The organism is Collinsella sp. AM29-10AC (genome assembly GCF_003469085.1).
Lineage (GTDB): Bacteria > Actinomycetota > Coriobacteriia > Coriobacteriales > Coriobacteriaceae > Collinsella.
On the sequence record NZ_QSKB01000016.1, the window covers coordinates 1 to 57,642 of the forward strand.

The window sequence follows — 57,642 nt, forward strand, 5'->3', positions numbered from 1 at the left end:
CGCCATTGGTGAGCTTGATTGACCACTTTGTGCCGACATCCATCGCGGCCTTCACCTTAGAATATGCGGGAGACGCCTCGCCCTTCGCGGCGATGTCCTCGGCCACGGCCTTCTGCTCACCGAGCGTCCAGTCCTTCGCGTCCTTGGCGACGGCCGCCTGGACGGTCGCGGAAGCGGCACCGGTGGAGCCTCCGCCGGATGCGCCACCGCTCTCGGTGCCAGCGCTTGTCCCGCTGTTCACCGTATTGCCGGCCAGGTTGAACTGGTTGCGGATGGCGCCGGCAACGCCCTGGCCTGCGAACACGATAACCAGGCCGATAATCGCGATTAGCAGAACATACTCGATGATTGACTGGCCTCTGAGGCGGGTCGTCTTAGGAGCGACCCCCCCCCGAGGCGAAAATGCCGCTGCATGCATATGCGGCTCCCTTCGCTCAGGGTTGGTAGATACGAGCCAAGGGTAGGGGTGGCGTAGGTTTTTGGGGTGGTCTTGCCGCTGCGGCACTCCAAGCAGCTCGGTACCTCACTTAGAACAGCAAACGGGACGCCTTTCTTGGCGTCCCGCAGTACAGCAACTTGTTATTATTCTCATCCCACCAAGGCTCTCTGAAGCAGCGCCACGCAGGTCGCTTCTTCTCACTCACCCACGAAAAAAGCCGTGCCAGATGAAATCACCCGGCACGGCGCCCCAAACACGATGGAGGGCGAGACAGGAAAGCTCTAGAGCATAACCCTCCATCTGCCCGAGTATCCCAAACGGCGAGAGGTGGCAACCCCTCGTGCCGCAAAGGCACACCTCAACGCTCCAAGGCAACTTCCACCTCATCCGCCTCAGCTTGGTCCCCATACACCTCTGCCAGTTCATCGAGCGAGACCGACGGCCCGTCCTGCTCACGCACCGTAACTCCGCGACGTTCATCCATATCTTGGTCGGCGTTGAGCCTGATTCGTCTAGAGACCTCATCGCCTGTCACACAGCTGGGCAGCTGATCGATGCAGATGGCGAGCGCGATGAGATAGTTCGTGTCATGCTCATCCACGACCTCCTCGAAGACGTTGTAGGGGATCATGGTAGCGGCACCAGAGTCGGCGGCAAGTGCCTCGGCAAACCGTGCCGCATCGTGCGCATCCCCAAGCGACCCGCGCTCCTGAATCGCCCCACCGCACGACCAGATTCCCGCCTCGTCGCGACTCCAGATCGTCACCTGTAAATCCCACCCGCGAGCAAGCGAGGAATCTTCGACGGCGTGGCAATCGACGAAGATAGGGGAGCGCTCAGGCTGCTTCACGACCCATGCGGCGCTATGGTGTACGAGGTCTTCTTTAGCCTTTTCCAGAAAATAGGGCTGATGGTGGGTTCCCATGTCGACTCCTAACGCTCATCGCTCGAAAGTTCGCAGTCCGCACCGCGCTCGTCCCGGCAAACAGGTTCAACGCTTACAGACCTTCCGTCCTCACGCCCGAACTGTTCATACATGTCAGGCGTGATATAGATGCCGAAACGCTCGGCGAGTTCCTCCTCGATACCCAGACCAGCATGCTCCACACCCACCGCGCACACGCCATCGGGCAGATTGAGTTCTCCTTTGCCGGCATGCTTGACATCGATATCGCCCCACGCATGGCCGCGGTGAAAGGTGGTGAGCTGGAGCGTGTACCCCGGATGGGACGTACGTGAGAGCATGTGCGAGACCCCGCGGCCGCTCGACCAGCAATACGCATCCATGGCGCCGTTCACGAGTCTCGAGAGCATGGCCGTCTCCTTGACCGTGTTGCGGGCGATGATCTCATCCGCCGCTTCAAAATCCCCAGACTTATACGCCACGATAATGAGATCCCTGACGGGCTCGAAATCGATTGGGTGGATGTTGCCGAAATTATCCATGGGTTGACTCCAACAGTTAATCTAGATGCCTACATGCAGGAGCTCCATTGCGCGGTCGCGGTCGAATGAGGCGGTGAGCTTGCCGAAGCGCTCGATATAGCCGATATGCTCGAGCCTCTTCACCAAGCGGCGGAACGGTTCATATTGCACGCCCGCCTGGTTGGAGAGCTCACGGATGGTAACGCGCTGCCCGACCGATTTCTCGAGCGCATCGATTGCCGCCATGTAGAACTCGCGCTCCGAGGGCGTCAGCTTGAAATGGCATGGGTCGCAACGGTCCGAGATCTTATCGACGGCCGTATCGGCGCGGCGGTACGCCTCGGTCGTGATGTGTCTCCCCGAGGCCTTCTCGAGGAGTGCGGAAACCCTGAGCAGCTGCAGCGCGGTGAGGGGGAGGGAGAAGTCGCCGCCGGTCGCGCTGACGGAGCATTTCTTGACGATCAGCTTTGCGATTTCGGTGGACGGCACTAGATTGAAGGACGAGTAGCCGCCGTCCAGCAGGTAGAGCTTGGCGAGCATCTCGACAAGCTCATCGCGGCTGAGGGTTATCTCGCAGGAGCCTTTGGCTATCATCGGAACCTCCTAGGCGATTGCCACGTTGCCAGACGGATCGAACTCGATGAGCTTCTTGACCTTGAGGGAAGTCAAAATCGACTCGAACGTGGACTCGACCGGCGCGGTGTTGATGTTTTCCCGAAGCTCGGCGCGGCTGACGGTATGGTCCCTGTTCTCGTATAGGTAGAAGAGCACCTGCTGTTCGGTCCTCTCGAAGATGTTGTCCTGTTCGTTCATCTTGTCTCTTTTCTCAGACGGCTCTATTTGCGGAACAGGATACGGGCATACGCGCGAACGCCGCTTTCTTGCCGCAGCGGCACGCCTTCCGAAGGCGACGGAATCCCTATCGCTCCGTCAGCGGGGCCATATCGCCGAGATTGTCGCTCGCACAATACTCGTCCATGCGTTCCGCGATGTCGTCCAGCCCCTCTTCGAGCCTGAACCCCTCGGGGACATCGAGCGCACCGATGGAGCAGAGCTGGGTGATGGTCAAATCGAGATAGTCCCTGCCGCCGTCCTTTGACATTTCACCCAAAAGGGAAGGGGAGTTCTCAAGGTCGGGGTCCTTGATGGCCGCGTCGATGTTCCAATCGTTCGCCTCGATGCCCCTGCCCTCGAGAATGTCCGCCACGTCGCTGCGCGTCCATTTGACGGTGGCGTCCTCGATGATTTCCGGGTCGGCGATATCCCATGCGGCAGACAGGTCATCGACCTGCACGGCATCCCCCGACCACTCTCCGGTCTTGCCGTCATACCCATTCACGACTGCGAACGGCTCGTCTCCGCCGCAGAACAGAATCGCCGTCGAGCCGAACCTCACGAGCTCGACGTTTCCCTTCGGATCTGGTTTGATTCCGGTTTCCCGGATATCGATATCCATTTCGTCCCTCCTATAGTCAGGCTTTGACCCTTCCGCTACGCCCATACGCTTGCGTTGATTCGAGCTCGACGGCCTCCATGAGGTCGTCGAGCGACTCCATTCGCCCGTTGCCGCAGAAATCCCAACCGAAAATCGAGCAGATGTCCCGCTCGACGCCCGCGATATCGCCGCTCATCTCCGCCATGCGCACGATGAGGTTCTCAGCGGGCATCCCTCGCCGCATGCGCAGGCGCGACATCTCCCGGGCGAGCTCCGCATCTTCCATGGCGATGACCCTATCGCTCAGCGATTTGGATACGAACAGGACCCCGTATTTCCCGCCGCCGTGTGCCATGTGCGGGTTCTCGTCGAGGACCAGCTTGCCGTCTTCCACGACCAGCTCGAAATCCCGGGCATCGTCAACGAGGCGATAGCGCCCGCAGGCGAGATCGGACGCGAATTCGCCGACGCTGCGTGGCTGCGCCCTAGTGAAGGATTCGGTATCCGAGAACAGGTACTCGCAAAGGCCCGAGGCCGTATCCTCGAGGATCACGATGCGCCCCGTCGTGTCGATATCCTCGAGCATGGAGCAGACGTTATCGGTCGCGCTGGAATCGTAGAACTCCGCCTCGGACTCGAGGTCCCTGCCGAAGGCATCGCGGATGACGCCCCGCGCGAACCCGATATCCGAGCGCAGCTCGTCATAGACAGCCTTGTCTTCGCCAGCCGTCCGCCACGCGCTGTCCAGAATTTCATCGATAAGCCCGCCTGGAATCTCGACATCTGCAAAGTGCGAAGGGTCGGCGATTCGCGAGACGGCTTCGCGTGCCCAGCTCGCACCGATATCGTCGGCGAGCTCCTTGATTCGAGCAGGGCCGCTCGCCAAGACGACATGCCTGTCCGGTTGAGACGGGACCGCCGGCTCAGCTGCTTTGATCGCGATGGCCGCGAGGTTGCCGAGGTTGATTAGCCCATGGCTGCCTACCGCCTTTCCCAGAACCATCTCGTAGCTTTCCTCCTGGGGGATATCCCTCATCTCGCGAATCTTTTCAACAATCGAAAAAAGCCCGCTTGGGATGGCATAGATTCGCGCGGCTGCGGTGGCGCCGCCGTCACCTGACAAGATGAGCTGCCCGTTAGGCTCCGGGTAAAGGCGCTCCGAAGCCTCAACGCAACCGGAGATGAAGGCACCAGCGGCCGATCCGTTCCGTTCCACCGTCCACGAATCGCCTCGGCGGCAGAGAAGCGTCGCATCGGGTACCTTGAACCCTTCGAGAATGTCTATGGGTATTTCCCGCACCATCGCCGCTCCAGTCGAATTCGAGAATTACGCATACGTACATTCTGACTTTACGACCCCAAACGGCATCTAGCCCCCGCGGGGACAGAAATAGACCCGGACGGCCCGCCCGTCGGTCTCTAGAACTCGACGTCCTCGTCATAGAGATCGGGCTCTGGCCCCGCGATCACGAAGGGCCGGTCGCCCTGCCACGCATCCGCCTCGTCGCTCTTGGCGTCGCAGAGGTCATTCAGCGGCGCATCCTCGCCGCCGCCCTGCTGGTAGAACGCCAGAGCCGCGGCCTTGCTGCCCTGGCGTGTGGCCGCCCCATCGCGGTCCTCGAGCATCTTTTTGGCCTCCGCGGCGGCGGGGGACATTTCCGCACCTGAGGCAACTAGTTTTTCCTCGTAGTCGCGAGCGTTGAGCAGGCGTGCATCGTAGGCGTCCTCGATGCCGGCGACCAGGGCTCCCGCGCTGAACTCCCGAGGGCTACGGTAGTCATAGTCGAAGTTGTCGCGGGAATCCTCGCCGCTGACAGGATAGACGCGGACAGGCAATTCAGTTTGGAAGCTCGCCGTGAAGGGCTTACCGGACTGCGCATAGGGCAGCTGCCTGTCCGTGAGGAACTTGCTCACAATCATGCCGCCGAGGTCTTGGTTGCCGACCATGGTGTGGGGAGGCAGCTTGCACAGCAGGAAGTTCTTATCGGGGCCGTCCTCAACGGGAACGGTCTTGACCTTCATATCGCAGGGCGCGAAGGTGAGTCCCGTGTATTTGTAGCTCGCGGCACGGTGCGGCTCCGGCTTAGCGGCCTCCTTGCCCTGATAGGCCGCCGACACGGCAGCGGCCAAGTCACTCGGCATGATTGCCGTCTCGCCCTCGCCGGGATAGTCGATGCGTTGATTCTGCTCATCGTACTTGAAGAAATGTACATCGCGGTCGGAGCGGAAACCGTACTTGACCGCCTTTCCGGCATCCTTGTCCTGCTTCATGAACTCGCGGGCGGGCATGGAGACCTTCATGCCGGAAAGGTCCTTACCCCCGACAACGGTACCCTTCGGCATCGTCATGTTGATGCGCAGGCGCTCGTTGCCGTTGCGATCCGTATACGGCTTCACACGGACGTCCTTGTTCTCGAAGCTGATATTGATGTACTCGGGTTTCTTCGACTCGAATTCGTTTGCCATATCCTTCTCTGTATTCTTCTTATTCTTGTTCTCCTTGCCCTCATCCTGCCCGTGGGTTTCCACAGCCTTCGAATCGGCGGGTTCTGCCTCGCGAGCAGCCACCTCATCGCGGACGTCTTTGCGCCTGGATGCGGCATCGACTTCCGGCTGAACCAAGTCGCCTAGACTTATCGTCTTACCCGTAGGTTTCCTGACGGTCTCGATATGGATGCCGCCGTAGCCGTCCTCCAGGGCGCGGTCGACCATGCTCTCGAGTTTCATTCGCATTTCGCTTCCCTCGGGAAGGGACTTGATGGCCTCCTGCACGCTGATCGCCGCATTTTTGAAGCCAGCGATGACCTTCTCGCAATCGGGGGCGACGTCGACTTTCTCGACACTCTTTACGGGATGCTCCTTGCGGTCGAGTGCGACCTCGCCGCGGACGATGTCGATGATGTCGTGGTACCCGTAATCGAGCTGTCCGCTGATTCGCGGCCTGACCCCGCAATCCCTGAGAAAGGACCTGAACTGAGCAAGGGTATGCTCGGTAAGGCTGCCGCTGGGGACAAGCTCGTACTGGGCGGCGTCCAGCTCAAGCGCCGTCTCGATGGCGGCACGGTAGAAGGAGTCCTCGCGGTTGCCCTTATAGCTCCAGAAGCTATCGACTACAGGTCCGCAGACGATCACCGCATCCAGATCGGGGTCGATGGAGCGCTGGTTACGTTCGGCCTGCATGGACGCGAGCTCGACACAACTTTCGAGGGAGCCGTCCGTGAGCCGGATCGCCCGCTCATCGCCGCCCAATGCAGCGAGCTCCATCTCTCGGCGGCAGGACGGTACGGCGGCGGTACTGTAGCCCATCTCCGCAAGGGCGCCTGCGGTGAGATTGCCGAGCGTGTTGGTATTCGGGCCGTGCAGGTTGATGACCAAGGCCATGATGGCTCCCATCGTTCTCGCATTTCATATACGATTCAAAGTATGGGAGCCAATGGCCACCTGATGATCTATGGGACGGAAGTAGAAAGTGGGTCGCCCGTCTTTACCGGTAGTCTCCCGCGACACCAAAAAAGGGGCGCACCCGCAAATCGGCCGCGCCCCTTTTGCAATAAAGTCGAAACCTAGTAGTTCGCGAGATGTTCCGAGGCGTCGAGCATGGGAAGGCCGACGCCCTCCATGCCGTACCTCATCGATTCGGACACCTCGGTCTTCTCATCGCAAAGCGAATCAATGCTCTGCTCGCGTCCGACCGCCTTGTCGGGATCCATATACGGCTCGGTCGCCACGGACACGACCAGTTCGGCGAGCTCGCAATTCTGATCGATTGCGGCGGGCAGCTCAATTTCCTCGATATCGCCCTCGAACCCATCGGGACGGAAAGGCTCCAAGATAACCGAGTCATAATCCTCGGTATCGCGAGAATTGTTCGGGCGGTAGAAGTAGCAGGACTCGCCCTCGACCGTCACCGTTCCTTCGATGAAGTTGTCGTCGTTCGTGCAATCGATCTCGACTTGAATATCCGGCACGCCCGTGCGGATGCATTCCTCCGCCTGCGCCCGATTGGCGTTGAGGGTACGTTCCTCGGGTTCGATGCCGAAACGATCCGCCATCGTTTCGAGAAGCTCGGGGACTGACTGCGTGCTGATGACATCGCTGCCGGACAGGAGCATAGCCAGGCTGCCGAGGTCGACATCGTTGGAGCGGTCCCGCTCGGCAGAGTCGATAAAGGTCGGCTGAAAGGCGATGGGGTCGACAACAGGTCCGCTGTAGGGGATGTCAACTACGTTCTCGAATCCATGGAACAGATTCTCGTAGGCAAGCTCGGATGGGAAGACGTTGAAGACGCACGTGTCGCGGTCATGAAGACCGAGCGGGTCGTATTCAGTGGTCGTGACGAGGAGGTTGAACTCGGGAAAATAGCTCACCGTCTCACTCGACGTGAGCTTATCGAGTAGCTCCTTGGCGTCCGCCCCGACCGGACGCTCCGATATCTCGGAAAGCGGCTTGCCGTGCGACAGTTCAAAACTCTCCCGATTCGACATCAGGTGTTTTTGGTAATAAGAGGCGCGACGTACCATATCGGAAATGCTGCCGGCAGTGATGGTCGAACTCCACGAGAACAGGCGGGACAGCATATCGATTCGGCGGTCGTGGAAGGTGAATCCATCGGAATCCTGCTCGTATGAATCGATGATGGCGAGGGCCTTGCATTGCCCGCCCTCGAAAACCATATCGGATACATAGTCGCAGCCTTTGAAGAACTCACCGCTAGCGATCTCGTGGGTTTTGACGTTGAAGATGGCGGTCTGCCGTGTCTCCGGCTCTTCGCTCGGATCGAAACTGGAGGTGACTGCGAGAAGGTTGAACTCGGGGAAGAACGTCATGTTGTCGTCCTTGACGAGCATCTCGAGAAGCTGATCCTTGTCCTGGAAGCCATGGACTCTATACATAGCTACTCTCCGATTTCCGAATTGTCGTGATTGTTATATTCCTGGTCGCGATTGTCCGCATCGACATCCTGCGCAAGAGAGGCAACCTCGCAACGATCCTCGCACATATCGTCAAGGCTCTCGCCAAGCCCAACCACACTGTCGGCAAACTGCTGGCAAAACTCATGCGCCTCGCTAAGATCGGCGCAGAAACGACCGTTACCGCAGTCATGCCCATTGGTGAGAACCTTAGCATCGTAGCGTGCGCCCTGCTCATAGGCGAACGAATCCTTCTTGACCTCAGTAATCTGGAACTCGGTTTTCACGCCATCGTGATGCATGATGTATTCCTCGGCGGGCATATCGAGTGCCTTCTCGGCAAAACGCGGGCGGGAGCACATCTCGGGGTTGTCCCACAGGTCATGGATGAATGAGCTCTCATCTCCCTCTCGGTAGACGAACCCCATCGCCTCGATGCCATCCTTGGGAAGATGGAACCCGTCAACTGCTAGGTAATCCAAATAGAGGCGCCCGCCCTTGTCGGTCAGCTGGCGCATCTCCGCGCAGGCGTGTGCACCGAGGATTTCACAGATCGGGGCGTATCCGTCGGGAAGCGCACCGGTCAGGATCAGCGAACCGTTTTCATCCCAGATGCCATCGATTTTGCAGTCGGCGAAGATGTTGTCCCCGCTGGTATCGGACGGAGAGGTGTCCATCGCGTCAACGAAGTCCTCATAGACGGTGAATACGCAGGGCGTATCGCCATATCCATTGCGACCGCCCTTGACGAGAATCGGGTTTCCCCAGTTGTCGTTGATGAACTCAGATTGACCGATGCGGTCGGTATCGAAGAAATTATCGAGCTGATTGACCACTTCAAGGTAGCTATCGCCGACTCTTCCGATCATCCTATCGAAAACGATGCGCTGCTTGGGCTCAATCTCGGCATGCTTCTCGATGGCACGGTCGTTTTCCACATCGAAGCCCATCTTCTCGAGGGCTGATGCGATGTATTTACATTCCGAAGCCTCATTGGCAAGTGTCGCGCAATATGTCTCGCTGCAAAGCTCAACGTTGAACAGATTGTCTAGCGCCGCGATTTCAGGATCCTTGAGTACTTGCTTCAGGGAGTCCATATTCTTCTCGCAAGCGTCCGTCAGCTTGTCTGCACGTGCGGTTGAGAGCCTGCGCCCGTTCTCCTTGAAAAACGTCGCCTGCACCTCCTTGGTGCTGGCGCCATTGGCGTACGCGTTATAGCTCTTGGCTGTGGCGTACGCCACCTCTGCGATACCGATCTTCTCCGCATCGGTATCGTTCCAGCTGGTACCGTTGAAATTCGAGAAGCAAAGTGTTGCCTTTTTATCACCGCGGCTCAAATTGACCTCGATGTCATTGCCATGGTTATGGGAGGAACAGTCCACCTCGTTGATGATCTCAAACGGGTCTTTCGCATCGACAAACAACTCGACATCGGAGCTGACGTCCATAAGCTCATATCGGCTGGCACCCTCGAGCCAATCGATGATATCGTCGATGTTGTCGCGGGCATCTTCGAGCAGGCTCTCGTTGCTGACGGCCTCGAGGTGCCCATATCCGTTGAAGCGGTAGCAGTCGGCATCCGACTCAACGTGGCGGCTCTCGCTGAGAGCGGTCTCCACGTCCCAGCCGCAGAGCTTAGCGGCTTCCTCCACGGAATCATACGTATCGAAATGGCCGTACTGGTTTGCGGTATCATACGCTTTCGCGCAGTCCAGCAAATCGCTATCGCTTGCCTCATTGAGCAGGTAGTCTTTCAAACCGATGCGGTTCATAGTTCCTCCAGACAGTCAGGGTGGTCACACTCGAATCATCGCGCTCGGCACAAGCTGGAAATCCCAACGGGACACAAGTAGCTCTCGTGATTGCGTAAACGACTTCTACATATGCGAACTAGATTTATAGCCGTATGTGCTACGAACCCTTCCTCATCCGCATATCCCCCTGCTTTTCCTCGTTCTTATCCTTCTTTTTATTTTTCTTCTTCTTATTCTTCTTATCCGTGTAGCTCGGTAGCGCCTTATGCGCCTACCGAGCTACACACCAAGCCGAACCGTCAACGGTTTGCGTCCCCACGCTCCCCAAGATCCTCTTCGGCATCAAGCGAAGCTTCTTCGGTCTTCGCACTAACAAGCTCATCGAGCGACTCAGTGGCCTCGGGCTGCGCCTCGAGCTCGGCAAGGGCATCATCGACCTTCAACTCAACCTCCAGAAGCGTGAGCATCGAAGGCATGGTGAGTGTCTCATCGCCGAAAACCTTCTCAACCGCCTCGCTGGGCACATCGAAGAGGTAGCCGTCCTCATCGCGGAGCGTATCGACACCGGCGGGAGCAAGTTCATGGAACGTCAGAAGGGTCGGCGGTTCGCTGAGGACCTTACACGCAAGGGCTCCGCCGCACTCACCCCAGTCTGCACCATCGCGTGTAAAGGGGTGCTCATCGGGGATTGTATCGGCATCGCTGAGAAGGAAATAATCCCGTTCCCCCTCGGCACCGTACATGCGCTGCACGGCGAAAAACACCTGGCACTCCGAAGGTCGCTTTCCCCGATCGTCCATGGGAAACATAATGTCATCCAATGCAGCGAAGCATGCATCGATGATGGCATGCTGAACTGTCTCATCGTCCTCCGGATATTTGCTTCGAATCTCACCCCCGAAGGGCATGAAATCGTCCATCTTGTTCTCAATCTGACTCATAGCAGGTCCTTTCAAAGCGGTTTACCGCTTCCATACTCGATGTTTGCCGTCCACTGGCGCAGCAACGGGACAGAAGTAGCCCCACACCGCCAAGGCACCCAACTGCCTACTCGCCCTCTGTGAGCTTGCTTGGCATGATCGTCAGCAGTACCGCGCCGCCGCATTTGAATTTGATTTTCACGGGTGCCTGCAGGTTGTCGATATTCCAGATGGCAATCCCGCACGCAGTCTGCCCCGGTTCGACCTCGACCGACTCGGGGTTCCGATAGTTGCCCTCATCATCGTACAAAGCCCCGAATTGCAGGGTATCTCCATTTTGCGACGCAGACAGCATATCGATTGGCGAGATGATCATCTTGGTGTCTGAATTGTTCGTCAGCAGCAGGTCGCAGACGAGTACCTTCTGCACTCCGAGAGAACCGGACGAGGTTCCCGTCTCCGTTGAGGAATTGACCTCCCAAGACCCGCGTCCCAGGCGATATCCGACAACGCTGATATTCACCGAGGAATCGCCCAGTTCCGCACTCGCAGATTGAATGGTGTTTGATTGACCGCTCTGTATGCTTGCTCCGCAGCCAGCGAGACCCGCACCAAAACCGAAAACGGCGACAGCCGTCATTGCGGAAACGATAATTCGCTTCATGTCTTCATCCTGTCTATCTCGAAAGCCGCTTGGGGTACGGCCTATGACACAATGATAGCACGGCGATAAATTGCAGAAAGATTATCGGCTCGCCGTCGGAAATGCCCACAAGATCTATCGCTAGGCGAAGTAGGTGAGAACCAAGCCGAGAACCAGACCCGTCAGGTTGCAGACACAATGCGCGATGATGCTCGAGCTGATCCCGTCGCGCTGACTGAGACCGCCCAAGACCAAGGCGCAGACAAGGGCATATGCCGACTGCACGACATTGAAATGGAAGCAGGCGAACAGCACGGCTTGGATGAGGTTCGCAACCCAGAACGGCAAGCCGCACCGCTCCAATGCCGCCAGCGAGACGCCGCGAAAGCACAGCTCCTCCGCAACCGGATCGATAACGCAAAGCCGTAGCAGATAGGGGAGTGTGATGGCGACCGTCGCCGCGGTATCGATTTTAGAGACTATCGCGATAGTGCCGATTGAGACGGCTTGCAGCAAGACCCCGGCACTGACTGCGGAAAGCGCGGCAACCACCCCGAGGCGGCTGAATCCAAGACCGAAGAACCGATACAGCCAGGCCATGGCCGCAAGTGCGACCAGCGATGAGATGACATGCGCGGCATCTTCGGGCAGACCCACCGAAAGGGTTATCAACCCCGCGCCAAGAAGCGAGACACCGAACAGCGCGGGCGCGATGAAGACAATGCGCAGGGGGATACCATTACCTTCGGACTCGACTTCGACTTGGTTCACGCGAGCCCCCTCGCAAGCAGACGCCTACCGATGGCACGGCCGCCTTTCACGCAGGCGATGATACCGCCCGCTGCGAGCGCCGCAGTTGCAGCAAGTGCGACGACCCCGAGGGCCACGGTACCGGCATCAATTACAACCTCATCCTCAAGGGCTTTCTGCGCGATATAGCCCGAAAACCCGATAGACCCCAGGCATGAGAGCCCCGCCGCAAGCGCATCGCGCTCCGTACCATCCCACGTTTCAGTGCGGGGCTGGACGGAGAACAGGAACCCGTTCGCCAAATTGGCGAAGTCACCGACCTCAAGACCATTGGTCTCGAACAGGGGGCGGACGAGCCGAAACGCCTCGCCGTTATCTACATGTCTGCCGCAATCGGGCTTCCTGAGCACGATTACCGTGACCTCATTCGCTCTACCCATTGTACCCCTCGTGTCGCGACACCCTAATTCACCGTTCATTTCCGTTTCCCCTTCTCGTCGAACACGAACTCGATCTTGCCCGATTTGTCCGCAGCCAGCCTGAGCTTCGCACTGAATTCCTTACCGGTTTTCGACTTGAACCCCGAGATCTTCCCGGTTGTACCGCCCTCGAGCAGCTTTCCGAGCTGAGCCGCCGTCAGCTTCTTGCCCGCGACCGTCTTCCAGATGGTGAACCCGCATCCCTCGGTCTGGACCCAACTGCCGCCCTTATCGCGCTTGCCTTTGTTGGACGAGCAGCTGCACGCCTTCGCACCGGAACCTCGGTCGATGACGTCTGCACCGCATCGCGGGCATTTCCCGACGACCTTGGACCCAACGGGTCCCAAGCTGCCGAGCTTCTCGCCGTTTTTCTTCATGACCTCGATATCGTGGACAACCATATCGGTCACGGAGTTCACCACATCGTCCGCATCCAGCTCGAACCTGCCGACAGCCTCCATCTGGTTGAAGAGCCTCTCGGTGGCTTCAGGCGACGCTATCTGACACCCTCCGAGCAATTTGTAGGACACCGCGCCGCAGTCGGTGAGGGACAACGTTCCCTTCTTCTCCCTCATGAGGGCGCGGTCCTCGTCCTTGGTGATCTCGGCGAGCGTGCTGGTTCGCGTGGCGCCCGTGCCTACGTTGTACTTCTCGAGGCGCTTCGTGAGCCATTTCATGGTTGGCTTCTGCGGGCGCTTGTTGGCTCCCTCGAAACAGAAAGGCGTGGCAATCTTGCCGAATTCGGCGGTATTCTCCTTCTCGGCACCCTCCTGGGCTTCCTCCTGCGATGCATCGGAATCGAAAATCGCCTTGAAACCCCGCGACAGCGGTATCTGCGTCGAGCCCGTGAACTCGGGAAATTCCTTCACGTGCGCCTTCACGAGCTCATACTCATAGTCCTCCGCGAGCATCGACAGGTAGTTCTTGGCGAGCACGACGTAGATATCGCGGGCGCACTTGCCATATGCATCGAGCGCGGCGAGGGCAGTGGGAACGTTCAGTCCGGGTCGGTTGGCTCCGTGTGCACCGCCCTCCTTGACATGCGTCTTGCGGACGGTCCTGTGGGAGCAGATAGCGGGATCGACCCCGACGACCCCGCAGATCCTGTCAACGAGGGGCAACAGCTCATTGAACTGCTCGGGCGTGATCTGCTTGTCCTCGGTGCGCGGGTAGCTGACCACTTGGTCCTCATACATTTTCTGGTAGCAGGCCAAGACATCGGCGGGCTTGTGTCCGCGGCGGGCGAGGATGCCCGATAGCCCTGCGAGGTCGAGCAGCTTGCCGGGTGCGGTATGCTTCTTCGCCCTCGAGTCCTCGACCACGGCCGACTCATGGAGGACATTCAGGTCGACCTTGTCGGCGCTGTCGTGACGCCACGTGTCCCCGTCCTCATAGGTACGTGCGAAGACGTTCCCGTTCTCGTCGCGGAAACGCGCCTCGAAGAACGGCTTCTTGACATAGCCGTTGTACGCCTCGAGCTGGTCGCCCGTGAGCTTCACCATGACGGATTTCAGGCGCCCCTCGCGCACGACCGTGCGAAACCCGTGGTCGCGGGCGATGCAGGTCGCGGCACGCACGAACTGCATAGATGCGAGGTCCCACCGCTCACGCACGTGGGCCTTGACAAAGTCTCCGTCCTCCTCCATGGCCGCGAGCATCTTACGGCCCTTGAAGGCCTTCTGGACGCTCGTGGGAGCCTCGTCGGTGAAGTACATGCGGCTCGTCTTGCCGTGCCAGCCGCACTTCTCGAGCGCCTCCCATGCCAAAAGCTCACCCTCGCCGGAAGGGTCCACATCGGTCGCGATGCAGACCTCGTCCACACCCGTAAGCTCCCGCTTCAACTCGGAAATGACATCAGAGCAGCCCTTGAGCACGCCCTTCTTCCATGCGAATTGCCCGAGGTCCCAGGGCAGCCCTTCCAGCGACCATTTCTGCATGGCTTCGGACTGCTCGGCAGGCACCTGCTTGTCGGGCGGGAGCAGCCCCATGACGTGTCCTCTAAGGGCGCAGATTTTATACTGCACGCCGGCATAGGAGCCGGAGGTCCCGCTGAGCGCCTTTGCGAAGTTGCGCTTAGCACTCGGCTTCTCTGCGAGTATGAGAATCATTGCGGCTCCTTTCACGGGAGGGGAGGGTAGTAACTGGACTCTTCTTTTTACAGGCGCAATCGATATCTCGCGCTTTCAGCACGGCTCGGAGCATCGGCCCCTCATCGCTTCCCATGAGCCAGTCGCAGGGTACCCCCAGTGCCAGCGACAGGCGCAGGATGCATTCGTAGTTCGGCAAGCGCGTCCCCGACAGGTACTTCTTGAAGGAGTCCTTGCTGATGCCGCAGACGCGGCCGAGCTGATACAGGTTTTCGTAACCGCACGCCTCGGCGGCCCTGCGCAGGCGCACCTTGAAGCGGGCCTTGCGCAGGGCAACCGTGCGGTCGGTATCGGGATCGACCGCAACCATGGCTATCAGCCGCCGAGAGCGGCGCGGGCGAGCTGCGTCGATTTAGCAAGGGTCATGGCAACTACGCCACAGCAGGCGATGATTTTGACGAGCGTGTGGGCGACGTTCCCGATGCCGCTCAGGCCGGTTCCGATATCGCCGACAACCGATACGACCAGATAGGGGAACATATAGAGGACCACGACCATTACGACGCCGGCGAGACACAGCGCGAGGAACTGTCGAAGGTATCCCCATCCCCAGCTGCGGGTCTCATCGAATCCCATGAGGGCGAACGGGATGGGTGCGAACATGGCGGTAAGGTAGATCTCGATGGCGCGACCGATCATCATGGCGTACGAGATAATCAGGGTGAACTGTGCGACTATATAGGCAATGGCGACTTCGAGCAGGATGACCAGGCTTTCGATGATATTGCCGTCTTCGGGGAAGACGATAAGGTTGTCCTTGCTCCACCAGTCGGTACCGGCATTGGCTCCAAGCGAGCTGGCGGACGTGCTGGCGGTCTTGATGATTTCCAAGACGATGGAGTATAGGTCTTTGACGATTCCGACGCCGTTGCGGACCATGTACATCATGACGGCGCACCAGACGAACAGTGCGACGACCTCGCGGACCGAGGGCATCATGCCGCCGCCTTGATCCATCTTCTTGGCAATCTTGAGGAGCTGGAGCAGCATGCCCATGGCGAGAAGGGTGGCGGCAACTGGTTTGATGGCGCTGTCGGACACGTTGGTGACCAGGGCGGCGAGGTTAATTTTTCCGCTCGTATTTCCCAAGAGATGGTCAAAGTCGCAGAGCAAGTCAGACGCCGAGACGCAATTCTTTATATCGCCCAACGTGCATTTGAGCATGAGGTTGGCAATGGGTTGGACTAAGGTTCCGTTGAGGAACTTCATGATGCCCTGACCGATGGCCTCGGTCCAAGAGCCGATCATTTCCCCGACCTTGTTGACCAAGTCATCCAAGCCGAAAGCCGCGGCGCAATGCGGGGTCAGAAGCATGAACAGCAGCATGATTCCGAGCGCCAGCGCGAAAGACGCGCCCGCACGTCCGGCCGATGGGGACTTGATGCCATCGAGCTTGCACTCAACAGACTTTACGGCCGCAACGAGGTGATGTTTCGCCTTGTTGAGGATGCCTTCATTGCGGGCGTAATCGAGGGCTTCAACCCTGATGGCGGCTACGTCCATCATTGGACATCGACCTCCTCGAACTCATGGGTGTCGGTGTGGTAGATGACGAGAATGCTCGGCAGGGAATCCTCGGCTGCGTTCGTGGCGTTCTTGATGCCAAACGTCAGGGTGCGGGTGGACTCGTTGAAGTTCTCGATGACCGTGCCGTCCCACGTCAGCTCGGTCGTGGTGGAATGGTTTGCGAGCAGGTATTCGATAACGGAGCGCTTGAACTCCTTGATGCGGCCGTCGATGGCCTTTTTGAAGTTATCGCCCTCGATGCCGTTGAATTTGGCGCTCTCGGCGCAACGGTTGTTCGAATAGCCGTTCTCATTGTGGAACATATCGCACTTGAGCTCGAAATAGGTGTCGTTGCCCTCGCCGGTGAGTGCAGCGGGATCGACCCTGCTGAGGGTCATGATGTGGTCGTTGCCGGACGCGTCGATTACGGAGAAGACCACCCAGCTTAAAGCTCCCGTCTGGTCGCCGGCGATGGTATCCACCGCCGTGATTGCAAAGGTCTGGACCTGCTTTTTGGTCTTCTTGACCGAGCCCTTGGACTCTCCGTAAGACTCGATGATGATGCCGTCCTTGATCGTCATCGAACCGCTGCCGTCATTTGCCGCCCATTTCGAATTCTCGATCTGCTCGACGATTTGCTTGGTAGCCTGGTCGTAGTCTTTGATGGCGGAGCGCTGGCGTTCGGTCAGCTCGGTTTTGGAATCGCCGGCATCCCCCTTATGAGATGGCTGCTCGCTTTTCTGCTCCAACTGCCCGTGCGCATCGGCTGGGGCGTCGTTCCCGCCGCCCTTCGCGACGCAAGACGTGATACCGTTCATCGCGATGAACAACACGATGCCCGCCGCGACCGCGACGACCGCCGTGTTGTTCTTGAGGAACTCCATGAATTTATCCATCCTGTCTCCTTCCCAGTCTGAGGTTTATTTCGAAATGTCGATTCCGCCGATCCAGCCCCACTTGCAGCCGGTGCCGGCGCCGTAGAATCTGATGAAGGTATCGAGCGATTTGACCGTGATGGGACCCTCGTTGCTCATGACCTTGTTGTTGCCGATGTAGATGCCGACGTGTCCGTACGTGAGTCCGGGAGCACCGGTACCCGGATGGGAGACATCGGCGATAATCATGCCCACCTTGAGCTCCGACCTATTGGAGCTATGGCACCAGGAGCGACACATATCGCAGGCGTTGCCGCCGAAATAGCCGACTCCCGCCGCGCGGAAGACATTGGTCACCCAGGCGGCACACCAGCCCTGTCCGGGAGATGGGGTGGCGTAAGCCATGTTGACGACGGTCTGCTGACGGGCCGATGCCCCCGCGATCTGCGGGGCGCCCGTGCCGCCGCCATGGTCACCATCGCCGTCTGACGGGTTCGTCAACAGCTCGTAATACCTGTCGGCTGCCTCATAGCGCACCTTCAGGCGGGGGATTCCAGCACCTTCCCAGCCGTAGCAGAATTGCCTGACGGCGTCCTTCAGGTCGGTGGAGGCCAAGAATGCCCGTTTGCTTCCAGAGACCAAGGTTCCACCGACGGGATCGAGCGAGCGGTTCTCGGAGCCATCTGGGCCGTGTTCGGACCTGATGGTATAGGCACGGCTCCAATATCCCCAGCTGTCGTGGTCCCAGAAGAAATCGAGCTGGACTTGGACCTCCGTCCAGGACTTGCCGACGGACTTTGCATAGTTCACGAGGTTCGTGTGGCGCCCGTTCGTCCACTGGCAAAGGCCGATGCCGTTGGCGTTCGTGCCGCCGCCTTCCTCCGAACCCGGGTTCATCCCACTCTCGGCATACATGTTGCCCATGATGGCGGCAATCTGCAGGTCATCGAGCCCCTTCTCCCTGAAGAACGATGCGACCTGCGATTCAACCTCGTTCATTCCCTGAACCTCCTGATCGGCGCTGCCGCCGGATAGCGCCAGCAAAAGGATTAGTACGGGGACGGCGGCGAGGATGAGCATCCCGAAAGTCGAGCCGCCGATAGCGGTCGCAAGGGAGCCGACTGCCCCGGCGAGAGCGGCGGCAAGTGACTTCAGGAGGGCTTGGAGCGCGGCGATGGCATGCTGTGCCGCCGCTTTAAGACCAGCTGTGACCTTGCCGATGAGCGCGGCCTTCTGCTCGGCCTCGACAGCCTCGCCCGCCGCAGCCTTAGCCCTGGCGATCGACATGGAGCGGCGCTGCATCGATTTCGAGAAAGCGACACGTTGCCCATCCTCAGCCGCCCGCGCAGCCTTCTTCTCGGCCTGCGACATGAGCTGCGACTTGCTGCCGCCCTTGGCTTTGGCTCGGGCAGCCTTGAAGTCCCGAGCCTTGCCGCGGACATAGCGGCCGGCGCGTACCGCCTCGTCCGCCTTCTCGATCCCGTCGAGACTGCCCTCCTCATCGAACGCGAAGACCGCCGACTTGGCGGCTTCGGCGGACGAGGAGAAGAAGCCCCGCGCCCCGGCTTGCTTTCCGGCGGCCCTACTGGCCCTGATTGAACGGCCGGCGGCGACCGCGGCGCGGGCAGTGGAGCGGACGGCCGTGCCGGACACGGAATCGTCCCCGATGGATGCGGAGGCTGAATTCACTAACGCGTTTGCCGCAGCGGATTTGAATTTCGCGGCGGTCTTGGCGCGTTGCTCGGCTTTGGTGATAAATGCCGAGGCTTCCCTGTGGGCCGCAACCATATCATCGGAGGCCGCCCGAACGTGCTCCTTCTCGGCGACCACCTTTCGCGCGGCAGCACGGACGCTATCGGGGGCATCGGCGACATTGGAAACGGTACCCGTCACATCGCCATGGTTGTCCCCACTGTGGGGCTTACCGATACGCTGGGCGGTTCCACCCGCGCCCCCGCGCTCCGCCTGGTTCATGAATCCGAAGTCACGGGAATCGGATACCCCGGCTCGCTCGATCCCGTCGGCGGTCGTTCCGAGCCCGTCCTTGAAGCCCTCGGCTCTCAATGCGGAATCGGAAAATGCGGATGCCTGGACGCCCGAGTTCCATCCCGAGGCGTCGAGCGTCTCCAAAGCATCCTTCTCGGCTGCAGCAAAGTCCTGCTTAGCCTGCGAATAGGCGGCCCTCGAGTTATCCAGGTTTTCCTGAATCTTCTTGCTGAGGTGTACGTCGCTCGCTTTGCCGCCGGTAAACATATCGGCAGATGCCCACGATGCGGATGGACCCTGATGCGAGCCGAAACCGATTGCCTCCGATACGGCTTCGGTTTTTTCCTCCGCGCCGCCAGTGTCGGCGGCCACAGGGGAGGCGCCGCCAAAGGGTTGCTGACCTCCCTGCATAGGCGCCGAACTCTGCCCCGCACCGCTCGCGGGCTGGGAAAATCCCGCCCCGCCCGCATCATACGCGCTGGAGAAGGCATCGCGTGAATCGGCTTGCACGGACACGGCAGCGCCCTCGATGAAATCTCGGGAGCCGGCGATGCCGGCCGCATCGATGCCATCGAAAGATGTCATCATGTTTCGCCGCACGGCGGCGGCACGGTCGGAACCGCCCGCAAATGGGGTGGCAGTACCTTGCTGCTCCATGCGGGAGGTAAAGGCGCTGGGAACCTGTTGGATTGGCTGTGCGGCAGTCGGGGTGGCAGGACCCTGGGATGCCGCAGCAACGAAGCCCTGTTCCACGCCGCTTGTTTGCTGGCTAGGCCCCATCACGCCGGCGCTATAGGCGCTGGGGACAGCATCGCGGCTAACGGTCGATACCGCGCCGGGCGTGCTGGCCGCATCGGCGCTAGCGGAATATCCAGAACTGACCGCATCGACATGGCGGGAGAAGTCTGCGCCAACCCCCGCTGTGCGTTGCAAAGCATCGTCATATGCCGCCGCAGCCTGCTGCTGGCGCTCTGCCGCAGAGGACATGCTCGCCGTGCTGCCATCTTTCAGGTTAGACGAGGAACTTGCGTTTCCATATTTGGAATCGTCTGGCAAGATGTCCTCCTTCCAAAATCATTTGGGTTACGGTCTCGAAGTATCGACCCGGCACCCGGCAATAGACGGGCAGTTGCCGCTGCGGCAACTGCCCGTCTCCATATTTGGCTACACGTCCGAGCCGCTCTTAGAACTCTGGGAACCCTGCTTCGGCTCGTTGCGCTTCTTCTTGCGGCCGCGCACGCGCTTGCGGCGGCGGAACTCGTCCTGCGGGGCGACATTCTCGGCCGTACCGCCGTGCTTTGCCGCATCGAGCGCCTCTCGCGCCTTCTTCTCGGCCCACTCGTTCGGGTCCGTGGAGAACAGCTCATAGAGGTGGTTATCGGTCGGGAACTCGCCCTTGATCGGCACGCGGGCCGACCCGAATACGAGAAGGCCCCAACCGCGAGGGGCGCCCTCGTCGATGCAGGCGACCTCGAGCGGCGACAGTCCCAAGGCGTCCGCCCAGTAGTCGCGATCCTCCTTGGACTGCTTGAGCAGCATGATGAAATCGGAGTTCTTGACGATCGCGTTGGCGTCCTGGTTGCGGATCATGGATTCGGTCGACTGCGTGATGCCCGTCAGGTACATGCCGAACTTACGGCACTCGTTTGCGAATCGGCGGAAATAGTTGAGTACCGAGGGGTACTTGAACAGCGACTCCATCTCCTCGATGTAGAGCCATGTCCTGCGTCCCTGGTCGAAGTTGCTGTACATGATGTTTCGCACCGTCTCGCAAAATGAGATGAGCGCGAAGACGAGCATCGAGTCCGGCACGTCCTTGAAGTTCAGACCGACGGTGCGGGCCGTGAGGTCGATATCGGTCTCGTGGTTGAAGAAATTGGAGTAGCCGCTCACGAAGCGCTCGTAGCGAAGGGCGATGTTCTGCGCCATCGGCTCGGGCTGGCGCTTCAGCTCCTCGTAGAAGTCCTCGAGGATGGGTTCGCGACCGCCCTCCACGTTGTATCGGCGGAAAATGTTCTCGACGCAGCGCTGGATGATGGAACGCTCCTCCTCGGAGAATACCGTCATAGTCTCATTGGCGGCGGCAGCCGCCTGCGCGATCATGGCATCGGCCTTGAAAGCCACCTGCGTGCCGAAATCCTCGGACTCGCGGCGCTTGTCCATGCCGAGCGGGTTCAGGTGGGCATCGAGTCCGACTCCGAAGGAGGCATAGGTGCCTCCCGCATGCTCGACCAGCAGCTTGTATTCGCCGGCACGGTCGAAGATGATAACTTGGTCGTCGGGCTTCGAGAGTAGCGTGCCCTCGATCTCGTTCTTGGCGAAGAATCCCTTGCCCGATCCCGTCTTGCCGGAGATGAAGCCGACGGGACTTGCCAGGTTGGCTCGGTTGCCGAACACGAGGTTGTTCGACAGTTTGTTCTGGTAGTACCAGCTACCGCCCTCCTGCTCGAGCTCCTGGGTGGCGAAAGGGACGAAGATGCACGCCTCCGACGTGGTGAACGGGCGGGAGATCTCGATGTGGTTGAGGCCGAGGGGCAGAATCGAGTTCAGACCCTGGCGCTGGCGGTACTCGAGGGTCTCCACCTGCACGCCCGCAGAAGACGCGACATCGAGAATTTGCAGTACCTGCTCGGTCAGCTTCTCGGGGGACTCCGCCCACGTGTAGATGAGGCCGGAGAACATGAAGAGGTGCTGCTGCTGCCCTTGGAGCTGCGTCAGCAGGTCCTCTGTCTCCTCGCGGGAGTATCGCAGCTCAGAGGGCAGGATCGAGTAGTCGTAGCCCTGCTGCACGGCCTTCTTCTGCTCCTCGATAGTCTCGGCATCGATCCACGCGCGGCGGGTCTTGACGAAGTTAATCGCCTTGGACTTCTCCATGGGCTGGAGATACCAAGTCACCTCTATGGGCATCGACATGTTCACGAGGTTCGCGACGACCGTATCCTCGAGGGGGGAGTCGTACTTGCGCATGACCAGCACCTGGCAGTACTTGTCATCGACCTTGAAGTACATGTTCGAACCATCGGGCTTGAAGTTGATGCTCATCGGCGCGATGAAGTCCTTCGAGCTGTCGGGACTGTAGATCGACAGGTCGCGCTCGTAGTCGAACGTGAACTTGCGGTCGGGGCGCAGCAGGGATTGAAGGACGGACAGGCGCTCGAGACCTGTCATCGGCGTGACATCGCAGCGGATCTGCTCGAAATTGCCCGTCAGGTCGGTGTTGATGCGCGAGAAGCGGGTTCGTGCCTCGATGGGGTTGTTCGCGTGGATACCGATGGTCATGTAGCGGGATCGCTTGATGTTCGAGACGCCCTCGGCGAGCTTGTCGGAGAGGACCTCGTTCATCGTCTCAGCATCCTCCTTGAGGACGTCGTTCGCCTGGCGCGACGGGTCGTAGAACTGGCGGTCGCGGATTTGGTCATGGCGCAGCGGCGTGTTGACGACGGAGAACTGCACCGTGGTGTCGGCGGGGAAATAGTTGTAGATATCGCACATCGCCGCGAGGATGGTCTTCTGGTCATCGTCGCGTGCATTCTGGTAGGTGATGTCGTCGAAGGACAGGGTCTCGGAATAGTAGCCCTCCTCGACCTCGCAGATGCCGTTCTCGAACATTCGGTTGTATCCGATGGCGTCGACGACGTTCTTGGCGTTATCGCGCACACGGCGCTGCTCGGCGGTGAGTTTGTCGCTCTTGGCGCTGCGCTCCTTGAGCTTCTTGGTCACCTCCGCAGCGCTTTTCGCCTGCGTTCGCTCCGCCTCCTTCGCCGCGGCGCGGGCATCGCGGATTTCACTGCGCTTGGCGGAGAGCTCGCGGTCGAGCTCCTTATGCACCTTCTTGACGTAGCGTTTGCGCTCACGCTTGCTCATCTTCGCAAACTCGGGGTCGAGTTCGAAACCGACCTCACCCGGGCGGCGGAGACCCTCGGCGAGCGTCTCCATGTTCTTGAAGCTCTCGTCCTTGTTAGCCATTAGTCGCTCCAAAATTCTTCAATCTGCCTCTTGTTGGGGTCTGTGGTGTTCATCGGTTCAAGCGGCCCGCCCGGTTCCCACATCTCCAGGCCGTTGGTCTTGTAGAGTTTCGTCAGCACCTTGCTGTTGGCCTTCTTGCGCTCGTCCGCATATGCCCGCTCGAGGGCATCTGCCTCGGCCTTGAATTCACCGCGCTTGCTGGCGCTCACGTAGACCAGGCACTGCTCGTTGAAGTTGTGCGCGAGCCACAGCGGCGCGAACTTCTCGAAGTTCATACCGTGGGGCGTATAGAAGCCGATGAGGGCGGCGGGAGCCGCGGCGAGCCATACGAGGTAGATGACGTCGTTGATGTCCACGTGGAACACGAACGTGCAGAGCAAGCCGAAAGCCAAGGCGCAGCCCACCGCCGCTCCGATACAGATGATCGTGCGTGCGGTGAGGCCGCCGATGACCTTGGGCTGATACTCGGTTACATCCTTGTGGACCGGTACCGACAGCACCCGCTTAGCCTCGCACCCAGCTGGTGTCGAGCGTACCGAAGTACAGGGCTGCGGCAGACACGATGACGCCGCCGATCAGCGTGCCGACGCCAGCGGCGATAGCAGCGCCGTTGCCCGAGGCGCCGTTGTGGACGTTGATGCCGATGGTGACGCCGCCCCAGACGACCATGATGGCGCCCAGCATCTGAATACCGCCCTTGAGCAGGGAGGTGATGTTGCCGAGGATGCCGCCGGCGGAATCGAGCTGGCCGAGCTGGACGGTGGCTACGGCAAGGGCGTGGTAAATCGGGTTCATGTGTATTCCTTTCAGGTGTATCGGTGCAGATGTGCTAAATCGACCAAGTAGCTTGAAAATGCCTTATTGGTCCAAATGCGCCGAATGTGTTATTATGCGTATGCGCCGATAAGGCGCCAGGGTGAAGAGGTTCGTGAGAACCGCTGTCATCTCCTGTCTAGCGCACCCATGAACTGTTTGGGGCCCGCAAGGGAATGCAGGTAGGTCGTTCGCGGCCGGGGTGCGCACCGCATGTCAAGGCGTCGGGCCGTCACGGGTCCGGCGCTTTTCTTTTTCAGGTGCTTCGGTAGACATGCGATCCTCCGTACCGGGTACAGGGCGGCGGCGTGCCGACCCAATGGACGCCACGAAGATACACGGCGCGGCCGAAAGGCACCCACGTCTTGCCGCAGCGGCAACATCGAGGCATTCGCGCAGTTAACGACCTCGGGCAGATACAAAAAAGGGGCTCGCCGGACGCTCCCGTGAACCCCTTGCACAGAATCAATAGAGCCGCTGCCCTCTATTCCGCCTTGCCGGTTGAATCCGTATCGCGGGACTTGTAGTGCTTGCCGACCTCGGCATCCGATCGACCACGCAAAGGCATCCGCCGCGGCATCGACTTGGATTGACTCGCGAGGCGTGCGGAGTACTCGCGTTCCTCGCGGCGGCGCTTCTCCGCCATGTACTTCTTGATATCGAATCCGGGCGTATCGGCCATCATCCTGTAGTTCGGATGCTCCGTGAGCGGGTACTTCTCATCGACGATGGGGTTGGCGCCGTTGATGAGCACGACGCATTCCGTCTTGGGGAGCTTTGCCACCTCGGCGGGATCGATGAGGGCGCGGCCGACGGTCTGGCCGCTCTTCGACCAGCTGCCCTGTCCTCCGTGGCTCTGAGAGTAGTTCTCCTGGAAGACGGTCTGCTGGCCGCAAGAATCGGAGATGAACTCGCAGGTCGAGGTCGTGCCCTTGTTGGCCTTGCCGCCACCGAGATAAAGGACGGTATCGCAGCAGCCCACGATGGAGTCGGCGGTCGCCTCGTCGTAGAGCTCGGCGAGCTGGGACTTGGCCTGCAAGATGACCGACATCGCGATGTTTCGCGAGCGCAGGACGGAGATGAAGCCCGAGATGTCGGCGGGAAGCGACAGGGAGCGGTACTCGTCGAGGATGAAGTTGACCGGGCGCGGCAGCTTGCCGTTGTATTTCTCCAAGGCCTTGTGGCACAGGACTCGCACCGTCTGGTAGACCATCATTCCGTGCAGAAAGCCCAGCGTCCTTTGGTCCGTGTCGTCGAAGATGGCGAAGATCGCGTTCTTCGAGTCGGGGTCTCCGAAGCGCTCGAGGTGCATCTGATCCTCGCCGACGACAAGCTGCTTCACTTCGGCGGCGGTGAACGGCGCCAGGCGTGCGTTGCAGGTGATCAGAATCGACTTGAGCGTCTTGCCGGCTGCGGACTGGAACTTGCGGTAGTTCTCCAAGGCGTAGTCCTCGGTGGGGTCGAACCCGCGCTTTCCGTTCTTGTGGACGTTGTCATACGGTCGCTTGTTGTCCGAATGACGGCGGAAGGCCGACGGGACGAGGTCGAAGCGCTCGCCGTCCGCGCCGGTGTAGACCGAGATCTCCTCCGGTGCGTCCGAGGGGGTCGGGTTCTGAGCTGCACGCTCCTTGACCTCGGGATTCTTCGGGTTGCGCTTGACCCGTCGCATACCGGTCTCGATTTCGTCGAAGATGAGGTCCAGCGGGCTCTTGTAGTTCTCGTTGGACTCGGATGCCTTGGCCATCGACAGCAGCTTGAGAAGGCCGCCGATGTTGTAGTCCTGGGCGGGGCAGTAGTCGCGCATGAACGCGATGAGCGCCATGTAGAGCATCTTCTCGGACTTCTCCCAAAACGGGTCTCCCGAGCTGGACTTGGGAGGCGTCGTCATGGAGATGAGAAGTCCCGCGAACGACTGGATTTCGAGGTCGGTCCTGACGTAGTGGAGCGGGTTGTAGATCAGGGAGCGGTCGGGGAAGAACGTGTTGAACGAGCGGATCTCATAGCCGTTGTTCGTGAGCATGTTGCCGACATCGAGCAGGAGGTCGCCCTTGGGGTCGGTGATGAACAGGTCGGAATTCATCTGGCACACGTTGGGCTTCACATAGTAGCGCGTCTTGCCTGCGCCCGAGCCGCCGATGACCAGCACGTTCATGTTGCCGTCGTAGTTCATCGAGAAGCCCTCGCGGCTCCAAGCGCGACCGGTGCTCTTCGAGAGAAGCAGCGCGTTCGCAAATCCTTGCGGATTTTTATCCTCGATGAAAGGCGCGAGTTCCTCGGTGGTGGCCCACCGCGCCGAACCGTGCTCCTCGCCGACTCGGGTGTTCTTCTGCCCATAGACCAGGCACACCATGGCAATTGCCCAAGGGATGCAGATTCCGAGGAGCATGCCGAGCATGCCGGCGTCGTTCGTCAACAGACGGAACGGATGGGCGGCGATGAAGCCCCACATCTCCGCAGGGGCGGCCGTGAGGCCCTCGAGCATATCCGAATAGGAGCAGGCGCAGTCGACGAACCTGTTGCCGAGGTAGGCGAAGGGGAGGGTGGCAGCCGCCGCGCCCAAAAGCGGCGCCACCTCTTTCGTGACCTTCATTAGCGGTTCACCGTCTCGAGCGAGACGTCCTTCTCGGCTTGGGCAGCGGAGCGGGATGCGACATATGCGGCCTCTTCGCCCTTGTCACTCATCAGCTCGTCGATGTTGCGTTCCTTCATGCTGACGGGCTCGTAATCGGGGTCGTCATCGATACATTCGGCATCCGAATCGAGCTTGTCGGGCGTCCCGTCCCCATCGCGGTCCTCGGCGGCATCGCGAATGCCGTCTCCGTCGGAGTCCCCGGTGCCGGGGGCATCCTGCCCATCGGCATAGGGCGTGGAGAGGTCACCGTTATGGGCATCGGGGCGAGCCTGGACGCAGTCCGCCGTGGTCTTGCTGTTGGAGATATCCTCGTGTAGCTCGGCCTTGCGGGTCTCGCGCGACAGCGCCTCGTCCGCATCGGCGGCGCTCAAATCGCCATCGGCTCGGACTGCCGGCGCGGACTCCACCGTCTTCTCGGCCAGTTCCTCCTCGGCGATAGCCTCCGTGGATTCAGGTCCGGTCTTGCCGTCTGCGGCGTTGCCGGCGGGACTCTCCTCACCGCGTGTCTCATCGACGTCATCGAGACTCGGGGCGAAGACCCCGCCATCGTCCGGGTCGCGCACATCATGATCTGGGTCTACACCCTCATCTGCACGCTCATCGGCATCTGCACGATTATCGTCTCCATGCTCGGGCTCGACCTCGGACGTCGGCATATCGACACCCATATCGCCGCCTGCCTCGTCATATCCATCAGTCCCATCTTCGATGAGCGGAGGTTCGAATTCCACGCCGATGCGGTCCTTGTAGCGCTGGCGCATGAACAGCTCGCCGCGCTCGGGTCCCATGGCTTGGATCTTCTTTCCCTCGATATCGAGGGCTTCCAAGGCGTGATCTGCATCGCCTTTGTTGACGATGACTTGGTTGCCGATATGGCGGGCGTTGATGTCGTAATCCTGCAAGATGGAGCAATAGTAGGCGGCGTTGAACGAGGATGCCTCGTTCTCGAACTCTCCGAACGTGAAACGGGTGCAGTCCCCATCGGGCAGGCTTTTGATATAGCCCTTGTCCGCTTTGCCCTTATCGAGTTTGTCGAGATTGATGATGCGGGCGGCATATCGATGGTCTCGGCTGATGTCGTAGATGGCATCTTGAATGGTGTGGGTGCGCTTCCCGTGACTGTCCTTTCCGTCTTTCGGATGGACGAGGAAGTGGCCGACGACGGTGGAGTTGGCAAATAGTTTCGGGGAGATCTGCTTCAACTCGCGAAGGGTCGCCTGCGCTTCAGCGGGAGAATCGAACCAAGTCGTCGTATAGTCTTGTTTTTTCATCCCCTTGCCGTTGTTCGATAGGCCCTTGGCCGCCGACTTGGCGTCTCGGGCTTCTGCTCGCAAGCGGTTCGACTCATTGATTTTGTTCCTGAGCATCTCCCTGCCGAACATCTCGAGTATGTTGAGCAGCTTGATTCCGGCCTCATCTGAAATTGATGGCATATCCTCTACCTCCGAAGGTCGCTGTGACCAAGCCCAATGCTCAGCCACAGCGCAGGCTACATCGGAGAGAGAAACCCCCTTCGGGTCGTGCCGCAGCGGTTAGATTCAACCGTTTCGCATCGACTCAACGGGAGTGAAGGTGCCATCTAGCGCCAAACGCCCATCGATACGGACTGGCCGTGCTCGTTTTCGGCGAGGATGCTGCCGTCGGACTTGTAGATGAGCTTCTTGACGAGGAACTTCTGGAATCCCGACCCAAACGCGACGGTGGTCACCTCCCCGGGGAGAAGCCCATGGGGTAGGGCGAGGCTTTTGACGCCGTCGGCTTCCTGCAAAGCCGCCGAGGCCCCGTCCGCACGCGATGACTCATCGGCGAGCTTCATGTTGACGCGCTCGAGTTCCTTGGCGAGTCTGCTTGAATCCCGCTCGGCCGCACGTGCGCGGCCCTCGGCATCAGTCGCGCGTGCGGTGGCTTCCATCAGCTTGGACTCCGCATCCTCGAGGTCGTCCTTCAAGTTCGAGCATACCGAAAGCTGCTGCCGCAAGGCGCCGACCTTGCCCTTGTAGCTTTCCAGGTCTTCCCGCAGAAGCTCTACGGCTCGCGCCTTGCCCTCGGCTCGGTCGGCTCGTTCGCGCTCGGACTCGACCTCCTTCTGGAGACGCTCCAACTCATCCTTGTGCGAATCGCTGACGGCACGGTTGACCTCTTCCTGCTTGGAATCGAGCGCCTCCTGAAGCTCCGCGATACGCTTTTCGTATTCCGCCGCGTCCTCTTCGAGCTTGCCCTGTGCCGCCTGCACCTGCTCGCGTAGCCGCTCCTGACCGCGCACCAGCTCTCCGATTTTCTGATCGTAGTCATGGCGCTGGCGGTGGTTCTCCTCCCGTGCCGCCTGAAGGTCCGCCTTGATCGACTCGCTGTTCGCCTGCACGGCCTCAAGGGCTGCGGCCGCATCGGCTCGTGCCTTCTGGGTCTGGGCGAGACTTTTTCCGAGGGCCTCGTTTTCCCGCGCGAGGTCGCCGATCTTGTCGGCGCTCGACTGTTCGCTGTCGCGCAGGTGGCTGGCGCCTTGCCGCTCGACCTCGAGCGAAGACTCCAGCTCCTCGATCCGGCTCGATGAATCGCCGAGCTTACCCAGCAGTTCGTCCCGCTCGGCCGAAACCGTCTCGAGCTCGGCTTTGGTCTGGGCGACGGAATCGTGCAAGGCGGCGTTGTGGTTCTCGAGCCTCTTCATCTGCTCATCCGCAGCGGCCTTGAGCTGCCAGCAGCTCTCCCGAGCTTCCTCGAGCTGCCTCTCGCGGGCCTCTGCCTGGTTTTGGAGGGTGGACATGTCGAAGGCCAGCTCGCTAGCGCGATTCTCGGCCTCCTGTGCCCGAGCGACAAGGCCGTTGACCTCATCTATCGACATCCCGCTCGTGTTCTCTAAACGGGAGCGCAGGCCGAGAACTTCCTGACGGAACTCCTCCTTCTCGCTGCGTTCGCTCTCGATTTGGTCATTGGCCTCACCGAGACGTTCCAAGAGGCCCTGCGTCTTGCTCCGCTCGCTATCAAGGAATTCGAGCGTCTCCGCATTGATGCGCTTGAGGTTCTCAATCTCATCTGCGGCTGCGGCGTTATCTGCCGCAGCCTCCACCGCCGCAGCCATCTCGGCACACTTGTGCTTGAACTCCTCGCACTTGCGCTCATGCTCTTGCTTGGTTTTCGCGAGCTCGGCCTTTACGGACGAAAGTTCGGCCAAGGCCGAATCGCGCTTATCACGAGCCTCGTCAACGAGCCGTCTGGCCTCGGCGCGAGCGGCCTTCATGCGCCGTGCGCGGTTACGTGAGCTGTGAGCCGCCTTGCAGGGGGCGTCTGCAGGCAATTGTCCCATTGCTTCTCCAATCGGATCTTAGTTTTCCGTCAACTCGTCGATATCCTTCGGCACCTCGATGCCCTTGACCGAGCACATGTAGCGAAGGGCCTCGCGTCGGTTCTTCGCGCGGGGGGCGATCATCGCCGAGTGGTAATCGCCCATGAACGTCCAGATGATGCCCGAGGTCGTCTTGTTGGCGGTGAGGCAGTACTTCCTCGCAAGCGCCTCGGCTTCATTCGCGCATTCCGAATCGTTTTCGGGCGCATCCTCGTGGCTGGTTCCCGCAGATTTTCCGCTGGCCGCTCGGACCTTCTTCAGATAGAACCTAAACCCGTCCGCGCGGCGAAGCCAGTTGAGCGGGAACATCGCGTAGCGCTTGAAGGCGGCCGAGCCGCCTTCGGAATTCTGCGTCATGAGCTCATCGAGATAGAGGTCCCACGCGTCGCATATCTCATCGGCATCGGCACCCGCGTTCATGGCATCGCGGATCGCGTCCATGGTCCTCTCGAGGAAGATGCCGTCGCAATGCTTGGGAGACGAGTCGGCGATGAAGCGGGCCGCATAGCGGACCTCGGCGCTCCAGCCGCCTTCACCGCCCGGCTCGCCGTTTCCACTCCCTTCGCAATGTCTATCTCCCTCGTTGGGATTATCAGAAGAATAAGAAAAATAATTATCATTATTATTCTTATTATTATTTATATATACATCGCGTTCAGAAGAAGACAGGTCGCTATCCTGCGGTTTTGCTGCATCTCCGCAGCTAGATGACGCTGCGGTATCTTCATCAGATTCGACGTTTGCGCAGGTCGCGCCGATACGACAACTTGGCGCATCGTTGTGACAAAATGACGCATCGTTGCGCCAAGTTGACGCATCGATGTGACAACTTGGCGCATCGTTGTGACAAAATGGCGCATCAGCCTGACCTGCGGATTGTTGAAAACTCGAGTTTTCAACAGCCGAGATGTGACAAGTTGGCGCGTCAGCCTGACCTGTGCTTTGTTGAAAGTCGAAATCGAGGATTTGCCCGCCCCGCGAGGCGGAAACGGGTATCGTCGCCTCAATCGCGGCATTGATTTTCTCCTGGACGGCGAAGTAGGAGCGCGGCGATTTCATGCCGTTCGCCTCCCTGCCGGTACGGTACAGCTCGGTGTAGCCGATGAGGCCCGCCTTGCAGAGGCTGTCGAGCGCACGCTGGACGGAGCGGCGCGAGATATACAGATCGAGGGCGAGCTGGTCCTGCGTGACGTAGTAGCCGTATGCCGAATGATGGCTCATCGAGTAGATCTTGGCGTAGACCGACAGCTCGGCGCTGGATGCCTTGAGACCCAGCCCGGCCGGGTCCACCATCCAGTCGAATACGGTATAGAAGTTGCGGTCGAGCGCGTTATCAGGACATCTTGTCGTAGGCACCGTCGTCGACCTCGCTTTCGCTTGACCCGTCAGCCAGCTTTGCATCCTCGGTGCCGCTGTCGGCATCGGCGAGAACCGATTCCACGGCATCGTAATCGCACTTGAAGCTCATCGACAGGCCGTCCTCGTCCATGACGGCGCAGACGAGTCCCTTGGCAGCAAGCTCGTTGAGCGTCTTGAAGACTCGCGCGATGCCGTGCTCGGCCGCCCTGCGACTGCGGGCTGGGGCAGGGCAACCCTCATCGAGGGCCTGCGCGATATATTTCGAGGTGATGCGCTCACGGGCGGGGTCGTCGGTGCAGTCGCGCTCGAAGATGAGCGCGAAGACGATTGCCTTGGCGTTGTTGAGGCCGAGACGGCTCATCCAGCCGTACTGCTTCCAGTAGGTCTCTTGCTCCAGACGGTTGTTGCTACGATTGTTGTACGCGAAATCCATGATAGTCCTCCTATTTTGCTATCGACATGACTCTGCTCCGGCTGTTTCGGCCGGAAGGCGTTTCGATAGGAGAGGGAGAGCTGGGTGACTGCTCGCCGACACATGCGACCCAAGTGCTCGGCTCGTTCTCGCCGACATGGGTGCGCTCGATGTAGCCGCGTTCGGACAGATCGCTCAGAACACGCCTGACGGTCGTGACCGATGTGTTGCTGAGGAACGCGAGCTTAGGTTTTGAGACGCTGAGGCCCTTTTCGCCCGCTTCGCAGACCAGGGCGAAGATGATGAGCTCGTTTCCCGATAAATCGAGATCGCGCATCATCCACGGGTCGATGGTGAAACTCATTTGAGATCACCTGCCAAAGTGCACGTGCATGGCGAAAAGACCCCGAAGGGCTTGATACCCTCGGGGTCGATAGCTAACAGATTGCACGGATAGGCGGCAGCGTTCACAGCTGCACGCCCAGCAGGGCGGGTCATGCAGTTCATCTCCTATCGTCCGGCTTGGGGAACCGGTATGCTTTGATTTTGTGGCGCTATGCCGAGCTTGTCAACTAGGCATTTTTGAGAAGGGTCTTGAGTAGCAGCTTGCCGAGCTGGGCTTCTCCGATCTGGTCGATCAGTGCTTCGTCCACCTCAACTTCGTCGTTTTTCATAAGAGCCGCACTATCGGGCGCACCTGCGCCCAGAAGGGTCTCGCCTCCGAAGATATCCACGCCGTATTTTTTGAAGAGCGGGGCGTACTGCTCTTTGATTTTCTCCCTCGCAAGGCAGCGCTCGCTCACGCTCTTGTAGAGAGCCTCGTAGCTGATCCCCGCGAGCTTGAAGATATAATCGCGGTTGAAGGTGAAGCGGTTTTGGAGGCGTTGGTACTCGACGGTATCGGCGCGACACATTGATTGGAGCTTCGAGCGGCTGCAACCGAGGACTTTGGCGGCCTGGTCGGAGTTGAGAACGAGCGGGAGCTGCAAGAGCTCCTCATCGCTGAAGGATGCGGACTTGGCGCTCTTTTTGACTGCGGTATTCATCACGCTACATCTCCTCCGCGACAGACGCGAAGGATGGATTTGCCATGCGCTGCATCTGCTCCTCGACGGCAGAGTCGAACGCGTCCAAAAGACGGGCGGCGCCTTCCGCGGGCAGCATCGCCCTCACAAACACGAATTCACTAGCGGTCGGCTCGCGAAGGAAGTTGCACTGACAGTCGAGAAGCTCGGCCCCGCCGACCGATTCATTGATAGCCGTGGCGAACAATTTCGTGTCCTCGACGTAATCCAAGAGGATTTTGGATGCGGACTCCAGTACAGGGTTTGCGGTCATCATGTCTCCGTAACTAACGAACTACTTGGGGCATAGTTGACGAATATGGAATGGTGTTCCTCATTCGTAGCTACGAGCGAGATATTAACCCTTTTTTCTATTCTGGGCAATATAATTTGGAATCGTAATTTACATACGTGGAAATTACCTATTTGCGCGATTTATATCTACATACGCGAAAATGACTTCCAAATCATGTATTCTGTAGCCGGGTAGTAACCTGATCTACAGATAGGGGAGACCATGACCTTCAAGGAGATTCTTGAGAAGTACGGTATCACGGCATCGGAACTCAGCCGCAGGTGCGGGGTTTCGACTTCAACCTTGAGCACCTTCGTGAACGGCAGGTCGAAATGCCAGAACATGCAGATCTCCACGTTTCTGAGGATATGCAAGGGCTTGGACATTCCGTTTGAGACATTTGTGGAAGACCTGTTCGATGGTGAGGAGGAGAACCCAGGAAAGAAGGCGCTTCTCTCGGGCGACGAGGAATCCCTCGTGAGCGATTTCAGGGGCTTCAACGCGCAGGCGAAATCCTGCCTCATGCGCGTATCGAGCGCCATGAAATTGGATCCCACCAACATGCAGAGAAATCACGAGGTGCAGGTCGAGAAGATAGAGCCTGATGACGTGGAAACAAATCCGGATGGCGCAGGGGAAGCCGATTAGCTCGCCAGGCGGCACCGGCGCTTTTCAAGCTACAGCTACCGAGCTACATATGTAGCCATGTAGCTGCATAGCCGCCTACATGACGCTATACAGACATATCGAGAAAGATAGGAGTTCGATACCATGGCTGGGAAAAAGCCCACCGCGGCTCCGAAAAAGCAGGTAGCGGGCAAGGACCGCCCCTACTCTAAACTGGAGTCGCTCATCAAGGGATCCGGATACTCAAACAGCCAGGCGGCAAACCTTGCCGGCATTCCGGTGAGCACGTTGACGACGATTATCCGCCCTGAAACCGACTTGGGAACGGTCCGCGTCTCTAACTTGCTCGCCCTTTGCCGGGTCTTGAACATAACCATAGAGCAGCTCTTCGACACCGAGATGCCGGTAGCCGACGACACCGATGCCCCTGTCGGGCAGAGGCTTGAGTTGGTCACGCTGTTCAATCGCCTCAATACCGAGACCCGCGGCGAGCTGATTGGCATAATGAGGAGCCTTGCGAAAGACCCGAACCGCCTGATGGTCTGGCCGAGCGAACGCGACTGACCGATTTTACAGGTAGCCGTGTAGCTCGATACTCAACTACACGGCTACAGAGCTACACGCCTACCTAGCTGCCTGAATACCCGTGCTACTTCAGGCAGACGACATACCACTTGCCGCCGTCGGCGATAATCGACCTGCGGTGCGTCCTGTTCCCGCGACCGATGACATAGACATCGCGGACATACGCGAACCTGCCCGTGGTACGGGACGGGCACATGAGCGGCGCACCGCTACTCGAGATGGCAAACCTTCGCCCATCGGGCCAGATGATGCATGTCGGGTTGCCGCCCGCATCCTTCTCAACCGACACCTCCACGAGATTCAACTGATCTCCAACCATTCGCCCTCCACAAGACAGACATCGCCATACGCCCGCGAAGCCGCGGGCTTTATTGATTAAGCGTCCCACGCGGCTACCGTCCACATGGGGCGCTTGCCGCAGCGGCATGCTCAACGCTCATGTCAAGCCACGGCGATGGCGCTCGCTCGGCCTTTTCCTTCCATCGCTATGCATCAAAGCCGGCTACACAGCTACACGGCTACAGCCAAGCCGATTCCGCTGCTAGACGGCGCTTTACGAGGCAATCCCACGCAACCTTGACCGCCACCTGCTGCCGCTGCGGCAACAGGTGAATGGCAATGCATGGATTGGCGTATTTTCACGGGGCTAGCAAAACCTCCGAATGGAAGGAGACCTCGATATGCGCAAACGCGAGGCAAAGAACAAGAAGACGATTTTGAAGCCGGCGGTGACCATGGCCGTGACTGCAGGCCTCATGCTGTCCCCGGTCATGCAGACCATGGCATTTGCCCAGACGGCATCCGCAGACGGCGATCAGCTAACCACCCAGACCGACATCCAGAAGGTCACCGAGCAAGCCGTAAAGGATGCCAAGGCGACCATGGATCTCGCCAAGGGCAAGCTGGACGAGGCAAACGAGCAGCTCGATACCGCGAAGGCCGCCATGAATGCCGCACAGTCGGCACAAGCCGACGCCCAGACCGCATACGATCAGGCAACCGCCGACGCTGAGGCAGGTGAGGCCGATGTACAGGCCGCGTCCGATGCCAAGGCTGCAGCCGACCAGAAGCTGACCGAGGCCAAGGCCGCATATGATGTCGCCGCCGCAAAGCGAGCCGACGCTGCAAAGGCTGCCGAGCAGGCTGCTGCAGCCTACGAGGCCGCAAAGGCGGGACGCGCAGGCGCGTTCGAGAAGATCGAGACCACCAAGCAGGTATGGACCGACGCCAAGGCAGCGGTCCATACCGCGAAGAAGGCCGTCGAGAAGGCCCAGCAGGGCGTCGACGAGGCCGAGGCTAAGGTTGCCGACCTCGAGCAGCAGGTATCCGATGCCCAGGCGGCCGAGGATGCCGCCCACAGTCAGCTCGATGCCCTCCAGTCCGAACTCGACCAGGCAAACGCCGAGCTTGCAGACGCCCAGAAGACGTTCGATGAGAAGCAGGCCGAGTTGGATGCGGCGCAGGCCGACATGGAGGCCAAGAAGGCCGATTGGTACGGCAAGGTCCACGCCTATCTCGATGCCTTCGGCAAGTGGGGCGATGCCGCTATCCAGAAGCTGACCCAGGCTAAGGATACCGCCCAGTCCAAGGCGGCAGATGCCCAAACCGCCCTCGACCAGGCGAACGTCAAGCTCGAGGCGGCCAAGCAGGCCGTCGCCAACGAGCAGACCCGTCTCGATGCCGCAAATGCCACCGTTCCCCAGGCAGAGCAGAACATCCAAGACGCGAAGGCCGCTCTCGCTGCAGCCCAGGACGAGTACGACCTCATCAAGTCCATCGCGGACTCCCTGCCCCAGTATCGCCAGAACCTCGATAATGCTCAGCAGAAGCTCGAGCAGGAGCAGACCGCCTATACCGCAGCCGCAAATGCCTACTACCAGGCTCAGGTCGCAGGCACCGCGACCGAGGAAGAGCTGACCTCCCTCATGGATGCGGTCAACGCCGCCCGTGACACCTTCCAGCAGGCACAGGACATCTACAACGACATCAAGGTCGCTGTTGACGAGCGTGAGGCCCAAGCCGCCACGCTCGGTGATAAGCAGGCCGCGGTCGATGTTGCCCAAAAGGCAGTCGATGCCGCGCAGGCCTCCTACGATGACATCGTGAACAACTACATCCCGACCTGCGAGGCACAGCTCAAGACCGCCAAGGATGATCAGGCGGCCGCACAGCAGGCCGTCGCGGCCGCGACCGACGCCAAGGCCGCAGCCGACAAGGCCGCCAAGGATGCGTCCGATGCGCTGGATGATGCCCTGAACCATGCCGGCAATCTCGAGCAGCTGAATCAGGCTCAGCTCGAGGCGAACAAGGTCTTTGCCGATGCTTCCTCCAAGTATCAGGGCTTGAAGCCTGGCGTTGAGGATGCCGCCGGCGTCCGCGACCAGGCGAAGGCTACCGCAGACGAGAAGCAGGCCGCCTACGACCAGGGCGCGGATGAATTCGATGCCGCGCATGACAAGACCGCTCAGCTCCAAGGTCAGCTTTCCGATGCCAAGACCGCCTTGGTCGAGGCTCAGAAGTCCCTCGAGGATGCCGTAGCCGTGATTGACGTGAAGAAGGGCGAGCGTGCCGCCGCGAAGGCCGCCTACGAAAAGGCCTTGGGTGACTACGAGGATGCGGTCACCGCCGAGCAGAAGGCGCTGGATGCCAAGGAGGCCGCCGATGCCGACCTGGCTGCGGCCCAACTCGCATATGACGAGGCTGAGACTGCCTACCAGAAGGCCGCCGTGGCTGCCGCTACCGCTGCCGCAGGCAAGGACGAGGCGGAGCAGAAGCTCGCCGAGCTCAAGGCCGCTGCCGACAAGGCCAATGGCACGTTGATCGAGGCAACCGCCGTCGTCAAGCTCGCTCAGGGCGATGTCGACACCGCTTCCGCCGCCGTGGATGAGGCTCAGGCCTACTACACCGCAGCCGCCCAGGACTACAAGAACCTCTCTGATGCCTACGAGGCTTCCAAGACCGAGAATGGCAACGGCACCATCGCCGGCGGTAACACCGAGACCGGCACCGAGGACGGTAACGCCAACGGTGCCGGTGGAGCCGGAACCGACCAGGCTGCGGGTGCGAACGGCAAACAGGCCCAGGGTGAGCAGGCTCAGGCCGCTGCCGCTTCCGACCAGAAGGCCCTGCCCCAGACGGGCGACTCCACCGCGCTCGAGGTGAGCGTCATCTCCGGCATGGGCGCAGCCGCGATTGCCGCAGCGGGCATCGCACGCCGCCGTGGTCTCCATGCTGCACTCTAGATCCTAGCGGTCTAGACCCAAAGCCCTTTCCCCTCGAGAGGAGGAGCCGCCGAAATGGTGGCTCCTCTTTTTTGCTTCACTGCGTAGCTGCACGTCTACCGAGCTATCTTGTTACACGACTACGGAACTACAGAACTATTCGGCTACACCGCTGCCAAATGATTACATTCGAAGAGACTCCCTCATATCAGATGATTACTTTTCTTATTCTTCTTATTCTTTTCCTCATTCATCTGGACAATCGTTTGGCAAGCTCGTCTATGCGTCTATGCGTCTACAGAGCTACCGAGCTACATAACTACACGCCTACTGAACTGCGTGTTCACACGCAGACTGTTGGCAAGAAAAGAGCGCCCCGGAAGGCGCTCTTTGAATTCAGCTTGAGTTCCGTTGAGATGCCTAATGCTCATCGACCGCCGCGATACGCCTGCCAATCCATCTCATGACGGGAACCGCCATGGAATTGCCGATGGCCTTGTAGCGCGGCCCATCGGGACATTCCTCGGCGGGCTTGCCCTTCCATCCGATAAGCGTATGCCCATCGGGGAAACCCTGGAGGCGTTCGCACTCGAGCGGGGTGAGACGACGCACGAGCATGGGATTAGCCCCAACATACTCATCAGCGACCTCCGAGGCAACCATCGCGCCATCGCCACCGCATTTGAGAGTCGGGCAGACATTGCGGCAGATAGCCGTATGCGCATTGAGGTCGCCCATGGCGATAGGGTCGCTCCCGCTGCCGGATGCGACCATGTGCGGATGGTTCGCAAGCAGCGTGAAGGCGGGGTCGCCGTCCGCACCGATTCCAAGACCCGTTCCGCGCCCGAGCTTCTTGTCACGGGTTGCGACTTGCTCATTGATGGGATAGGTGCCGCCCGTGCATACGAAAGTGGTCTGCTTCATGCCGGGTCTGGCGGCAAGCGCCCCGCTGAGGGTTCCGTCGCCGACGATGCGCACCTCGTTGCGCACGTTCTGCGCAAATCCGAATGGCGGCAGGGAGCTGTTTTCGCGAGCCCAGACGGCGGGACCGGATGAGGTATCGAGGGTCGGGAAGACATCGGACATGCCGACCCCCAAGCCGTTGCTGCTCGAGTGGGCGGTCTCGCAGACATATGTCTGAATATTCGTGCCGTCCACCACAACGGGGGCATCGTCCTTGCCCATATGCGCGGTAAGGCATCCCGTGATTTCATCGCTGATATGGCAGTGTGCCTGCGTGCCCGTCATGCAGACAATGTTTTGGCCCCTATCAGCGCACGGTGACGAATCGCCTCGGGCCGTAAGGCATCCTGCGACCTCCGTGCCGTACTGTGACATCGCCATATAATGTTGACCGGTGCCACCCAGAGGCAAGACTGCCGGTGCGTGCCAATCAGCCGTGAGCGTGTTCGCCTGTTCCTCCGCATAGCCTATTGTGTTGGCGCGGGGCGCAGCGCTGTACTTGAAGCCTGCGCACGCAGCGCTGCGTCCAGCTCGGCGGGCAAGCTCCTTCCTCTTTTCACGGCTCGATTGAGGATTCCCTGACAGGCAGTCGGGCTCAAAGAGAACCTCTGCGGGGGATTCGGCTCCAAGATGTCCGACAAGAAACAGACGGCGGCGTCGCTGGGCCACTCCGAAGAATTGCGCGTCCAGAACTCGCCATGCGAGACTATACCCGAGTTCATCCATTTCCCTGAGCAGCTGTCCGAAAGCCCCCCCATCTTCGCTCGTGAGCGCTCCTGGGACGTTTTCCCATAGAAACCAGCGAGGACGAAGTTCCTGTACGCATCGAATGTACTCGAACATAAGGCCGGACGCGCCTTTGAGGCCTTCGCGCTTACCCGCCACCGAGAACGATTGACACGGGGATCCGCCAACAACAAGGTCGATAGCTCCATCGATTTCTTCCTTCCAGTCGATTTTTGTGATGTCTCCCAGATTGGGAATGTCTGGCCATCTCTCGGCCAGCACGGCGCACGGGAACGGCTCGATTTCCGAGAATGCCACCGGCTCCCAGCCTAGCGGCTCCCAGGCGAGCGTCGCCGCCTCGACGCCGGAAAAGATGCTTACATAGCGAAAGCCCAAGGGGTCCTCCTGACCGCGAACCTACAACGGTTCCCAGTCTCCGGCACCCCGAAAAAACCGAAGGAGTCTTGCCGCTGCGGCAATCTCCCAGCTAGATAGCCGTCTACCGACCCATATCAAAGTGAGGTTTTCGCCCTATGCGGCTACATACCTACCGAGCTACACAACTACATACCTACCGAGCTACACAAATAAATAGAAAGCCCGCAGCTCGATATCTACTTCGTCCGATAAAGTAGATCTTGACTTATATGTACCGAATATGTATCATGTCAGTATGATTAAGAATGGATACATAGAATTCGAGTGGGACGAGCGCAAAGCCGCCGTCAACGTGAAGAAGCACGGAGTGAGCTTCGAATCGGCGGCCGATGCGTTCTCGGACCCATACGCCCGCGTTGTGCCAGATGCCAGGCATTCAGACTACGAGGAGAGGTTCTTCCTGATAGGGATGGACTTGGAATCGCGGGTGCTGACGGTCTGCCACTGCGAGAGACACGGCGGCTCGACCATCAGGATAATCTCGGCGAGAAAATCGACGAGGACAGAGGAACGGCAGTATTGGAGGTATCGAAATGAATGGTAAGGACGAGATTATGGAGATGCCTGCTGAGGTCGACTTCTCCGAGAGCGTTCCGAATCCCTACATTGGCAAGGTCCGCCGCCGCGTCACCATGAATATCGACGGCGAGAACATCGACTACTTCAAGGCGGAAGCCGCCCGTACGGGCGTGCCGTACCAGGTCATTATCAACATGTTTCTCACCGAGTGTCGCGAACAGGGAAAGCATCTTGCATTCTCCTAGCGTACTGGTTAGTGAGTGGTGCGAGGTGAGAAAGTAATGGTCTTAAGGGTCGTGCTGCAAGCGCGGCCCTTTTTCATGTCATTCTTCGGTGCCCGTTGCTATCGCAGATCCGCTCAGACCACGGATCCAACTGCACCATACGCCTATCGAATTACGCAACTACCGAGCTACATGACTACAAAGCTACACAGCTACGCCGTCCCACATAAAGCTCCTAACTAAGCTCTTAGCAAAACAAGCGGGACGTCCCAACAGACGTCCCGAGAGCAAGGCGGCTTGTTATTATTCTTCTCCTTATTATCGATGCCTCAACTCACCCAGCTTTCACCGACCGCTATGTTACCGAGCTACGTACCTACAGAACTACATAGCTACATAGCTACACAGCCACATGCCCACCGAGCTACTCGCCCACACGCATAGCTACCTACTCTTCCCAGCAGCAGGGGAGGGCGGCGCACCCTTGAACTGTTCGCGCTGCCGATTGAGCTTATTGAGCTCCTTGGCAAGTGCGGTCTTGTCTTCAGCAAGCTCATCGATGCTCATGCCCTCATTCGGACTCAACCCCAAGACCTCATCCATGATGGACGGGTATGCCTTCTTCAGTTCGTCCGCGTTTCCAAAACTGCGGATAATGAAGCCGAGGTTCGTCCGGCTCTGTTCGAGCAAACCCCGATCGACGTATAGCAGGGTATCGTAGCGTTTAGCCGAGGCATCTTTGCTGAGCATGGCCGTAATCGGCAACCTTTGACCGCATGACTTCTCGTCAACCTCGGCGGGCTTCAGGAGCTGCAAACTGCTCGGCACAAAGCAGGACGAACTGTGGTATTGGGCATCCACCTTCAGGCAGCCTATGGCAAACTGCGCCGTATCGCCCGATACCCATATATCCGCATTGACTTTTGTCGATAGGGGATTGACCTCGCTGACGTGGGTGGCCGTGCTGATAAACGCGTTCATCATGCGAGCGGCCGTGATTTTGGACGGAAAGTATTGCGAAAGCGAGCTTCCCAGATCGTGGGGCGTCAACGTACCCGCAAGTGCCTTCTTATAGAGCACCCACGGCTTGACATTACATCGGTTGATATCGATCCCGACGAGGTGGTTAAAGCGCTTCTTGGAAAACGACACCTCGAGCATACGGGCATCGTCTCCCGAACCGTAGCAGATAAGGAAGTCCTTGCCGCACAGGTTGCGGTCATATCCCCGTGCGAGATTGATAACCCGCCGGACATCCCTCTTGTTCGCTTTCATGGTGGCCTCCTTGTCTTTTCGACAAGGATGGCCCGGTGAATTGGAACCCCATCTTTCATGCCGCAGCGGCATCCGTCGCCTATGCAGAATCGCCCATGATCCACATTGGCAATATTCGTGTAGTATTTCCTGGATTTAGACCGAAACGGCAAAAAAGAAGGAGGGCGCGAAGCCCCTCCTTCTGGACAGCCTGTATCCCGGTTCCCTGCCTGCCAGTTCACTCTCTCCGAAGATATCGGAGCGCTTGGGGTCGTGCCCCTATTCATGGGAAATTCTATCGCGGCCATGCCCGCTAGATACGTCACGCACACCGTATCGAACGTCAGGTTTACCAGCCGGGGCTGAACCCTCTTACGAGAGCGAGAATATTATAGCATCCACAAACCCGAAATACCTTGACGCATTTGAGAACTACCAAGATATGAGCCTATATCGCCATATACCCACCGAGCTACATAATCATCCAACTGCATAGCTACCTACCTACACAGCTACATAGCTATTTGATTACGTGCGAACTTATGCACCTCACTTTGTTGTCCATGCACTCGGAGTGATAACACCTAGTGCATCTGAATTGAAATAATCGCGTGATGCGCTGGAAGGGATATTTCAATTCGAGCAGTCGAGTGTAAGGGAACCGCAGCGGCAATTCATCTACGGTGGCCCGGTTGCTTTCCCTGCGCTACAATAGAACATGCGTTCGCTAGCCATTTGAAGGGAGTATCATCGTGGGGGAGAGCGAGAAATCCATCCGCTTGGTCACCGCCTTGGTCGAATGCCGCCCAGACGGCGAATATGCTCCCTGGGGGATCAAATGGTATGACGGCAAGATTTACCCATTTAACCGCATCGAGTCCTACAGCCCCCGCTCGTGGGCGCTCGGTCCGAAACATCAATCTGAGTCTTGGCGCGTGGTGATGGGGGACGGCACCTGTCGAGACATCTGCCATTACAAAGATAGCTGGTATGTTGTCCACGACCCCGACAACGACACCCCCGCGGCAAGCGCCCCGCAGGGACCCTGCAAGTAGCCCGCTACTGCACTACCCATCCTCACGGCTACCGAACTACACAGTTACACGCCTACATAGCTACCTAACTACAAACCTACCGAGCGTCTAGCCTACACACCCAAGCAAAACGGCAGGTGAGCCACGCAAAGGCTCCCTGCCGAGCCAAGCGCCTTGTTATTATTCAAGATTGCTTTCCGGCAGCGGGAAATAGCTTCAGCCATCCCATAACATCGCCCCCGCCCGTACCGCCGAGCGGACCGCGCCCCGCAATACCTCCCATAAACCAGAATGATCGCTATCCTTGGTCGTAAGGGAGACAGAAGGGGAGAGCATGGCCAAGGGAAACCACAGCTTCACTGAACAGGAGATCCGTAAGCGCTTCGGCGCCATCATCGGCCATACCGTGGCCGAGGTCGATACCGCCGGCGTTCTCACCGCATCGGCGGCATCCCGCAACAAGGGACGCATCGGTGCAGTCATCGAGCAGTCGGTGCTTGGCTATCCTGCAGACTCCGATCGCCGTCCCGATATCGTCATCGACGGGCAACCATGGGAGGTAAAAGCCACGGGTCTAAAAGAGGGCGCCCGTGGCGGCTGGTGCGCGAAGGAACCCATGTCCATCACCGCCGTGGCGCCTGAGGGCATCGTAACGGAGAGCTTCTCTACCTCCGCCTTCTGGCACAAGGCCGAGCGCCTGCTCGTCGTCTACTACCTCTACGTTCGTCCCGGCAGGGGAGTGAAAGTCGAGTACGCGGGCTTCGAGTTCAAGGGCTACGACCTCCACACGTGGCGCGAGGTAGACCGATGCCGCCTGGAGGCGGACTGGACGACCGTGCGAGAGTTCGTCCGCACCGCCCTCAAGGGCGATGTCGATACCGAGATGCCGAACCTCTCTACGCTCATCAACCCCCAGCTGCTCTACCTCGACACCTCGCCGAAGTGGCCAAACAGGCCGAGGTTCCGCCTGAAGGCATCCCTCGTCACCCAGATGGCACGTGAGCGCCTAGATGACGGCCTGCACATGATTCCCGACCAAGGCGGCCTGTCCTCGATGAGTGAACTCAAGGCGCACCTGCACGGTATCTCCGATGCCTGCGCCGGTCAGACGCTGGAAGAACTCGCCGCACCGTTCAACCTGCCGATTAAGACGAAATCTGGCCGCGAAAACAAGTCCCTCGCCGAGCAGGTAGTAGTCAGGCTCTTCACAGGTCATGCTGGCAAGATCTCGCAGGTCCCGCTTTTCGCCAAGGCCGGAATCGTCTTCAAGACGATGACGCTGACACCCACAGGCGGCAGGACTGAGGATATGAAACTGACCCCCTCAATCGACTTCGATGAGCTGTGCGACCCATCGGTGGAGTTTGAGGATTCCTCGTTCGCGGTTCCCTTCATCGACTCCACCATGGTCGTGGCCGTTCTCGAGGAACGATACCGCAACTGTCCGCTGCATCAGTGCCGTTTCATTGGATTCAACACCCTTTGGCTCGGGACATACCTCGATGCCGCCAGGGCGCTCTGGGACGGCATGCGCGGCCTCATATTCCGCGATGGTCTAGTAGATGCGCCCGTCCTGAAAAAGGACGGTACGCCGCGCGTGACGCCCAAGACGGGGATACCCATGACGGCGCCCAACTGGCCGAAGAGCCGCGACGGCGTCCTGTTCGTCCGAGGAACCGGCACCGACGCGAACGATAAGCCCCTGACGGTTAACAGAGTTCACATGTACCGCCAGAACGTCTGGATTAAAGGAAAGGAGTTGGCCGAGCAATTCGGTCGCGAGCCTTCTATCTAACTTTTCAGCTTCCCCACCCATCTTTCCAGCTTTCCACCCAACTTTCCAGCTTTCCAGCTCAAGTGTTAAGTTAAGTGGAAAGTTGGAAAGTTAAGGCAACCCGCCAGCCGACGCAAATTTCACTTCCGATCTTTACCTTGTCCGCGAGATCGATTATCATCAATCACGCAAGAATGGACACAGCAGCGATTGGAGAAACGTGTCTGAGATCAAGATTGCCGAGCTCTTCGCGGGCGTCGGCGGGTTCCGTCTGGGCCTAGAAGGCTACGCGGACCCGTACCATCCCGGGTTCTACATGAAGCCCGCCGGTCCCTTTACCACCATCTGGGCGAATCAGTGGGAGCCACCTGGAACCGAGTCCCGCCAGTTCGCCGCCCGCTGCTACGCCGAGCGCTTTGGCGAGGGCTCCGTGGTGAACGAGGACATCAACAGAGTTTTGGAGAAGGCCGAGGCGGGGGAGACCAAGATTCCCGACGTCGATATGGTCGTCGGCGGCTTTCCGTGCCAGGACTACTCCGTGGCTCGTCCCCTCAACCAAGCCCACGGCATCGAGGGCAAGAAGGGCGTCCTGTGGTGGGACATCTACCACTTCCTCGAGATGAAGAAGCCCCGCTTCGGCCTATTCGAGAACGTCGACCGCCTGCTCAAGTCCCCCGCATCCCAGCGCGGGCGCGACTTCGCCATCATCCTGAGCTGCCTCGCCGACCTCGGCTACACGGTCGAGTGGCGCGTGGTCAACTCCGCCGAGTACGGCTTCCCGCAGCGCCGAAAGCGCGTCTACATCTTCTGCGAGAAGGATGCCGTCGATACCGACATGGCCGGTCGCATGCAATGCGGCGTCATGGCCAAAGCGTTCCCCGCCGTCTACCCCGACGAGATGGCCGAACTCGATGTCCTGCCCGACCCCTACGAGAACTCGACACGCTTCGGCGTCGGCCAGAAGGTCTCGCAGTTCAAGAACGCCGGCGTGATGCAGGGATGCCATGTCCTCACCTGCGACTTCGCCGAGGACTACCGCGGCGAGCGCCGCGTGCTGGGTGACGTGCTGGTGGACGAATCGGACGTACCCGAGCAGTTCTACATCGCCGAGGAGAAGCTGCCCGACTGGCGCTATCTCAAGGGAGCCAAGCGCGAGGAGCGCACCAACAAGAAGACGGGCTTCACCTACACCTACTCCGAGGGTGCCATGAGCTTCCCCGATTCCACCGAGAAGCCGAGCCGCACGATCCTCACCGGCGAGGGCGGCACCGGCGCGAGCCGCTTCAAGCACGTCATAGAGTGCTCCGACGGCCGCTTCCGCCGCCTGGTGCCGGACGAGCTCGACCAGCTACAGGGGTTCCCCAAGGGCTGGACCGACACCGGCATGACCGACGGCCACCGCGCCTTCTGCATGGGCAACGCCCTCGTTACGGGCATCCCGCACCGCATCGGCAAGGCCATGGTCGAGGTCTACGGCCTATAGATACCAAAAGGGGAGGGCTTGGACCCTCCCTTTTACTTTCCGCATACGGGGCAGTTGCCGCTGCCCGCCTTCCTCCGATAAATGATCGCCTGCCACTCATGGCCCTCGTGACATCGCCACCAGACCCTTTTGGATGAACCCGCAACGACATCGGTGGGTTCCAGTTCCCCATTGCGCTCGTGATTCCATTCCGCCGCGATTTGGGGATGCGTGGTCGCCAAGTCGTTGATGCCCGTCACCGCCACCCTATTCGTACAGCATGGACACGAACAGGACCGCAACACGGTAGCCGGAAAGGCATCCCATTCATAGCCGCACCTGCGGCAACGGACGGTCAGCCTCGTGTTGGCTCCCGCATACCTGCCTGTGATTTCGATATCAGGGCAGCAGGCCGCCGCCCGCTCGGCAAATGCCTCATGCGTCAACATCCTCGATTTCCCCGATGACTTGCCCGCAGCTGCCCGGCCGCATTTGGGGCATCGCGCGTTCCGGCGCAGCATCGAGTCGGGGTTGCCGTCCCATACGTTGCCGCACACAAGGCAGCGACATGGGAGGGGAGTACCGATACCGGCGTATTCGCCGACAACCTCGAACTCGCTGGCGGCGTAGTGCGAGTTGCGGTCGCGCAGCCGCCCGAGGAACTCACCTTGGCTTATTTTTCCCATCTTTCTCTCCCCGAGATCTAGACGACCAGATGCGACAGCGATAGACTTTTACCGAACGGAACTTCCAAGGAAGAGGTTAAGCCAAATGGAGCAGAACGAGAAGACCGACCAATCCGCAATTGTCATCTGGGTCACCGCCCTCGAAGGCGCGTCCTTCGAGACCTATCGCAAAGACCCGAGCGTCGGTGCCGAGATTCGCCTTCCGCTGGCACCCGCACAGCTCGCTGACGAACTCGCACGCGAGGCGGAACGCGAAGGGGTCGAACCGAAATCCCTGCGCCTCTGCGGATGGAAATACCTCGGTCGCTTTGCGCCTTTCGAGTGGCTCCCACTCAATGAAATCGGTACCGCCGAGGACGCGAACCTGCTCGCGGCGGCGATCATGAGCGACCCCGACATCGATTGCGATGTTCTCTTCCAGTACTGCGACCTCCGCGAGATCTTCGAGCCACTCGGATACATCAACGTTGCTCTCCAGTACGATGCCCTACCGTATCGCAAGTGGTCGAACCCGCTTAATCTCAAGGAGATTGGGATGGACGACCTCAGCCTGCACGAGAAGTGCGCCCTGCAGCTCGGCTGGGAACTTGCGGGAAAGGATGATTCGCGGGACCGTGCCGACATGTCCGTTGATGAACTCATCGATTTCGGCGAGAATGAAGCCGAGAACCGTGATTTGGTTGTCTGGCTCCACGGCTACATGGATCCCTACGAGGGCGAGATCGATACTGCGAGGTATTCCAAAGAGCACATCATCGAGACTTGCGAGAGACTCAGGTGCGTCATCGATTTATCTCGCCTACCCGAGCCGGAGGAATGTTTGGACGATATGGCGCGGGCGGCTGAGTCGGCGCTCGAAGAAAACAAGGAAAATAACCTTGAGGGTGAACATGAGGAGGAAATCCCGTTCTAAATAACTTTCGATGAAGCGGGTCCCGGCGGGGGTCCGCTTTATTTTGGGGCCGGCGGGTGGGGAGGACAGACCGTCTCTCTAAACGTCTCTCCAAGGTTAGAGAGACGATGGTAAGGCTTCGGGGGTTACTCGGTCGAGGACAAGAATAATGACAAGTTGATTGGCTCTGTTAGACCAAGATTTCAAAAGTTCTCTTCATCCTTCTTCTTTTTCTTATTTTTGTTTTCCCTATTCTTCTCATTCTCCCTGATAGATCGCCTCGGAAACTACGGATTCACCCAGCAATTACAGCAGGATAAAGTCCACCGAAGCTCGAACTTCCCCTTGCAATGTACCCCCTTTGGGGGTATACTTATTAGCAACAACACGCGGGTCTGACCCGCAAACCGAACTAGGGGAGAATAATGGCTGAAATCAATCAAACCGCCGACGAGAAGATGTACACCGTCAGCAGTCGCGAGACAATCTACGAGGGTAACGGCAAGGACACCGACGTGAATCCACTTTGTGACTCTGACACCTGGTACGAGGGCGCTGGGCGTGTCGAGGCGCTGCGTACCGTCCGCGAGTATGCCGCGGACGTGCGCGACACGGGCAAGGTCGAGGTCTGCGAGCGGGGCATCGTTCGCAACGTCTTTGAGGTCTGTGAGACCTTGCTTGATGAGGATGGGGATGTTATCGGCGAGGACACCATCGAGATTGTGGACCCGCTCGACCGCATGCCCGAGCTACGCGAGTTCGCTGACAAGGCCGACCATTGCAATTGCCAGCTCCCGAGCTACATCACCGGCGAGTGCAAGTGGGTCGATGATGTCGAATTCGACGGCAAATGCTACCGGCTCTACCGCTTCGAGCATTCCGCGTGGGGCGATTTCAGCGCGTACACCGACAACGGCTCCAACCTCTGGCTCCCCGCAGCCTTCTTCGATTACGGCATAAAGACCGCCGATGGGCTCAAGGAGGTACTCGAAGCCGGACGCAGCGAGTGGTGGCAGGACTGGCAGAGTGACGACGAGTTCGACCAGATTATCTACAAGCTCTTCGCCGCCGAGTGCTAACGCTCAGCTAGAACATTTTGCAACGGGCGCGACCGCAAAAAACGGACCGCGCCCGACACTGAGAAAGGACTAGCCCATGGCAAAACGTTATCCGCTTTCCCGCGCATCGAAGGAATACGACCGCCTGACCGGTCTCTACCCCCATCTGCCCAAACTGGTCGCCCCGTATCCCCAGATGAACTCAGGCGATAGGAACTGTCTAGAGATGGCACTCGATATGCTCGACGCATGCTCCGCAAGGACAGGGATGCCGATTGACCTGACCGACACGGCATCGACCGTTGACGGTCGATGGGTCATGTCCGATGACCTCCCATGGATTGCGAGGTGGCACGCATGCAGGCAGGTCTACAAGATTGACCGCACAGTGTCCGACACGCTGGTCGAGCAGGAACTAGACGGAGACCTGCCGGTAGAGCTGCTTCATCGCATGCCGTATCCGATTATCTATGTCGATGCACATGTGCCGGTGAGCTGCCAGACCACCAAGCGCTGGGCAGATGGCTTTTTCGCCTACTTGGACCGCGACCTCATGGGAGAACTCGGCATGACGTTCGTCTACCTCATGGACGATGGAGCGCGGTCGCGCATGTCCTTGGTAATCGAGGACGGTGCTACGCTCGAGACGTGCCTGGCGCACATCGCCGACATCGACGATGTGCTCGACGAGCTGACGGGAGGGGCGATGTCCAGAAACAGACTCTCCGACCCCGAGGAGCTGGCATGCCTGCGCTATTGCGCCACGGCCTCGCTCAACCTTCTACTTTTCGTACTTTCTGCCGAGAACGGCGCGGAGATTGTCTACACGCCGCCGAAAACCCCAAGGGGGCAGAAAGCCGGCAGGCGCACGAACACCGAGACCGTCCGTATGCTCGGAGCCAAGATTGGCAGCGCCATCGGCGCGGCACGCCGAGTCAGATACACTCCGCATCAGAGGACAGGAGAGCGCACCGTGGCGCCTCACGTTCGCCGAGCCCATTGGCAGAGCTTCTGGACTGGAAAGCGCAAGGGCCGCAAGGACGGCAAGTTTGGTGACGAGCTGGTGGTCAAGTGGATTCCGCCAATTCCCGTCAACCAGGGCGCGGGGGAGGTTACCGAGACCGTCCATCTGAACTCGACCGAGGCAGGCGAATAGGATGGCGAGGGGAAAAGCCGATTTCAGGGCCCGCCGCGAAATGCTGGGACTCACCCAGCAGGACGTGGCGGATGCCCTCAACGCCAACGTGAAAACAATCAAGAACTGGGAGAACCCTCGCCAGACGAGATACCGCATCTCCGATGCCGCATGGGAATACCTCGACCGTGCCGCCGATATCCAGGCTCAGCAGGTGGCATACGCCCGCTCCGTAATCGAGAAGCACGCCGAGGTATTTGCCGAAAGCCCGATTGTTGTGCCGATAACCTACTTTAGGGATCAAGCCGCCTATGACGAGTGCGGGCGGGACGCAGGCCCCTACGGTCAGGCAAATGCAACCTCCCGCGCCATCGCCCGCGAGCTGGAGCGCATGGGCGTCCAAGTCGAGTTCCGCTATGCCGACAGTGCAGACGCATCGCCCGATTCCGACAGCTGATTCCAAACTGAAAACGGAGGGGTTTCCCTGCCATTCGGCAGCGCTGCCCCTCCGCTAGATACCTGCCCGCGGCAGTGCCGCCGCCGGCGCCCTCATCAAATCACTGTGGCCTCGGCAGGGATGGCTCCCAGCACCGCCGCGTACTCGGTGGGGTAGAGCCGGCTGATTGTCTTCACGTCGCGGATGACGATATTGCGGTCGTCCGGCTCAGTGATGCCGTACCCGAACGCCTGGAGCGTCTCGACGGCCTCCTGGATGCGCTGTTGGAACATGGGACCCGGATCGACCCGAAGCCCGAGGTAGCCGCGCCAAAGGCATGGCGAGACGCGCAGCATGTTATGGATTTTGGAGATCGGCTCGATGTCGGCGTAGACGTTGAGCGTCACCATGGCGTCCTTGTGCCCTAGGATTGATTGGAGCGCCTTGATATCGCCGCCCTGGCGGATCCACTGCGTTGCGAACGTATGGCGAAGGCCATGGAACGTAATCAGCTCGTCGTTGGTGCCCATGAGTCCGTTGGTCTCCGAGAACGTCTTGAACGCGCGGCGCACGTAGCTGGTCGTCGCGAAGGACGCGCCCGGCTCAGACAGGATATAGCAGTCCCCGATTTCGGTCGAGCCCGCCAGACCGCGCGAGCGCAGCTTATCGAGGTCTATGCCGTGAATCTCCTTCAAGAAGGGGAGAAGACCCACCGGGTCGATGGGGATGGCCCTGCAATCATGGGTCTTGGTGTCCTTGATGAACGAGCCCATCCCCTTCGCATACGCCACCGAGTGCCTGACCGAGATCAGCCCCGCCTCGAAATCCACGTCGCACCACCGAAGCCCGCAGACCTCGCCGATGCGCATGCCGGTGTGCAGGGCGAGCACGACCGCCCGCTTGAAGCGCGAGTCGGGCATCATGGAGCAGATGGAGTTGAGTTTCGGCACGAGGTCCGACCTGAGCGCGTTGCGCGGCCGTCCGATGATGCGCGGGGCCAAGGCACCGTCGAACGGGTTCTTGCCAATGGTGTCGTTGCTTCTCTTGACAAGCACCGTATAGAGGCGCTTTCCCAATTTAAACGCCTTGTTGAGCGTATCGGGGGCGCAACCGAGCGCGATCCTCCGCGCAGACCATGCGTTGATGTCGTCGGTCGTGACCTCGTTCACGGGAATCGCCCCCAGCTCGTCGCGCTCGATGTGCAGGGCGCTGAAATGGTAGTCATCGCGCGTGGTCGGGGTGATTCGGTTCATCTGCAGGCAGAAGTCGATGAATTTCTCGAGCGCGACCCCCAAGGGGAGAAGCGCGTACTCGTCCGCCTCGAGCTGCGCCTGCCGCTCCTCGGCTGCGACCCTCAAGCCCTCGGCCTCGGCGAGCTCCGCCGCGATCTCGTCCCTGAACTCCGCCAAGGCATCCAGAGCGGCCTTCTTGCCGCGGGTGCTATCGCTGAGGCATGCGATGCCCGTGTTCCTCGTCCTCTGCGTGCGTCCCCCCGTCTCCTCGTCGATGAGGCTAACGACGGCCTGCCACCTCCCCTTGTTCTTCCTGACCGACCCGCTTCCACATATGCGTAAAGTCTTATTGCTCTCTTTTTCGCTACCCATTTTGCTCCCAAAACACTTCGTGATTCCAGATAGGAATATCTACCTGCGGAAACTCAAAAGTCGGTGATTCCGGAGCCTCCGGAGTCACCAGAGAATCACCGACTGCGCTATGAGTTTGTAAGTCGAATTATAACGAGATGTAGAAACCTGTGTTTACCTGCGATAATTTACATATGCGGAAACAGCTTACATGCGCTATTTGCGCGTGCTATAATAAAAAAACCACAGGTAGAGCCGAAAATAGGGGTCTGGGGGTCAAGGGGTCGCTGGTTCGAATCCAGTCGTCCCGACCAGAAGTTTGCAGGTCAGGCACTTAGTGCCTGACCTTTTTTGTTTTAAGCAATTGCTTAATTTTCAGTAAGCAACAGGGTGCCAAAAATCTACCTACGCGATAATCGCCTTTTGCGGCTACTTGCGCGTTTTGCACGCGCTTGAGCCGATTTATTAACGCGATATGAATCTACATACGCGTAGCTGGTATACAGCCGAGTACGGGCTGTATTTATCGCGGCGATTTACACAGATATAGCGACTGTAACGGACAAGCGTGTCGCTGTATTTATTCCAGTAGTTCACTTGACCGGTGGACAAGTGAGCGGTTGCAACGAAACGGCAAGCGGGATGGGCCCTATACGAGGGCGCCGCAGAGGTAATAGAGGTGAAGTGCGGCAGGCGCTCTGAGAGGCGCAGTACGACCCCTTTTTCCTCGAACCGACTACCTTTGTACCATGAACCTCAAATTGTTCAAGTAATCGCCAAAAGAAAGGCCCGCGCAGGATTGCACGGGCCTTTCACTAGACAAACTAGAAGACAAGCTAGAAGACAGGTTAAAAACACCAGGCGAGGCATATGCAATACGAGTACGTCGCGCCGTAGTCGTTATAGTTACCGTTGCTATAGATACAGCGGAAGTACGCGGAGCCGCTCGGATCCACGGAGCGCGTCCAGTGATAAAAGCTCGACGACACCCCTGAATGGTTCGAGTACGTCACGCCCTTGGATTTGTAGTACTCGTACTGGGTACCGTCGGTCTGGCGGTCTCCGTAGATCTCGGTCATCGAGAGCAGGAAGACTTTATCGGTCGTGGCCGATGGGGCGCTGGCACTGCCACCACCCTTGTTATCGGTCATCTTCGTGACGGCCTTCGCCTTGGACTGGAGTTCGATCGGTAGGAGCGACCAGAGGTCACCGGAATTGAGGCGGCCGCGGATCTCCGATTTCTCCCAGCCGCCGGCATTGGTGCTCGTGGCGTTCATTCGCTGCTCGTCCATGGCAGTGTTGGTTACCTCGAACGTGAGCCCAGCCTTACCGGAGCCGTCCCCGAGGTCATCGTGGTTGATACCGATGATGCGATACTCGAGCGTCTTGCCGTTCGTCAACTTCATCGAGAACTTCGTCCCCGCGTCCATCGCGGCCTTCGCCTTTGCGTACGCCGGCGACGCCTCGCCCTTGGCGGCGATGTCCTCGGCCACGGCCTCCTGCTCGTCGAGCGTCCAGTCCTTCGCGTCCTTGGCGACAGCCGCCTGGACGGTCGCGGAATCGGCTCCCGCAGAGCCGCCGCCGGTTGCGCCGCCCTCGACCCCGCCGGTCGTCCCATTGCTCACCGTGTTGCCGACCAGGTTGAACTGGTTGCGGATGGCCCCCGCCACGCCGGGTCCCGCGAACACGATCACCAGGCCGATGATGGCGATGATCAGGACGTACTCGATGATAGATTGGCCTTGGAGGCGGGTTCTCCTAGGAGATACCCCCCCCCGAAGGTTAATTGCCGCTGCATGCATTTGCGGCTCCCTTCGCTCAGGGTTTGTAGATACATCGCCGAGCGTAGGGCTATTTCAGATTTCTGCATCGGTCTTGCCGCAGCGGCAAACGTAATTAACTAAACGCCTTCGCGGCGCAATCAACCGCTCACTCAATCGAATTTGTTGCTCAACAAATTCGCAGGTGAGGACAGTAGAATTGGTGTTATCGGAAGTGACGGATGACCGCCGGTGTCGAAGCTGGCGGCCGAGAAGAAAGGACCGAAAATGAGAACTATGGAGCTGATAATCTTCTTCCTGCCTCTCCTGGCGATCGCCGCCAACATCTGCGGCGTGGCGGAGCTCGTTAAGATTGCCAGGGCCAAGGGGCATTACACCAATGACGCGGGAATCCTCTGGTTCATCGGCCTTTTCGGCACGGCGCTCATGGTCGGCCTGATCGTCTGCGCACTGCCAGACCGAGCTGCGCCGGCGCCCAGCGCAAAAACGGATGAAGACGCCCTGCCCGAGGTGTAGACATGTCAAAGTACAAGATCGTCTACCGCGACGCCAACCCCTCCTGGCAGGAACTCTGCCCCGTCAGGGTACTGGCCGTCCAGGTCTCCAGGGACACCGAGACGGGAGCTTGCTTCCTCCAGACAAAGATCGTCAACGTATCGACGAAACCCATCAGCCGCATAGAGTTCACGGTCGGGCTCGAGGGCGAGGGAGGGGAGACGGAGAACGTCGACTTCTCGCTCCTAGATGCCGACCTGCCCGCCGGCGAGGTGCTCAGGCCCAAGGCGGTGAGAATCAAGCTGTCTGTTATCACCGGCTCGCGTGCCGTTGTGACCCGAGCGGACTGCGAGACGTCCTTCGACGACCCGGTCGACATCGATAACCCCGCGCCACTCGCGCTCAACGGAATCGAGGAGTCGGAACGCGATGTCCTGCTCTCCGAGATGGGCGCCGATGCCTGCAAATGCTCGGGTGTCCATTCCGAGCACGAGGGATGGTGGCAGTGCGGCTGCGGGGCGGTGAACCTCAAGCGCGGAACCTGCTGGAACTGCGGCGCCGTGCGCGAGAAACTGGCGGATCTGGAAGATGCCGCGTTCCTGGATGAATCCAGAAGGGACAGGGTCTACAAGACGAGCGTCGCGATACTCGAGAAGGGCAACAGGAAGGAAGCTGAGGCCGCAAAGGAAAGCCTCGAGAGGCTGGCCGAGCAGGGATACGGGGACTCGGGCGAGAAGGCAAGAGAGGCCGGCGCGAAGATTGCGAACCTCTCCAAAAGGAGGAAGAAAATAGCCGTCGCGGCTGTCGCGGGCATCGTCCTGCTTGCCGTCATGGTCGCCATCTCGCCCCTGCCGTCCATGCTCGAAGCAAGGGCGGACATGAAGGCGGAGCAGGAGAAAATCGAAAGCGTCGCGATTGAGCAGACCGTCGAACTGGGAACATATTCGGGCGAGCTCTCGGCTTATACAGGAAAGGATATCGAGGGCCAACCGATTGAATGGATAGTCCTCCACAAGGAGGGCGACAGGGCTCTCCTCATGACCGAGCATTGCATCGATGAGATGGAATTCAACGAGAATGGAGACGTATGGGACTTCAAGTCAAGCTCGCTGTATAGGTATCTGAACGGACCCTTCATAGAATACGCCTTCAACGATGCCGAGCGCGGGATTTTAGCAGGCGACGTAACGATTCTAGACTCCTGGAGCGATTACCTTAGCGAGGATAATATGTACGCGACTCTAGCCGGCACGGACGTCCCCGAGGCATGGTGGGCTTCCGATATAGAGAAATGCGAAGACGATTCATATGGGGCCTACTACGCCGGTCAACCCTTGACTAGTTACATTGACGAAGAAGGTGGCATCTCCTGCGGCGACCTCGGCAGCACGCAGGATTCGACTCTCGGAGTTCGCCCAGCCATCTGGGTCAAATTGAATTAGCAATCGATTTTTCCATCGGTTAAATTGTGAAGGTGGCTTCCGAACCATCGGGAGCCACCTTTATGCGTTCACTTGAACTTGGCTATTGCCGTGCCTTGGGAAGGATTACGCCGGGGGCATTCTTGTTGGAGTTGCCATGCAGTGTATTCGGGCTGACGTTTCAGTCGGAACAATCCAGATGAAGACTCCGGCACTGCTCAAACATTCCCGTTTAGTCATATACGTCACTGAAATCGCACTTGGCACCGAGACCAGTTACGTCCACATCCGCGTCCGGAACGAATCGAAGCGGTATCCCGTTTCAAAACGAAGCCTCGGTCCATGAAGGAGACTTTCCCATATACATAGATTAAGATAATACCGTGTATGACGAATATGAACTTGAGCATATTCCGTCCGTATTCATACTGGATGATCAAGGAAACATCATCGGCTTATCCGAAGGAGAGGAAGAACCTCTTGCCTTATTAAAGAAATACGCCAAATACAACGGATATAAAGCGGAAGGAGGCGACATCAAGTAACTATCAAAGGCCAGATTAAGGAGCCAGCCATGAAGAAATGCCTGCCCTCCATCGTCTCAGCAGCTCTTTGCCTCTCCCTTGTCATGACACCATTTGTGCCCGTTGCGGCAGCCCATGCCGACGAGGGATCTCCCGCCGAGAGCAGCGAGATCTACGTCGGAGACAACTACGACGAAAAGTACGATATATCCCTTTTTTTGAGCGCGGGCGCTGCACGGATTCATATTCCAAGGCGTGGTGCGATTCTCACGGATCTGCAAATAACCGCACCGTCCCTCACAAGGTCACGCTGAACACGAAGGAGGAGGCTTGCCTGCGCGATCTCTAGCTTGCTGGCACCGCTGAAGTTATCGCCGGTCTCGTGACAACCGGTCCTAGCGGCGGCTTTTTTGCAACCGCAATGACATCGTACCGACTTTTCACTTGCATGTTCTGAAAGGAAGTTGCCATGTTGTCGCAAAATCAATCGAGATACTTGACCACAATCGGCTTTGCCCTGCTTGCATTACTCTTTGCTAGCGACCTCTTGCTGAAACCGCCCAAGGAACTCGTTTCGCTTGCCATAGCCTGCATTTCCGCCCTTTACTTTACGGCAACCCTATTCGTCGGACTAAAGGAGAGGAAAAAAGGCGCAGTCGTTGCATCTGCCGTAGGCGTGATCATAGCCATTGCCTCATTCTTTATCTGACACATTGGTGATCTAGGGGCGATATCGTAGGAATACGACCGGGAGAGCCGGGACCAGATTGCCCGGGTTGCCCGGTCGGCTCGCGCGACGGCGCGGCGGTTCCACAGAAAGCTCTCCGGACTTCACACCGTTTCTGATCGCATTGTAGACAGCCATCTCGTCTTCGCTGTCGGCGAGCACGCGGTGTGCGTCGTCGTTTTGGATGTCCAGTAAATCTCGAAGGTCCTCCATGCACCAGCGTCCGAGATTTGGCCATGCGCGTTGCGCGAGCTGATAAGTGTCGATTGCGATGTTGTAGTTAAAGTCCAGGCCAAAGCCGTCCCAGGCAGAACGGCTTTGTTTCCTTGATTATCAACTTTATCCGGACACTTCCCGCATTCATCCGTGCGTGTACGGATGAATGCGGGGCTCGATAGCCCGGCGGCCTGATCGGCAGGCCGCCGGGAACTCTCACTCCTCGATAAAAGCCGGCACCCGGTTAGTCCTGCGCATCTTGAAATCGCCAGTTTCGTGGGAGACGTAGAGAATGCCGTCCATCCCGTCTCGCGATGCATATGAAAGGTGAACAGAACCGCAATCCGCTCCATCATCGTCGAGAAGATCGAACGAATTCGGATCGCTCGTTGCGGCCAAACGACCACTCAGACAAGAGCCATCGCCATTACAGATTTGCCATTCCATGTCTTCGCCTGCAAGAATCGCCATAGACGGCCTGGTCGCGCCATCGTTGACATACATCCCGTCTATGCCAAAACCGTTCTCAGCGCCATCGATAAACGATTGCTCGGACCTATACCTCGCAAATGATGCACATAGAACCATTGCAAGACAAAGTACAGAGCCAACAATCGCTATCTTTGCATAGCTCTTGCCTATCATGTCATTCACCTCGCTCGTATGTATCGAGGTATTCCTGCTTGAGCGTCTGCGAGGACGACTTGATCT

At 59.1% G+C, this 57,642-nt stretch carries 54 protein-coding genes and 1 pseudogene; 17 read left to right on the forward strand and 38 right to left on the reverse strand.

Annotation, left to right across the window (positions count from 1 at the left end; all coding sequences use genetic code 11):
- The 30 genes from DW754_RS06270 to DW754_RS06415 all read right to left on the reverse strand — a co-directional run.
- On the reverse strand, positions 1–418 hold a 418-nt coding region (locus DW754_RS06270), incomplete at its 3' end, for a hypothetical protein (RefSeq protein ID WP_147338931.1).
- Between the two features lie 379 nt (positions 419–797).
- A complete protein-coding gene (locus DW754_RS06275) occupies positions 798–1,364 on the reverse strand; it encodes a hypothetical protein (protein WP_117758844.1) in 567 nt (188 codons plus the stop codon).
- A gap of 8 nt (positions 1,365–1,372) precedes the next feature.
- Positions 1,373–1,885, reverse strand: coding sequence for a hypothetical protein (locus DW754_RS06280; RefSeq protein WP_117758845.1), 513 nt, complete (start codon positions 1,883–1,885; stop codon positions 1,373–1,375).
- A gap of 21 nt (positions 1,886–1,906) precedes the next feature.
- Positions 1,907–2,458, reverse strand: coding sequence for a hypothetical protein (locus DW754_RS06285; RefSeq protein WP_117758846.1), 552 nt, complete (start codon positions 2,456–2,458; stop codon positions 1,907–1,909).
- Positions 2,459–2,467: 9 nt separating this feature from the next.
- Entirely contained in the window at positions 2,468–2,677 is a 210-nt protein-coding gene (locus tag DW754_RS06290) for a hypothetical protein (protein ID WP_117758847.1), read from the reverse strand.
- A gap of 106 nt (positions 2,678–2,783) precedes the next feature.
- A complete protein-coding gene (locus DW754_RS06295) occupies positions 2,784–3,320 on the reverse strand; it encodes a hypothetical protein (RefSeq protein ID WP_117758848.1) in 537 nt (178 codons plus the stop codon).
- Positions 3,321–3,336: 16 nt separating this feature from the next.
- Positions 3,337–4,515, reverse strand: coding sequence for a hypothetical protein (locus DW754_RS06300; RefSeq protein WP_147336379.1), 1,179 nt, complete (start codon positions 4,513–4,515; stop codon positions 3,337–3,339).
- Between the two features lie 203 nt (positions 4,516–4,718).
- Positions 4,719–6,680 (reverse strand): hypothetical protein, encoded by a 1,962-nt coding sequence (locus tag DW754_RS06305; protein ID WP_117758850.1) that lies wholly within the window; start codon positions 6,678–6,680, stop codon positions 4,719–4,721.
- Between the two features lie 182 nt (positions 6,681–6,862).
- Positions 6,863–8,191: a hypothetical protein gene (locus tag DW754_RS06310; RefSeq protein WP_117758851.1), complete on the reverse strand. Its 1,329-nt coding sequence runs from the start codon at positions 8,189–8,191 to the stop codon at positions 6,863–6,865.
- Positions 8,192–8,193: 2 nt separating this feature from the next.
- Positions 8,194–9,981 carry a hypothetical protein gene (locus DW754_RS06315; protein ID WP_117758852.1) on the reverse strand — a complete coding sequence of 596 codons (1,788 nt, stop codon included), beginning with the start codon at positions 9,979–9,981 and terminating at the stop codon, positions 8,194–8,196.
- A 281-nt stretch (positions 9,982–10,262) separates the two neighbouring features.
- Entirely contained in the window at positions 10,263–10,904 is a 642-nt protein-coding gene (locus DW754_RS06320) for a hypothetical protein (RefSeq protein WP_117758853.1), read from the reverse strand.
- A 106-nt stretch (positions 10,905–11,010) separates the two neighbouring features.
- The gene (locus DW754_RS06325) at positions 11,011–11,547 is read right to left on the reverse strand and encodes a DUF5067 domain-containing protein (RefSeq protein ID WP_117758854.1); all 537 of its coding nucleotides are present in this window, start codon (positions 11,545–11,547) and stop codon (positions 11,011–11,013) included.
- Between the two features lie 120 nt (positions 11,548–11,667).
- Entirely contained in the window at positions 11,668–12,297 is a 630-nt protein-coding gene (locus DW754_RS06330; RefSeq protein WP_117758855.1) for a CPBP family intramembrane glutamic endopeptidase, read from the reverse strand.
- A complete protein-coding gene (locus tag DW754_RS06335) occupies positions 12,294–12,716 on the reverse strand; it encodes a hypothetical protein (RefSeq protein ID WP_147336380.1) in 423 nt (140 codons plus the stop codon). The genes DW754_RS06330 and DW754_RS06335 overlap by 4 nt, the downstream gene beginning before the upstream one ends.
- Positions 12,717–12,751: 35 nt before the next feature.
- Complete coding sequence (locus DW754_RS06340) at positions 12,752–14,863, reverse strand: DNA topoisomerase (RefSeq protein WP_117758857.1); 2,112 nt, start codon at positions 14,861–14,863, stop codon at positions 12,752–12,754.
- Entirely contained in the window at positions 14,829–15,212 is a 384-nt protein-coding gene (locus tag DW754_RS06345) for a helix-turn-helix domain-containing protein (protein ID WP_117758858.1), read from the reverse strand. The genes DW754_RS06340 and DW754_RS06345 overlap by 35 nt, the downstream gene beginning before the upstream one ends.
- Before the next feature lie 5 nt (positions 15,213–15,217).
- Positions 15,218–16,408 (reverse strand): type IV secretion system protein, encoded by a 1,191-nt coding sequence (locus DW754_RS06350; RefSeq protein WP_117758859.1) that lies wholly within the window; start codon positions 16,406–16,408, stop codon positions 15,218–15,220.
- Entirely contained in the window at positions 16,405–17,304 is a 900-nt protein-coding gene (locus DW754_RS06355) for a hypothetical protein (RefSeq protein WP_117758860.1), read from the reverse strand. Before DW754_RS06355 ends, DW754_RS06350 begins: the two co-directional genes overlap by 4 nt.
- Before the next feature lie 24 nt (positions 17,305–17,328).
- Positions 17,329–20,325 (reverse strand): phage tail tip lysozyme, encoded by a 2,997-nt coding sequence (locus tag DW754_RS10945; RefSeq protein ID WP_158567515.1) that lies wholly within the window; start codon positions 20,323–20,325, stop codon positions 17,329–17,331.
- A gap of 108 nt (positions 20,326–20,433) precedes the next feature.
- The gene (locus tag DW754_RS06365) at positions 20,434–23,235 is read right to left on the reverse strand and encodes a VirB4-like conjugal transfer ATPase, CD1110 family (RefSeq protein WP_117758861.1); all 2,802 of its coding nucleotides are present in this window, start codon (positions 23,233–23,235) and stop codon (positions 20,434–20,436) included.
- Positions 23,235–23,735 (reverse strand): PrgI family protein, encoded by a 501-nt coding sequence (locus DW754_RS06370; RefSeq protein WP_158561628.1) that lies wholly within the window; start codon positions 23,733–23,735, stop codon positions 23,235–23,237. The genes DW754_RS06365 and DW754_RS06370 overlap by 1 nt, the downstream gene beginning before the upstream one ends.
- A gap of 4 nt (positions 23,736–23,739) precedes the next feature.
- Entirely contained in the window at positions 23,740–24,030 is a 291-nt protein-coding gene (locus tag DW754_RS06375; protein WP_117758863.1) for a hypothetical protein, read from the reverse strand.
- Positions 24,031–24,532: 502 nt separating this feature from the next.
- Positions 24,533–26,638 carry a type IV secretory system conjugative DNA transfer family protein gene (locus tag DW754_RS06380; protein ID WP_117758864.1) on the reverse strand — a complete coding sequence of 702 codons (2,106 nt, stop codon included), beginning with the start codon at positions 26,636–26,638 and terminating at the stop codon, positions 24,533–24,535.
- A complete protein-coding gene (locus DW754_RS06385) occupies positions 26,638–28,113 on the reverse strand; it encodes a hypothetical protein (protein WP_117758865.1) in 1,476 nt (491 codons plus the stop codon). Before DW754_RS06385 ends, DW754_RS06380 begins: the two co-directional genes overlap by 1 nt.
- 146 nt (positions 28,114–28,259) lie before the next feature.
- Positions 28,260–29,981 (reverse strand): hypothetical protein, encoded by a 1,722-nt coding sequence (locus tag DW754_RS06390; protein ID WP_147336381.1) that lies wholly within the window; start codon positions 29,979–29,981, stop codon positions 28,260–28,262.
- 18 nt (positions 29,982–29,999) lie between these two features.
- Complete coding sequence (locus DW754_RS06395; protein ID WP_118072006.1) at positions 30,000–31,376, reverse strand: hypothetical protein; 1,377 nt, start codon at positions 31,374–31,376, stop codon at positions 30,000–30,002.
- A complete protein-coding gene (locus DW754_RS06400) occupies positions 31,354–31,812 on the reverse strand; it encodes a hypothetical protein (RefSeq protein ID WP_117758868.1) in 459 nt (152 codons plus the stop codon). Before DW754_RS06400 ends, DW754_RS06395 begins: the two co-directional genes overlap by 23 nt.
- A 10-nt stretch (positions 31,813–31,822) precedes the next feature.
- On the reverse strand, positions 31,823–32,155 hold the full coding sequence (locus DW754_RS06405) for a MarR family winged helix-turn-helix transcriptional regulator (RefSeq protein WP_117758869.1): 333 nt from the start codon (positions 32,153–32,155) through the stop codon (positions 31,823–31,825).
- Positions 32,156–32,363: 208 nt separating this feature from the next.
- Positions 32,364–32,840, reverse strand: coding sequence for a hypothetical protein (locus DW754_RS06410; protein ID WP_117758870.1), 477 nt, complete (start codon positions 32,838–32,840; stop codon positions 32,364–32,366).
- 1 nt (position 32,841) lies between these two features.
- Positions 32,842–33,129 carry a hypothetical protein gene (locus tag DW754_RS06415; RefSeq protein ID WP_117758871.1) on the reverse strand — a complete coding sequence of 96 codons (288 nt, stop codon included), beginning with the start codon at positions 33,127–33,129 and terminating at the stop codon, positions 32,842–32,844.
- A 243-nt stretch (positions 33,130–33,372) separates the two neighbouring features.
- Between DW754_RS06415 and DW754_RS06420 the strand changes: the two genes are divergently transcribed.
- Both DW754_RS06420 and DW754_RS06425 read left to right on the forward strand, forming a co-directional pair.
- Entirely contained in the window at positions 33,373–33,798 is a 426-nt protein-coding gene (locus tag DW754_RS06420) for a helix-turn-helix transcriptional regulator (protein ID WP_117758872.1), read from the forward strand.
- Positions 33,799–33,921: 123 nt separating this feature from the next.
- Positions 33,922–34,341 (forward strand): helix-turn-helix transcriptional regulator, encoded by a 420-nt coding sequence (locus tag DW754_RS06425; protein ID WP_117758873.1) that lies wholly within the window; start codon positions 33,922–33,924, stop codon positions 34,339–34,341.
- A gap of 85 nt (positions 34,342–34,426) precedes the next feature.
- On the opposite strand, the gene DW754_RS06430 is transcribed toward DW754_RS06425, so the two are convergent.
- Complete coding sequence (locus tag DW754_RS06430; RefSeq protein ID WP_117758874.1) at positions 34,427–34,681, reverse strand: hypothetical protein; 255 nt, start codon at positions 34,679–34,681, stop codon at positions 34,427–34,429.
- Between the two features lie 361 nt (positions 34,682–35,042).
- Between DW754_RS06430 and DW754_RS06435 the strand changes: the two genes are divergently transcribed.
- Positions 35,043–37,604: a hypothetical protein gene (locus DW754_RS06435; RefSeq protein ID WP_117758875.1), complete on the forward strand. Its 2,562-nt coding sequence runs from the start codon at positions 35,043–35,045 to the stop codon at positions 37,602–37,604.
- 399 nt (positions 37,605–38,003) lie between these two features.
- On the opposite strand, the gene DW754_RS11160 is transcribed toward DW754_RS06435, so the two are convergent.
- Positions 38,004–38,831, reverse strand: coding sequence for a DNA cytosine methyltransferase (locus tag DW754_RS11160; RefSeq protein WP_233512206.1), 828 nt, complete (start codon positions 38,829–38,831; stop codon positions 38,004–38,006).
- A gap of 339 nt (positions 38,832–39,170) precedes the next feature.
- A pseudogene (locus DW754_RS11275) lies at positions 39,171–39,668 on the reverse strand (DNA cytosine methyltransferase); the annotation flags it as partial.
- Between the two features lie 277 nt (positions 39,669–39,945).
- On the opposite strand from DW754_RS11275, the gene DW754_RS06455 reads away from it, so the two are divergent.
- Entirely contained in the window at positions 39,946–40,254 is a 309-nt protein-coding gene (locus DW754_RS06455; RefSeq protein ID WP_117758891.1) for a BrnT family toxin, read from the forward strand.
- Positions 40,244–40,474 (forward strand): hypothetical protein, encoded by a 231-nt coding sequence (locus DW754_RS06460; RefSeq protein WP_199411453.1) that lies wholly within the window; start codon positions 40,244–40,246, stop codon positions 40,472–40,474. The genes DW754_RS06455 and DW754_RS06460 overlap by 11 nt, the downstream gene beginning before the upstream one ends.
- A 423-nt stretch (positions 40,475–40,897) precedes the next feature.
- Here the strand turns inward: DW754_RS06460 and DW754_RS06465 are convergent, their stop codons facing one another.
- Positions 40,898–41,728: a PBECR4 domain-containing protein gene (locus DW754_RS06465; protein WP_117758876.1), complete on the reverse strand. Its 831-nt coding sequence runs from the start codon at positions 41,726–41,728 to the stop codon at positions 40,898–40,900.
- A 731-nt stretch (positions 41,729–42,459) separates the two neighbouring features.
- On the opposite strand from DW754_RS06465, the gene DW754_RS06470 reads away from it, so the two are divergent.
- From DW754_RS06470 to dcm, 3 genes are all read left to right on the forward strand, one after another.
- Positions 42,460–42,762, forward strand: a complete 303-nt coding sequence (locus tag DW754_RS06470; RefSeq protein WP_117758877.1) for a hypothetical protein — start codon at positions 42,460–42,462, stop codon at positions 42,760–42,762.
- A 313-nt stretch (positions 42,763–43,075) separates the two neighbouring features.
- Positions 43,076–44,536, forward strand: coding sequence for a MutH/Sau3AI family endonuclease (locus DW754_RS06475; RefSeq protein WP_117758878.1), 1,461 nt, complete (start codon positions 43,076–43,078; stop codon positions 44,534–44,536).
- 199 nt (positions 44,537–44,735) lie between these two features.
- Positions 44,736–45,998 carry a DNA (cytosine-5-)-methyltransferase gene (gene dcm / locus DW754_RS06480; RefSeq protein ID WP_117758879.1) on the forward strand — a complete coding sequence of 421 codons (1,263 nt, stop codon included), beginning with the start codon at positions 44,736–44,738 and terminating at the stop codon, positions 45,996–45,998.
- Between the two features lie 32 nt (positions 45,999–46,030).
- On the opposite strand, the gene DW754_RS11280 is transcribed toward dcm, so the two are convergent.
- On the reverse strand, positions 46,031–46,663 hold the full coding sequence (locus DW754_RS11280) for a zinc-ribbon domain-containing protein (protein ID WP_117758880.1): 633 nt from the start codon (positions 46,661–46,663) through the stop codon (positions 46,031–46,033).
- 85 nt (positions 46,664–46,748) lie between these two features.
- On the opposite strand from DW754_RS11280, the gene DW754_RS06490 reads away from it, so the two are divergent.
- From DW754_RS06490 to DW754_RS06505, 4 genes are all read left to right on the forward strand, one after another.
- Positions 46,749–47,576, forward strand: a complete 828-nt coding sequence (locus DW754_RS06490) for a hypothetical protein (RefSeq protein ID WP_117758881.1) — start codon at positions 46,749–46,751, stop codon at positions 47,574–47,576.
- Between the two features lie 404 nt (positions 47,577–47,980).
- A complete protein-coding gene (locus DW754_RS06495; RefSeq protein ID WP_117758882.1) occupies positions 47,981–48,634 on the forward strand; it encodes a hypothetical protein in 654 nt (217 codons plus the stop codon).
- A gap of 76 nt (positions 48,635–48,710) precedes the next feature.
- Positions 48,711–49,769, forward strand: coding sequence for a hypothetical protein (locus DW754_RS06500; protein WP_117758883.1), 1,059 nt, complete (start codon positions 48,711–48,713; stop codon positions 49,767–49,769).
- A 1-nt stretch (position 49,770) separates the two neighbouring features.
- Positions 49,771–50,205 (forward strand): DNA-binding transcriptional regulator, encoded by a 435-nt coding sequence (locus DW754_RS06505; RefSeq protein ID WP_117758884.1) that lies wholly within the window; start codon positions 49,771–49,773, stop codon positions 50,203–50,205.
- Between the two features lie 95 nt (positions 50,206–50,300).
- Here the strand turns inward: DW754_RS06505 and DW754_RS06510 are convergent, their stop codons facing one another.
- Together DW754_RS06510 and DW754_RS06515 are read right to left on the reverse strand one after the other, a co-directional pair.
- Positions 50,301–51,788, reverse strand: a complete 1,488-nt coding sequence (locus tag DW754_RS06510; RefSeq protein WP_117758885.1) for a site-specific integrase — start codon at positions 51,786–51,788, stop codon at positions 50,301–50,303.
- Between the two features lie 827 nt (positions 51,789–52,615).
- Positions 52,616–53,569, reverse strand: coding sequence for a DUF6273 domain-containing protein (locus DW754_RS06515; RefSeq protein WP_117758886.1), 954 nt, complete (start codon positions 53,567–53,569; stop codon positions 52,616–52,618).
- Between the two features lie 246 nt (positions 53,570–53,815).
- Here DW754_RS06515 and DW754_RS06520 point away from each other — a divergent pair, with 246 nt between their 5' ends.
- The 5 genes from DW754_RS06520 to DW754_RS06535 all read left to right on the forward strand — a co-directional run bounded on the left by DW754_RS06520 (position 53,816) and on the right by DW754_RS06535 (position 56,697).
- The gene (locus tag DW754_RS06520; protein ID WP_117716125.1) at positions 53,816–54,064 is read left to right on the forward strand and encodes a hypothetical protein; all 249 of its coding nucleotides are present in this window, start codon (positions 53,816–53,818) and stop codon (positions 54,062–54,064) included.
- Between the two features lie 2 nt (positions 54,065–54,066).
- Positions 54,067–55,485: a hypothetical protein gene (locus DW754_RS06525; RefSeq protein WP_117758887.1), complete on the forward strand. Its 1,419-nt coding sequence runs from the start codon at positions 54,067–54,069 to the stop codon at positions 55,483–55,485.
- A 362-nt stretch (positions 55,486–55,847) separates the two neighbouring features.
- Positions 55,848–56,009 (forward strand): hypothetical protein, encoded by a 162-nt coding sequence (locus tag DW754_RS10955; protein ID WP_158561630.1) that lies wholly within the window; start codon positions 55,848–55,850, stop codon positions 56,007–56,009.
- A 29-nt stretch (positions 56,010–56,038) separates the two neighbouring features.
- The gene (locus DW754_RS06530) at positions 56,039–56,302 is read left to right on the forward strand and encodes a hypothetical protein (protein ID WP_117716127.1); all 264 of its coding nucleotides are present in this window, start codon (positions 56,039–56,041) and stop codon (positions 56,300–56,302) included.
- A gap of 155 nt (positions 56,303–56,457) precedes the next feature.
- A complete protein-coding gene (locus DW754_RS06535) occupies positions 56,458–56,697 on the forward strand; it encodes a hypothetical protein (RefSeq protein ID WP_022093933.1) in 240 nt (79 codons plus the stop codon).
- A gap of 450 nt (positions 56,698–57,147) precedes the next feature.
- On the opposite strand, the gene DW754_RS06545 is transcribed toward DW754_RS06535, so the two are convergent.
- Positions 57,148–57,576, reverse strand: coding sequence for a hypothetical protein (locus DW754_RS06545; protein WP_117758888.1), 429 nt, complete (start codon positions 57,574–57,576; stop codon positions 57,148–57,150).
- Between the last annotated feature and the right edge of the window lie 66 nt (positions 57,577–57,642).

What these genes read in the sequence shown, in the direction of transcription:
- DW754_RS06275 (WP_117758844.1), bottom strand. Translation starts at nt 1,364, where the DNA reads ATGGGAACCCACCATCAGCCCTATTTTCTGGAAAAGGCTAAAGAAGAC.
- DW754_RS06280 (WP_117758845.1), bottom strand. Translation starts at nt 1,885, where the DNA reads ATGGATAATTTCGGCAACATCCACCCAATCGATTTCGAGCCCGTCAGG.
- DW754_RS06285 (WP_117758846.1), bottom strand. Translation starts at nt 2,458, where the DNA reads ATGATAGCCAAAGGCTCCTGCGAGATAACCCTCAGCCGCGATGAGCTT.
- DW754_RS06290 (WP_117758847.1), bottom strand. Translation starts at nt 2,677, where the DNA reads ATGAACGAACAGGACAACATCTTCGAGAGGACCGAACAGCAGGTGCTC.
- DW754_RS06295 (WP_117758848.1), bottom strand. Translation starts at nt 3,320, where the DNA reads ATGGATATCGATATCCGGGAAACCGGAATCAAACCAGATCCGAAGGGA.
- DW754_RS06305 (WP_117758850.1), bottom strand. Translation starts at nt 6,680, where the DNA reads ATGGCCTTGGTCATCAACCTGCACGGCCCGAATACCAACACGCTCGGC.
- DW754_RS06310 (WP_117758851.1), bottom strand. Translation starts at nt 8,191, where the DNA reads ATGTATAGAGTCCATGGCTTCCAGGACAAGGATCAGCTTCTCGAGATG.
- DW754_RS06315 (WP_117758852.1), bottom strand. Translation starts at nt 9,981, where the DNA reads ATGAACCGCATCGGTTTGAAAGACTACCTGCTCAATGAGGCAAGCGAT.
- DW754_RS06320 (WP_117758853.1), bottom strand. Translation starts at nt 10,904, where the DNA reads ATGAGTCAGATTGAGAACAAGATGGACGATTTCATGCCCTTCGGGGGT.
- DW754_RS06325 (WP_117758854.1), bottom strand. Translation starts at nt 11,547, where the DNA reads ATGAAGCGAATTATCGTTTCCGCAATGACGGCTGTCGCCGTTTTCGGT.
- DW754_RS06335 (WP_147336380.1), bottom strand. Translation starts at nt 12,716, where the DNA reads ATGGGTAGAGCGAATGAGGTCACGGTAATCGTGCTCAGGAAGCCCGAT.
- DW754_RS06340 (WP_117758857.1), bottom strand. Translation starts at nt 14,863, where the DNA reads ATGATTCTCATACTCGCAGAGAAGCCGAGTGCTAAGCGCAACTTCGCA.
- DW754_RS06345 (WP_117758858.1), bottom strand. Translation starts at nt 15,212, where the DNA reads ATGGTTGCGGTCGATCCCGATACCGACCGCACGGTTGCCCTGCGCAAG.
- DW754_RS06350 (WP_117758859.1), bottom strand. Translation starts at nt 16,408, where the DNA reads ATGATGGACGTAGCCGCCATCAGGGTTGAAGCCCTCGATTACGCCCGC.
- DW754_RS06355 (WP_117758860.1), bottom strand. Translation starts at nt 17,304, where the DNA reads ATGGATAAATTCATGGAGTTCCTCAAGAACAACACGGCGGTCGTCGCG.
- DW754_RS06365 (WP_117758861.1), bottom strand. Translation starts at nt 23,235, where the DNA reads ATGGCTAACAAGGACGAGAGCTTCAAGAACATGGAGACGCTCGCCGAG.
- DW754_RS06375 (WP_117758863.1), bottom strand. Translation starts at nt 24,030, where the DNA reads ATGAACCCGATTTACCACGCCCTTGCCGTAGCCACCGTCCAGCTCGGC.
- DW754_RS06380 (WP_117758864.1), bottom strand. Translation starts at nt 26,638, where the DNA reads ATGAAGGTCACGAAAGAGGTGGCGCCGCTTTTGGGCGCGGCGGCTGCC.
- DW754_RS06385 (WP_117758865.1), bottom strand. Translation starts at nt 28,113, where the DNA reads ATGCCATCAATTTCAGATGAGGCCGGAATCAAGCTGCTCAACATACTC.
- DW754_RS06390 (WP_147336381.1), bottom strand. Translation starts at nt 29,981, where the DNA reads ATGGGACAATTGCCTGCAGACGCCCCCTGCAAGGCGGCTCACAGCTCA.
- DW754_RS06400 (WP_117758868.1), bottom strand. Translation starts at nt 31,812, where the DNA reads ATGGATTTCGCGTACAACAATCGTAGCAACAACCGTCTGGAGCAAGAG.
- DW754_RS06405 (WP_117758869.1), bottom strand. Translation starts at nt 32,155, where the DNA reads ATGAGTTTCACCATCGACCCGTGGATGATGCGCGATCTCGATTTATCG.
- DW754_RS06415 (WP_117758871.1), bottom strand. Translation starts at nt 33,129, where the DNA reads ATGACCGCAAACCCTGTACTGGAGTCCGCATCCAAAATCCTCTTGGAT.
- DW754_RS06420 (WP_117758872.1), top strand. Translation starts at nt 33,373, where the DNA reads ATGACCTTCAAGGAGATTCTTGAGAAGTACGGTATCACGGCATCGGAA.
- DW754_RS06425 (WP_117758873.1), top strand. Translation starts at nt 33,922, where the DNA reads ATGGCTGGGAAAAAGCCCACCGCGGCTCCGAAAAAGCAGGTAGCGGGC.
- DW754_RS06430 (WP_117758874.1), bottom strand. Translation starts at nt 34,681, where the DNA reads ATGGTTGGAGATCAGTTGAATCTCGTGGAGGTGTCGGTTGAGAAGGAT.
- DW754_RS06435 (WP_117758875.1), top strand. Translation starts at nt 35,043, where the DNA reads ATGCGCAAACGCGAGGCAAAGAACAAGAAGACGATTTTGAAGCCGGCG.
- DW754_RS11160 (WP_233512206.1), bottom strand. Translation starts at nt 38,831, where the DNA reads ATGACGGGCACGCAGGCACACTGCCATATCAGCGATGAAATCACGGGA.
- DW754_RS06455 (WP_117758891.1), top strand. Translation starts at nt 39,946, where the DNA reads ATGATTAAGAATGGATACATAGAATTCGAGTGGGACGAGCGCAAAGCC.
- DW754_RS06460 (WP_199411453.1), top strand. Translation starts at nt 40,244, where the DNA reads ATGAATGGTAAGGACGAGATTATGGAGATGCCTGCTGAGGTCGACTTC.
- DW754_RS06465 (WP_117758876.1), bottom strand. Translation starts at nt 41,728, where the DNA reads ATGAAAGCGAACAAGAGGGATGTCCGGCGGGTTATCAATCTCGCACGG.
- DW754_RS06475 (WP_117758878.1), top strand. Translation starts at nt 43,076, where the DNA reads ATGGCCAAGGGAAACCACAGCTTCACTGAACAGGAGATCCGTAAGCGC.
- DW754_RS11280 (WP_117758880.1), bottom strand. Translation starts at nt 46,663, where the DNA reads ATGGGAAAAATAAGCCAAGGTGAGTTCCTCGGGCGGCTGCGCGACCGC.
- DW754_RS06490 (WP_117758881.1), top strand. Translation starts at nt 46,749, where the DNA reads ATGGAGCAGAACGAGAAGACCGACCAATCCGCAATTGTCATCTGGGTC.
- DW754_RS06495 (WP_117758882.1), top strand. Translation starts at nt 47,981, where the DNA reads ATGGCTGAAATCAATCAAACCGCCGACGAGAAGATGTACACCGTCAGC.
- DW754_RS06500 (WP_117758883.1), top strand. Translation starts at nt 48,711, where the DNA reads ATGGCAAAACGTTATCCGCTTTCCCGCGCATCGAAGGAATACGACCGC.
- DW754_RS06505 (WP_117758884.1), top strand. Translation starts at nt 49,771, where the DNA reads ATGGCGAGGGGAAAAGCCGATTTCAGGGCCCGCCGCGAAATGCTGGGA.
- DW754_RS06510 (WP_117758885.1), bottom strand. Translation starts at nt 51,788, where the DNA reads ATGGGTAGCGAAAAAGAGAGCAATAAGACTTTACGCATATGTGGAAGC.
- DW754_RS06515 (WP_117758886.1), bottom strand. Translation starts at nt 53,569, where the DNA reads ATGCATGCAGCGGCAATTAACCTTCGGGGGGGGGTATCTCCTAGGAGA.
- DW754_RS06520 (WP_117716125.1), top strand. Translation starts at nt 53,816, where the DNA reads ATGAGAACTATGGAGCTGATAATCTTCTTCCTGCCTCTCCTGGCGATC.
- DW754_RS06525 (WP_117758887.1), top strand. Translation starts at nt 54,067, where the DNA reads ATGTCAAAGTACAAGATCGTCTACCGCGACGCCAACCCCTCCTGGCAG.
- DW754_RS06530 (WP_117716127.1), top strand. Translation starts at nt 56,039, where the DNA reads ATGAAGAAATGCCTGCCCTCCATCGTCTCAGCAGCTCTTTGCCTCTCC.
- DW754_RS06535 (WP_022093933.1), top strand. Translation starts at nt 56,458, where the DNA reads ATGTTGTCGCAAAATCAATCGAGATACTTGACCACAATCGGCTTTGCC.
- DW754_RS06545 (WP_117758888.1), bottom strand. Translation starts at nt 57,576, where the DNA reads ATGATAGGCAAGAGCTATGCAAAGATAGCGATTGTTGGCTCTGTACTT.